The organism is Bacteroides cellulosilyticus, assembly GCF_020091405.1.
Taxonomy (GTDB): domain Bacteria; phylum Bacteroidota; class Bacteroidia; order Bacteroidales; family Bacteroidaceae; genus Bacteroides.
The window spans coordinates 6,115,151-6,172,821 of sequence record NZ_CP081903.1; the positions used below are offsets into that span (position 1 = coordinate 6,115,151).

Annotated in this window: 50 protein-coding genes and 1 riboswitch (1 of these 51 cut by a window edge); of the genes, 17 read left to right on the forward strand and 33 right to left on the reverse strand. The window is 42.5% G+C overall.

Going from position 1 to position 57,671, the window contains the following annotated elements:
• A protein-coding gene (locus K6V21_RS23555) for a dihydroorotase (RefSeq protein ID WP_224320068.1) crosses the window boundary here: on the forward strand, positions 1-1,074 show its 3' portion. Its footprint begins 282 nt before the window's first position; the window shows 1,074 of its 1,356 coding nt (coding positions 283-1,356); the start codon falls outside the window, past its left edge; the stop codon is at positions 1,072-1,074.
• The gene (locus tag K6V21_RS23560; RefSeq protein ID WP_224320069.1) at positions 1,071-1,976 is read left to right on the forward strand and encodes a vitamin B12 dependent-methionine synthase activation domain-containing protein; all 906 of its coding nucleotides are present in this window, start codon (positions 1,071-1,073) and stop codon (positions 1,974-1,976) included. Before K6V21_RS23555 ends, K6V21_RS23560 begins: the two co-directional genes overlap by 4 nt.
• A 136-nt stretch (positions 1,977-2,112) precedes the next feature.
• Here the strand turns inward: K6V21_RS23560 and K6V21_RS23565 are convergent, their stop codons facing one another.
• The 3 genes from K6V21_RS23565 to K6V21_RS23575 are packed head-to-tail and all read right to left on the reverse strand — an operon-like array spanning position 2,113 to position 4,702.
• Positions 2,113-2,958 (reverse strand): outer membrane beta-barrel protein, encoded by an 846-nt coding sequence (locus K6V21_RS23565; protein ID WP_195425595.1) that lies wholly within the window; start codon positions 2,956-2,958, stop codon positions 2,113-2,115.
• Positions 2,959-3,002: 44 nt separating this feature from the next.
• Positions 3,003-3,872, reverse strand: a complete 870-nt coding sequence (locus tag K6V21_RS23570; protein WP_224320070.1) for an outer membrane beta-barrel protein — start codon at positions 3,870-3,872, stop codon at positions 3,003-3,005.
• A gap of 5 nt (positions 3,873-3,877) precedes the next feature.
• Positions 3,878-4,702, reverse strand: coding sequence for a hypothetical protein (locus K6V21_RS23575; protein WP_224320071.1), 825 nt, complete (start codon positions 4,700-4,702; stop codon positions 3,878-3,880).
• A 221-nt stretch (positions 4,703-4,923) separates the two neighbouring features.
• On the opposite strand from K6V21_RS23575, the gene K6V21_RS23580 reads away from it, so the two are divergent.
• From K6V21_RS23580 to K6V21_RS23590, 3 genes are read left to right on the forward strand one after another with little or no spacing between them, the layout of a single operon-like run.
• Complete coding sequence (locus K6V21_RS23580) at positions 4,924-5,409, forward strand: RNA polymerase sigma factor (protein ID WP_007214467.1); 486 nt, start codon at positions 4,924-4,926, stop codon at positions 5,407-5,409.
• Position 5,410: 1 nt separating this feature from the next.
• Positions 5,411-6,037 (forward strand): hypothetical protein, encoded by a 627-nt coding sequence (locus tag K6V21_RS23585; RefSeq protein ID WP_007214468.1) that lies wholly within the window; start codon positions 5,411-5,413, stop codon positions 6,035-6,037.
• Positions 6,025-7,188 (forward strand): metallophosphoesterase, encoded by a 1,164-nt coding sequence (locus K6V21_RS23590; RefSeq protein WP_025726426.1) that lies wholly within the window; start codon positions 6,025-6,027, stop codon positions 7,186-7,188. The genes K6V21_RS23585 and K6V21_RS23590 overlap by 13 nt, the downstream gene beginning before the upstream one ends.
• A 43-nt stretch (positions 7,189-7,231) precedes the next feature.
• Here K6V21_RS23590 and K6V21_RS23595 read toward each other — a convergent pair whose 3' ends face one another.
• From K6V21_RS23595 to K6V21_RS23635, 9 genes are all read right to left on the reverse strand, one after another.
• Entirely contained in the window at positions 7,232-7,675 is a 444-nt protein-coding gene (locus tag K6V21_RS23595; protein WP_217714364.1) for a helix-turn-helix transcriptional regulator, read from the reverse strand.
• Between the two features lie 17 nt (positions 7,676-7,692).
• The gene (locus K6V21_RS23600; protein WP_224320072.1) at positions 7,693-9,363 is read right to left on the reverse strand and encodes an O-antigen ligase family protein; all 1,671 of its coding nucleotides are present in this window, start codon (positions 9,361-9,363) and stop codon (positions 7,693-7,695) included.
• Positions 9,360-10,214: a signal peptidase I gene (gene lepB / locus K6V21_RS23605; protein ID WP_224322089.1), complete on the reverse strand. Its 855-nt coding sequence runs from the start codon at positions 10,212-10,214 to the stop codon at positions 9,360-9,362. Before lepB ends, K6V21_RS23600 begins: the two co-directional genes overlap by 4 nt.
• A gap of 426 nt (positions 10,215-10,640) precedes the next feature.
• Entirely contained in the window at positions 10,641-11,516 is an 876-nt protein-coding gene (locus K6V21_RS23610; protein ID WP_217714366.1) for a DUF1573 domain-containing protein, read from the reverse strand.
• Positions 11,517-11,568: 52 nt separating this feature from the next.
• A complete protein-coding gene (locus tag K6V21_RS23615) occupies positions 11,569-12,699 on the reverse strand; it encodes a 6-bladed beta-propeller (protein WP_217714367.1) in 1,131 nt (376 codons plus the stop codon).
• A gap of 57 nt (positions 12,700-12,756) precedes the next feature.
• A complete protein-coding gene (locus K6V21_RS23620; protein ID WP_217714368.1) occupies positions 12,757-13,074 on the reverse strand; it encodes an NVEALA domain-containing protein in 318 nt (105 codons plus the stop codon).
• 265 nt (positions 13,075-13,339) lie between these two features.
• Entirely contained in the window at positions 13,340-14,332 is a 993-nt protein-coding gene (locus K6V21_RS23625; RefSeq protein WP_224320073.1) for a BF3164 family lipoprotein, read from the reverse strand.
• A 52-nt stretch (positions 14,333-14,384) separates the two neighbouring features.
• Entirely contained in the window at positions 14,385-14,627 is a 243-nt protein-coding gene (locus K6V21_RS23630) for an NVEALA domain-containing protein (protein WP_224320074.1), read from the reverse strand.
• Between the two features lie 182 nt (positions 14,628-14,809).
• Positions 14,810-15,925 carry a hypothetical protein gene (locus K6V21_RS23635; RefSeq protein ID WP_224320075.1) on the reverse strand — a complete coding sequence of 372 codons (1,116 nt, stop codon included), beginning with the start codon at positions 15,923-15,925 and terminating at the stop codon, positions 14,810-14,812.
• Between the two features lie 507 nt (positions 15,926-16,432).
• Here K6V21_RS23635 and K6V21_RS23640 point away from each other — a divergent pair.
• A complete protein-coding gene (locus K6V21_RS23640; protein ID WP_224320076.1) occupies positions 16,433-17,191 on the forward strand; it encodes a lysophospholipid acyltransferase family protein in 759 nt (252 codons plus the stop codon).
• 10 nt (positions 17,192-17,201) lie between these two features.
• Here K6V21_RS23640 and K6V21_RS23645 read toward each other — a convergent pair whose 3' ends face one another.
• Positions 17,202-17,945, reverse strand: a complete 744-nt coding sequence (locus K6V21_RS23645; protein ID WP_044264325.1) for a DUF4369 domain-containing protein — start codon at positions 17,943-17,945, stop codon at positions 17,202-17,204.
• 212 nt (positions 17,946-18,157) lie between these two features.
• Between K6V21_RS23645 and K6V21_RS23650 the strand changes: the two genes are divergently transcribed.
• From K6V21_RS23650 to K6V21_RS23670, 5 genes are all read left to right on the forward strand, one after another.
• The gene (locus tag K6V21_RS23650) at positions 18,158-19,378 is read left to right on the forward strand and encodes an anaerobic sulfatase-maturation protein (protein WP_224320077.1); all 1,221 of its coding nucleotides are present in this window, start codon (positions 18,158-18,160) and stop codon (positions 19,376-19,378) included.
• A 19-nt stretch (positions 19,379-19,397) separates the two neighbouring features.
• Positions 19,398-21,557 carry a S46 family peptidase gene (locus K6V21_RS23655; protein WP_224320078.1) on the forward strand — a complete coding sequence of 720 codons (2,160 nt, stop codon included), beginning with the start codon at positions 19,398-19,400 and terminating at the stop codon, positions 21,555-21,557.
• A 140-nt stretch (positions 21,558-21,697) separates the two neighbouring features.
• Positions 21,698-23,860: a S46 family peptidase gene (locus K6V21_RS23660; protein WP_224320079.1), complete on the forward strand. Its 2,163-nt coding sequence runs from the start codon at positions 21,698-21,700 to the stop codon at positions 23,858-23,860.
• A 271-nt stretch (positions 23,861-24,131) separates the two neighbouring features.
• A complete protein-coding gene (gene trxA, locus K6V21_RS23665; protein ID WP_007214477.1) occupies positions 24,132-24,428 on the forward strand; it encodes a thioredoxin in 297 nt (98 codons plus the stop codon).
• Between the two features lie 12 nt (positions 24,429-24,440).
• Positions 24,441-24,917 (forward strand): thioredoxin family protein, encoded by a 477-nt coding sequence (locus tag K6V21_RS23670; RefSeq protein ID WP_224320080.1) that lies wholly within the window; start codon positions 24,441-24,443, stop codon positions 24,915-24,917.
• A 23-nt stretch (positions 24,918-24,940) separates the two neighbouring features.
• Here K6V21_RS23670 and K6V21_RS23675 read toward each other — a convergent pair whose 3' ends face one another.
• From K6V21_RS23675 to K6V21_RS23700, 6 genes are all read right to left on the reverse strand, one after another.
• Positions 24,941-25,801 carry a histidinol-phosphatase gene (locus K6V21_RS23675; RefSeq protein WP_224320081.1) on the reverse strand — a complete coding sequence of 287 codons (861 nt, stop codon included), beginning with the start codon at positions 25,799-25,801 and terminating at the stop codon, positions 24,941-24,943.
• Between the two features lie 54 nt (positions 25,802-25,855).
• On the reverse strand, positions 25,856-27,733 hold the full coding sequence (locus K6V21_RS23680; protein ID WP_217714377.1) for an ABC-F family ATP-binding cassette domain-containing protein: 1,878 nt from the start codon (positions 27,731-27,733) through the stop codon (positions 25,856-25,858).
• Positions 27,734-27,785: 52 nt separating this feature from the next.
• Entirely contained in the window at positions 27,786-28,592 is an 807-nt protein-coding gene (locus tag K6V21_RS23685; RefSeq protein ID WP_217714378.1) for a DUF3805 domain-containing protein, read from the reverse strand.
• Positions 28,593-29,049: 457 nt separating this feature from the next.
• Positions 29,050-30,900, reverse strand: a complete 1,851-nt coding sequence (locus K6V21_RS23690; protein WP_224320082.1) for a SusD/RagB family nutrient-binding outer membrane lipoprotein — start codon at positions 30,898-30,900, stop codon at positions 29,050-29,052.
• Between the two features lie 34 nt (positions 30,901-30,934).
• On the reverse strand, positions 30,935-34,093 hold the full coding sequence (locus K6V21_RS23695; protein WP_224322090.1) for a SusC/RagA family TonB-linked outer membrane protein: 3,159 nt from the start codon (positions 34,091-34,093) through the stop codon (positions 30,935-30,937).
• Between the two features lie 867 nt (positions 34,094-34,960).
• Positions 34,961-36,163: a hypothetical protein gene (locus K6V21_RS23700; RefSeq protein ID WP_217715873.1), complete on the reverse strand. Its 1,203-nt coding sequence runs from the start codon at positions 36,161-36,163 to the stop codon at positions 34,961-34,963.
• 426 nt (positions 36,164-36,589) lie between these two features.
• On the opposite strand from K6V21_RS23700, the gene K6V21_RS23705 reads away from it, so the two are divergent.
• The 4 genes from K6V21_RS23705 to K6V21_RS23720 all read left to right on the forward strand — a co-directional run bounded on the left by K6V21_RS23705 (position 36,590) and on the right by K6V21_RS23720 (position 40,105).
• The gene (locus tag K6V21_RS23705; RefSeq protein WP_115501668.1) at positions 36,590-37,279 is read left to right on the forward strand and encodes a response regulator transcription factor; all 690 of its coding nucleotides are present in this window, start codon (positions 36,590-36,592) and stop codon (positions 37,277-37,279) included.
• Positions 37,254-39,038, forward strand: coding sequence for a sensor histidine kinase (locus tag K6V21_RS23710; RefSeq protein WP_224320083.1), 1,785 nt, complete (start codon positions 37,254-37,256; stop codon positions 39,036-39,038). Before K6V21_RS23705 ends, K6V21_RS23710 begins: the two co-directional genes overlap by 26 nt.
• A gap of 91 nt (positions 39,039-39,129) precedes the next feature.
• A riboswitch (cobalamin riboswitch) is annotated at positions 39,130-39,334 on the forward strand.
• 228 nt (positions 39,335-39,562) lie between these two features.
• Positions 39,563-39,865 (forward strand): GNAT family N-acetyltransferase, encoded by a 303-nt coding sequence (locus K6V21_RS23715; protein ID WP_007214485.1) that lies wholly within the window; start codon positions 39,563-39,565, stop codon positions 39,863-39,865.
• Between the two features lie 9 nt (positions 39,866-39,874).
• Positions 39,875-40,105, forward strand: a complete 231-nt coding sequence (locus K6V21_RS23720) for a (4Fe-4S)-binding protein (RefSeq protein WP_007214486.1) — start codon at positions 39,875-39,877, stop codon at positions 40,103-40,105.
• Between the two features lie 69 nt (positions 40,106-40,174).
• Here K6V21_RS23720 and K6V21_RS23725 read toward each other — a convergent pair whose 3' ends face one another.
• From K6V21_RS23725 to mutY, 6 genes are all read right to left on the reverse strand, one after another.
• Positions 40,175-41,548 carry a tryptophanase gene (locus tag K6V21_RS23725; RefSeq protein WP_224320084.1) on the reverse strand — a complete coding sequence of 458 codons (1,374 nt, stop codon included), beginning with the start codon at positions 41,546-41,548 and terminating at the stop codon, positions 40,175-40,177.
• Between the two features lie 121 nt (positions 41,549-41,669).
• Complete coding sequence (locus tag K6V21_RS23730; protein WP_224320085.1) at positions 41,670-42,563, reverse strand: M23 family metallopeptidase; 894 nt, start codon at positions 42,561-42,563, stop codon at positions 41,670-41,672.
• An 18-nt stretch (positions 42,564-42,581) separates the two neighbouring features.
• On the reverse strand, positions 42,582-43,214 hold the full coding sequence (locus tag K6V21_RS23735) for a 4'-phosphopantetheinyl transferase family protein (RefSeq protein WP_224320086.1): 633 nt from the start codon (positions 43,212-43,214) through the stop codon (positions 42,582-42,584).
• A gap of 13 nt (positions 43,215-43,227) precedes the next feature.
• Positions 43,228-44,574 carry a gliding motility-associated protein GldE gene (locus K6V21_RS23740; RefSeq protein ID WP_217715878.1) on the reverse strand — a complete coding sequence of 449 codons (1,347 nt, stop codon included), beginning with the start codon at positions 44,572-44,574 and terminating at the stop codon, positions 43,228-43,230.
• Between the two features lie 23 nt (positions 44,575-44,597).
• Positions 44,598-45,056: a single-stranded DNA-binding protein gene (locus K6V21_RS23745; protein ID WP_224320087.1), complete on the reverse strand. Its 459-nt coding sequence runs from the start codon at positions 45,054-45,056 to the stop codon at positions 44,598-44,600.
• Positions 45,057-45,134: 78 nt separating this feature from the next.
• The gene (mutY, locus tag K6V21_RS23750) at positions 45,135-46,175 is read right to left on the reverse strand and encodes an A/G-specific adenine glycosylase (protein WP_224320088.1); all 1,041 of its coding nucleotides are present in this window, start codon (positions 46,173-46,175) and stop codon (positions 45,135-45,137) included.
• A gap of 271 nt (positions 46,176-46,446) precedes the next feature.
• Between mutY and K6V21_RS23755 the strand changes: the two genes are divergently transcribed.
• Both K6V21_RS23755 and K6V21_RS23760 read left to right on the forward strand, forming a co-directional pair.
• Positions 46,447-46,722 (forward strand): HU family DNA-binding protein, encoded by a 276-nt coding sequence (locus K6V21_RS23755; protein WP_007214495.1) that lies wholly within the window; start codon positions 46,447-46,449, stop codon positions 46,720-46,722.
• 276 nt (positions 46,723-46,998) lie between these two features.
• Positions 46,999-48,573, forward strand: a complete 1,575-nt coding sequence (locus K6V21_RS23760) for a ribonuclease E/G (protein WP_007214496.1) — start codon at positions 46,999-47,001, stop codon at positions 48,571-48,573.
• A 49-nt stretch (positions 48,574-48,622) separates the two neighbouring features.
• On the opposite strand, the gene K6V21_RS23765 is transcribed toward K6V21_RS23760, so the two are convergent.
• From K6V21_RS23765 to K6V21_RS23800, 8 genes are all read right to left on the reverse strand, one after another.
• Positions 48,623-49,810: an iron-containing alcohol dehydrogenase gene (locus tag K6V21_RS23765; RefSeq protein ID WP_224320089.1), complete on the reverse strand. Its 1,188-nt coding sequence runs from the start codon at positions 49,808-49,810 to the stop codon at positions 48,623-48,625.
• Between the two features lie 95 nt (positions 49,811-49,905).
• A complete protein-coding gene (locus K6V21_RS23770; protein WP_224320090.1) occupies positions 49,906-50,961 on the reverse strand; it encodes a DUF6930 domain-containing protein in 1,056 nt (351 codons plus the stop codon).
• Between the two features lie 64 nt (positions 50,962-51,025).
• On the reverse strand, positions 51,026-51,958 hold the full coding sequence (locus K6V21_RS23775; protein ID WP_224320091.1) for a phosphatase PAP2 family protein: 933 nt from the start codon (positions 51,956-51,958) through the stop codon (positions 51,026-51,028).
• The gene (locus K6V21_RS23780) at positions 51,955-52,608 is read right to left on the reverse strand and encodes a CDP-alcohol phosphatidyltransferase family protein (RefSeq protein ID WP_224320092.1); all 654 of its coding nucleotides are present in this window, start codon (positions 52,606-52,608) and stop codon (positions 51,955-51,957) included. Before K6V21_RS23780 ends, K6V21_RS23775 begins: the two co-directional genes overlap by 4 nt.
• A gap of 2 nt (positions 52,609-52,610) precedes the next feature.
• The gene (locus K6V21_RS23785) at positions 52,611-53,126 is read right to left on the reverse strand and encodes a GtrA family protein (RefSeq protein WP_195510536.1); all 516 of its coding nucleotides are present in this window, start codon (positions 53,124-53,126) and stop codon (positions 52,611-52,613) included.
• Positions 53,111-53,584 carry a phosphatidylglycerophosphatase A gene (locus tag K6V21_RS23790; protein WP_224320093.1) on the reverse strand — a complete coding sequence of 158 codons (474 nt, stop codon included), beginning with the start codon at positions 53,582-53,584 and terminating at the stop codon, positions 53,111-53,113. Before K6V21_RS23790 ends, K6V21_RS23785 begins: the two co-directional genes overlap by 16 nt.
• 106 nt (positions 53,585-53,690) lie before the next feature.
• Complete coding sequence (locus K6V21_RS23795) at positions 53,691-54,980, reverse strand: inositol-3-phosphate synthase (protein ID WP_022210690.1); 1,290 nt, start codon at positions 54,978-54,980, stop codon at positions 53,691-53,693.
• A gap of 107 nt (positions 54,981-55,087) precedes the next feature.
• On the reverse strand, positions 55,088-57,634 hold the full coding sequence (locus K6V21_RS23800) for a DUF5686 and carboxypeptidase-like regulatory domain-containing protein (protein WP_224320094.1): 2,547 nt from the start codon (positions 57,632-57,634) through the stop codon (positions 55,088-55,090).
• Between the last annotated feature and the right edge of the window lie 37 nt (positions 57,635-57,671).

Sequence of the window (57,671 nt, forward strand, 5' to 3'; positions counted from 1 at the left end):
CCGAACACCACCCCTCTGACTACCACCCTTAGTGCGCTCGAACAAAAGTTTGATTTACTGAATGAGAAGTGTATCGTTAACCACTCCTGCTACTTCGGAGCCACTAATAATAACTATACGGAATTCAACCAGCTGGACAAACATCGTGTATGCGGCATCAAACTTTTCATGGGTTCCAGTACCGGAAATATGCTGGTAGACAAAACAAACAGTCTGCTCAATATATTCAATGGAACAGATATGTTGATTGCTACCCATTGCGAAAGCCAGGAAATCATCAAAAAAAACACTGAATACTATAAGAAAATGTTCAGTGATGCACCGGAAGTTCCTATCAGCAAGCACCCCAACATACGTTCTTCAGCCGCCTGCTACGCCTCAACAGAACTTGCGGTACGCATGGCAAGCTTAGCGGGTGCACGTCTGCACGTGCTTCATGTCTCTACAGCCAAAGAACTGCAATTTTTCAGTGATATACCGCTGGAAGAAAAGCATATTACAGCCGAAGCCTGTGTCGCACACCTGTTATACCGCCAACAGGACTATAAAGAACTGGGAACACGCATCAAATGTAATCCTTCCATAAAGAAACAGGCTGATCGTGATGCTTTACGGAATGCAGTCAATACCGGAGTGATTGATGTGATTGCTACCGATCATGCGCCCCACCTGCTCAGCGAAAAAGAAGGTGGCGCACTGAAAGCCATGTCGGGTATGCCCATGATTCAATTCTCTCTGGTCAGCATGCTCGAACTGGCAGAAAAAGGAATTTTCTCCATTGAAACCATTGTAGAGAAAATGTGCCATGCTCCTGCCCAGATATATGGTATCTGTGATCGCGGTTATGTCCGCGAAGGCTATAAGGCCGACCTTGTACTTGTCAGCCACGGAGACCGTTGGGAAGTCAACTCTGAGAATATTCTCAGCAAGTGCGGATGGAGCCCGCTTGAAGGTAATTCTTTCCGCTGGAAAGTAGAAAAAACATTTGCTAACGGACACCTGATATACAGTGACGGACAAGTAGATGATACTTACCGTGGCGAAGAGTTGAGATTCGATTACAAAGATAAATGATGAACAGCTCTGCGGATAAAGTGTTGACGTACGCTATCCATGACGTTACTCCATACATCAATTGGATATACTTCTTTCATGCATGGGGATTTCAGCCTCGCTTCGCCGCCATTGCGGATATCCACGGCTGCGATGCTTGCCGTGCTTCCTGGCTTACGACTTTTTCTGAGGATGATCGTGCCAAAGCTGCCGAGGCAATGCAGCTACTCAAAGAAGCTAACCGGATGCTTAACCAGCTGGATGAGACTTATCATGTACACACCATTTTCCGTCTTTGCAAGGCTAATGCCGATGGGGATAATTTACTGTTGGACGGCACACGCCTTCCTTTACTCCGCCAACAGATCCCCCATCCGGATGGCAGTCCTTTTCTCTGCCTCAGCGATTTTGTTCGTCCCCTTGCTTCCGGTACACCTGATACGGTAGGTATTTTTGCAGCTTCCTGTGACGGAGAAGTTGAACTTCTCTATGAGGATGATCCCTACAAACGTATGTTGGTACAGACACTTGCCGACCGACTTGCCGAAGCCGCCACCGAAAAGATGCATGAATACGTGCGTAAAGTTGCCTGGGGGTACGCAAAGGACGAAAACCTTTCCATCCCCGAGTTGTTAAAGGAAAAATTCCAAGGCATACGTCCTGCCGTCGGTTACCCTTCTCTGCCCGATCAGTCTGTCAACTTTCTGTTGAATGAATTGCTTCATATGCAGCAAATAGGCATTACGCTAACAGAAAACGGCGCTATGCGTCCACACGCCACTGTTTGCGGATTAATGCTGGCTCACCCTGCCGCACGATATTTTGCAGTAGGCAAGATTGGAAATGACCAATTGGAAGATTATGCACGACGCAGAGGAATGCCAATTAATGAAGTAAGAAAGTTTTTGGCGGCCAATCTCTAACTTTCTCCCTATTAAAAAGAATAACATCAGCTTATAGTTGCGTTATTATATGCTTGCGGCTGCGTCAGCTCACACTTATACAAGTGTAAGACAACGCAGCCGCAAGTGTAAGCCGATACAGCCGCAAGTGTTCTATTCAGAATTTATATCCTATTTCAAACTCCAGATTTGTAAACCCTTCACTCCTACGCCATGAAGTCCAACCTGTACGTCCGGTCAGTCCGAATGTGAAATGGCGTCCCTCTACTCCCATACTATAAGCTACTCCACCGGTGAAACGTTTACCAAAAGCTTCAGATTCTTCTGTTTCGTATGTATACTGAGAGCCATAGCCATCCGGGTTAGGACTCTGAAGTTGTCTCACATCACGAATATCCCCATTAATGCCGCAATCTACATAAGGGCCGGCAGCAATTACCCAATTCATCGAGGAACTTAAACGGAACTTATAAGCAAAAAGCAAAGGAATTTCCAGATATGTCAATTTATAATTGGTAGTTTCATTACTATAATACCATGTGTTGCCCTCCATTTCACGGTGCGCAATGTAAGCTGCCGGCTGGAAAGACCAATGCTTGGCCATTTTAATGTCTACACCTCCCCCGACATGAAAAGACACTTTATCTTTCGTCTCTTCAGCGCCCAAAAAGCGACTAACACCCACACCTGCCTTCACAAACCAGGAAAAACGCTTATCTATAACCAACCGCCCCATCGAAATCATTATAGGTGTGTTAACGGTGATGTCTTTTCTACCTTTCTCCACCTGAATGGAATCAAGGTAGAGCGGTACATCTTCAATGAAAAAATTACCATCCTTATCAGAAGTAGTACTCAAATTTGTGCCTTTTACGGTTACTTTGGCATTCTTCACCGGATAATGATCCTTATCAATGAGTCTGCCTTTCAGTTTTTGTCCCTGCGCCATAGATGCTCCTGATATGCAGAGGCCTATAATTGCTAATATAATTATTCGTTTCATTATATATAGTATTCTTTATAAATTCAACATTTGATAAGTAGGATTTAAAAACGGTACGAAACACTGGCCCCCAGCACAAAGTTATGTTCCTTCACATCTCCCAGTCCTTCATCCTCCGCAATAATTCCCATATTCTTACCGGAAACGTTTATCATAAGCTTCTTATATTCCACACCTATGCCATAAGTCATACCGAACCCGAGCGGATGCAGCAATGCATGCTTATAATTTCCCCAGCTACTCTCATAATCTTTACTATAAATGTCATATTCAGCATCTTCCTTACCCGTTTCTGAAACTTTCACTTTACCGCTAAGTCCCCATGAAAATACCGGGCCGAAAGAAAGTACCAAACTCATATTACGAGCCAGGTCATAACGTACCAGAAAATTCAACGGTACATCCAGCATCAACGGATTCCAGGTTTCCTTATAAGAGTATGATCCTTCCGTGAAATTATATTCCGCACCCCGACTGGCCAGTTGCACCATCGGACGAAATGCCCAACGCTTAGACATACGCACTTCCATACCTACACCAAAGTGATAACCGTTTTTGCTATCAGAGCCCTCTGCCGTATAACGGCTCCAGTCCATTCCGGCTTCCACTACCAGCGAAAGACGCTTCGGGCGGGCAGCCATCATTATCGGCCGATCAATCTTTGCATCGGTAGTCTCCATACCGATTGACTCTACAATCACTTTCTTAGTATCAACAGGTACGTCCCGCAACAGGAATTTACCGTCGATATCGGTTATTGAACTGATGTCGGTACCTTCTGCGGTGACCAAAGCACCTACTATCGGTTCGTTTCTCTTGTCAGTTACCACACCTTTTATATCGTGCGTCTGCTGTGCCATGAGGGTTGTCAGTCCGGCAATCGTCATGAGCATGGTTATAATCAGTTTTTTCATCTTTCTTATCTTGAGTATTGAATCCGTTGAACATATCCGTAGATCGTATCATTATCTTTCGTTACTACAAAAGGACGCATATAATAAGCCTTCTGTAAAAGAGGGCCAATAAAATGCATGCCATCAGCCGACTCAGAAACATACGTTTTATCAGCAATGGTAGGGAGTTGATTTACATCGGAATAGCAAACTCCAACCTCTTTAAATCTTCCTTCAAATCCATCCACCCCAAAGTAAACTGATACTTCATTCTCATTAGCATATCCTAAATCTGCATAAGGAAGGTATTTCGTAGGAATCGTAAAGGACTTAAGATCATCCAAAGTAGCTTGCCTGATATCTTGCTGCAAACAGTCATGAAGGATGCCGGGACCACTACCCCAACTGTTACTATAAGCAACCGCACGATAATAATAGGTACCGGCCTGCCAATCAGAATGATCAAAATACCAAATAGCTGTAGTACTTTGCCAACCATAATAATACTCGGGATAGACACTATATACATTGTCATAATCGAAGCTATATGACAACAAAGCCTTGTCCGTCAAATTTTCTTTGTCAGGAGATATAAAGTATTCAATATGCCCGAATGACTGATAAGGAGAATCCAGCACTATATCAGCTGAAAACACATACACCCTATTGCGGTAATTAAGATGCATACCATGGGTAGATTCTAAATTTTCCAGTTCGGTATATGAAAAATCCACCACCTCCTTTACTTCACTCTTAACCTCAGAGGGCGGAAACTCCGGGCTATCAATATCACCACATGCCGACAAACCCAGCAGCATTGCACAACACACTCCAATAAAATATTTCATCATCGTTCTCTTATATTGTTGTTAATAGTATCCTTGCAAAGATAATGCACTCTTTTATAATTATCAAACTCTTTTTTTATAATATTTAGCCAAAAAAGCAATTTCAACAGCCAAATAGCCTAAAAGGAATACTAAATGATTAAAATCTAATCACACCCTTGTGATTTTCTAATTACCTTTGCGACTAACAGAGCAAAAGCAATTCAAGAAGCAAGAAACAGACGATGGAGAATGTAGAACAGGAGTTCTTGTCCGTGATACGGGAGTATGAACGCGTCATATATAAAGTGTGCTATCTGTACACGACGCCGAATGCTACTCTTAACGACCTGTATCAGGACGTCGTGCTCAATTTGTGGAGAGCCTACCCCAAGTTCCGGAGAGAGTGCAAAGTATCCACATGGATTTACCGCATCGCACTGAATACTTGTATTAGCTTTATTCGCAAAGAAAAGAACATTCCCGAAATCGTGACTCTAAGCCAGGACTCCGACCGAATGGAAGAATCGGACGAAACACAAGCCATGCTAAAGCAGCTCTACCGGATGATTAACCGTCTGGGCCCGTTGGAAAAGTCTATTATTCTGCTTTATCTGGAAGAAAAAAGCTACGAGGAAATTGCTGAAATCACCGGCCTGACGGTAACAAACGTCGCTACCAAAATCAGCCGGATCAAAGACAAACTTAGAAAAATGAACAAGGAGGAATAATATGGAATTGGATGAACTAAAGAAATCTTGGAATGCGCTGGACGAGCAATTGAAGAAAGAACCGATTGCCGACGAAAAGCAGATTGCGGGCATGATTGCCGAATACAAGGCAAACGCACGCAAAAGCATAGGGCGCCTTACGGGTTGGCAACGCTTCTCCATAGGTATTGGAGTCGTGGGACTGGCTCTCCTTCTGGTTATTTGGTTACTGCCGTCCATCTTTCAGATCAACGAAGAATGGCAACCCAAGATTAATACACTCGTAATATTTGTCGGCATCAGTATTCTGCTGGGAATCTGGTGGGATCACAAAAACTATCGCTGGATAAGAAACACGAAAATAGATGAAATGCCTGTAGCCATAGTAAGCAAACGTATGGCAAGTTTCCGCCGATGGACGAGATATGAAATTATCGCTATTTCCGTATGGGTGATTGTTTTCAATGTACTCAATTATTGGGTGATGGGCTATTACAAAGCTTCTTTCGGCGTTCAGGCCACTTTGATTGCATTCTTTGTGTTGTGTGATATTGCCATCATCTATCTGCTATACAAAAAAGTAGCTTACAAATTCCTTAACGACATCAAGAAGAATATAGAAGAATTAGAAGATATATGCACAGAATAACCCTACTCCTTATCCTTTTTTTATTGATCCCCGATTTGTACATCTACTTTATGTACATTGTTCGGAAAACTAAAAACATCTGGCTGCGCATTGCGCACTGGATCCCCACTCTTTTATTGATAGCAGGCTACTTTCTGTTGATGCAGGGCATAGGCGAAAATGCGATGGCACACCATGCACAAGCCATCGGAAGACTGGCTATCTGCATTTTCCTGTTTGCCATTCCCAAGACTATCTTTATGATATGCTCGTTGGTGGGGCTACCTTTTCACTATTTGCTGCGCTGGCCCCGTTCACCGTTTACGGCTGTAGGGTTAGTATTGGGTGTAGTCAGTTTCTTTAATATACTTTATGGCACCCTGGTGGGTATCAGCAAATTTGAAGTGAAGGATATCGAATTTCACCACCCCAATCTTCCGAAAGCATTTGACGGTTACCGTATCGTGCAACTATCGGATATACATATCGGCAGCTGGATAGACAATGAGAAACCCATCAATGAACTGGTAGAACTCGTAAACGCCCAGAAACCCGATCTGATAGTATTTACCGGTGACCTGGTAAACCAAAGAAGTTGCGAACTGGAAGGATTTCAGGACATTCTGGCGCAATTGCATGCCAAAGATGGAGTATATTCCATTCTGGGTAACCATGACTACGGAAGTTACTATCATTGGAAAAACCTGAAAGAACAGGTTAATAACATTGACAATCTGGTTCGGATGCAAAAGACAATGGGATGGAAACTACTGAACAATGAGTATGATATATTACATCATGAGGGGGACAGCATCGCACTTATCGGTGTAGAGAATGATGGTGAACCTCCTTTCTCACAATTTGCCGACCTGAAAAAAGCGACTAAAGGTACAGATGGAATGTTCCGCATTCTGTTAAGCCATAATCCTACGCACTGGCGCCGGGAAGTACTGCCGGATACAGACATCGAGCTGATGCTTGCCGGACATACTCATGCGATGCAGGCTATCATGTTCGGTCATTCACTTGCTTCGCTGATTTATCCCGAATGGGGAGGGATGTACACTGAAGGAGATCGGGGATTATATGTCAATATAGGAATCGGCTATGTAGGACTACCGTTCCGTTTCGGGGCATGGCCGGAAATCACAGTGATAACGTTGCGTGATTAGGTGCAACGTTATCACTCAAAGCTAATTATTATCGGAAATAAAGTTAATATTTACTCTTCTGTATATACCTATCAAAACTATCCTCGCTTGATAAAGATAATTTAGCCTTTATGCGTTGTTTGGCTTTCAGTACAGAGCAGGAAGTAATATTAAAAATTAGAGCAATAGCCTTGTTAGTTAGTTGAGCGCGTACCAAATAACATAATTTCAATTCCTGCATACTTAAGCGACTGGTTTTCAAATCCTCCGGAAGCCAATCAGCGCCATAAAGTAAATCAATCACTGCAAAGAGATTCTGCCACTCATATTCATCCCTGATAGTTCCATAAGTGGGAGCCAAGTGCAATTTGAGTAATTGGCTTAAAGCCAGCATTTGCGAAGAAGAAACAGATAAAGCAGAAATATCCTCAAATCTGTTCAATTCCTTAGTCAGTTGCTTATTCCTGAATAACAGACAGGAGAATAAATTTTCATTGTATGTATCCATAGTTTATCTCATTTTTGTTATTTCATATTTATTTTCTCTAATATCTCCTTGACCTTACTGCGCATTTCTTTTATAGCAGTAGAATGCACTTTAGGTTCTTTAGTCAGCACGATGTCTGCAACCTCCTTCAACTTGCCAGGGTTATAAAAATCCGGCTCTGCATAAAGGTTGGTTAGTAGATAATAGGGATAAATTCTACCCGGCAAGCGATGAATAGCCCTCTTAAAAAGATTCTCGGCTTGTTCATAATTATGTAGTTCCTGATAATTTTTACCCATGATATTCAATACCATCGGATCTGTACTGTGCCAGCAAGCTTCTTCCAGATATTTGTTGGATTCATTGTAAAATAGCGACTTATGCAGGCTGTGCCCATACTCAAAGAGAAATCTCCCTCTCTCTCTTAATATCGGGTAAAGTTCTCCATAAGCCTCATTAGCCGCTTTATATGCACCTGTATTGTAAAGCAGCCTTGCAGATACCCATTTCCGGCAGATCTCCTCTTCCTGCCGCCATTTCCCCATATAACCACCCGCCCACAAAATGAGACACATACACAACACGAAAGACTTACCAACAAAATCCCCGATTCCGCAGGCAAGAAACAAACATATACCCGCCACCACAAAAGCCGGAAAATGCATAGGATAGGAAGAAAAAGAGAAAACGAGCAAAGACAAAATTGCACCGCAGATACCATAGCGACCACGCTTCACTCCCATCCGTAAGCAGATTCCAATAGCCACCAAAACTATTACACAAACCACAACACCTTCCGTCAGAGTCAGTGACAAATATTCATTAAACACATACTCCGGACTACCCGCAACACGTTCTTCCCATTCGGCATAATTTCCTTGTGTAAAATAATTTTCTTGTGCTTCACCATAAGCAAATGCAAAACCTTTGTCACAGCCCCACGGATAATTGGTTATCGCCTTACAGGTTATTTTCCACATAAACAAACGCCCCAATGCAGAATCCGGTTTCAGAATAAGAGCTCCGGCACCTCCTAAGATCACCATAAGAAGCACTCCTGTTCCACACAAAATATAGCGTCGCTTATACTTTTGCCATAATATGCGCCACTTATTTTTATCGCGATGCATATATATCATCCAGCCACAACTTATAACCGCAGCAATCCAGGCAGAACGACTCATTGTGGCAGGCAATACGCAAAGTATAAGAATACCGGTTATGATAACAACACCCCTTGCCAACTTACGAATAACCGTTTTTTCCTTATAAATACATAAATACAGATGTAAGCAGAGCGGAAGCACCATTGCCAGATATCCCGCATACGGTCCCGGATTGAAGAAAGAACCTGTAAGTGCATAACGGTAATGGCCGGAAGCGGAAAATCCGTACAATTGACGCAATCCCTCAACAGCCTCAACAATGCCACACAGAATTAATCCCCATGAGACACAAACAGAAATACAAGGAAACAGTAATACATACTTCCGGCTTTCTTTTCCCGCCAGCTGCAACAAAGCTGCAATAATTATGCAGATGCTCGAAAGCAATAGAATTTTTCCGAGCCATATCCACTGTCCCACATTCTCCTCTACCGGAAGCTCGGGCGTGGTAATCCACACTACACCTAATGGAGCACAGATTGCCACAAAAAGCAGACAAGTTACTGCAATGTCTTTTACTTTATGTATCTGTAAACTTATCACTCAATCTTTTTAAATATCCGATTCCACCTTATTTTATCCGTCTCTCTATCTACCGACTTCCATATCCTGACTGCTTTACCTACAATAAAAGGTTCGGGCAGCAAACCCCAATAACGGGAATCCTGTGAGTTCATCACCTTATCACCCGCCACGAAATAATAATTCTCCTTAAAACGATAAGTACGTATCACGCTATCATTCAGTAAAATCGTATCTCCACGTAGAAAAAGTTTCTTTTTCTGCTCCCATTCTATCGCATTCCGGTACAGGGCGACATGTTTAGAAGACATCTCTATAACATCGCCTTTTGCAGGAAGATATAAAGGACCAAAACTTACTATATTCCAGTTCACAATATCATTATAGGGATAACCGTTCATCACAATTCCGTAATCTCCTTCCCTACCTCGTTCAATAATCTGCATTAGCCGGTCTTGTGCTTCCACATTTCCCAATGCCGAGGTGCAACCACGTACTTTATAATGCCCTTTCTCTATTTCAAATGTATCACCAGGCAAAGCAACACAACGTTTCACATAATATTTCATTACTCTAAAAGCAATGCTATCCCAACGCTGTTCCAAATAGGGAAAATTAAAAACCACTACATCATTTCTTTTTACCTTGCCCCAACCGGGTAAACGGGATATATTTACTTCCTCATCTTCCAAGGCATCCCCAATATTGAACAGACGACCTCCCATCACGCATTTATTCACCAAAATATTATCGCCTGCAAGTAAGGCAGGCTCCATAGAGTCTGAAGGGATCTTGAATGAGGCAATACTAGTCACCAAAAGTAGCATCCAAAGTAGTGCCGTTCCGCAAACCGTCAAGCATAGATTAAGAATCTTATCAAAATACTAATCTAAACTTCCTTTCGTACAGACTTCATTCTTTGCCATTCCATTTCAATCTACTTACTAATTCTTATTTTTTTAGAACTATTCTAAAACTCAGTATTCTCAATAGCAAAATAACAACGTCAAGGACTACCGAAAAAATTCCAAAGATAACCTCTAGAAGATTCATCACTTACGAACAAAAACATCGAATTTTATAACGGAAACCATTGCATCATAATGACTATCAGTTATATATTCTCGATTAAGAATATACCATCCTCCAACTCCTAATAATTTCCGATAATAACAAAATCTCCAATCCTATCCTTTGCTTCAGCCTATCCCTAAACATCCTATATCTCGAAAATCCCTTCGTTACAAAAAACAAAAGGAAATATTGCTAAAACTACCTAAAATAAATCGTTACTAATTTTATTTTGCATATCCTCTAATTTTGAGAACAATTGGAGAGCCTTCTACATTACAGGACAATGCTATTGTCTTACTAAAATATTCAGGGCGTTCTGCCTTATAAACCACCTCCAACACTAGTTCTTTCCCCGGTTGTACAGGTTCTTTTGAATAAAATACAGTGGTACAGCCACAAGAACTATTCACTTCTTCTATTATTAAAAGTTCATTCCCCACATTTTTCAAAATAAATGTATCTTTTTGTTCTTCATTCCAATTAAAATGCCCCAATACAATAGAAGATTTATTGAGAGCTATTGCTGTTTTTTTTAATTTATATTTTGAAGTCTTGTCAAATTCCTCTCCACTAATTATATTCATATAAAGTTCTCTCACATTTTCATTAATTATCGGATTACCCATAGCAATCACCTTATTATCCCGATCCAACAAAAAAGTCTGAAAAGGTATTTCTACAGGAAAATGATTTAATTTATTAAAATTATCATTTTTATCTATACAGACAGGATAGTTATATTGGTCACGTTTCAATATATGCAACAGTTCTTTATTGTTTTTGACACATAAAAATAATAAGACTGAAACTTGGTTAGGAAAAGCTGAATTTAATTGTTCTATAAAAGATTTCCACATAGGGAGACGTAATTTACAACTGATACATCCCATAGAATCAATATAACTAACAATAGTATATTGAGCTTTTGTTTTCAAAAATGGGATTGTATCAGTTCCTGACAATATAATCATTGAATCATTAGGAAACAACAACTCTTTACCCTTCCATTTTTGCAACAAATGCGAAATATTTTTTTGATTTGAGTTTTCACATGAAAACAAACAAAAGAAAAACAACAATATATAAAACAGTTTTTTCATTACATACCTTATTTAGAACTTACACAAAAAAAAGACCTCCAATACACTTCATTTATTTCTCTTTGAAAAATAATAAAATAGAATTATCATCTTCACTAATATTAAATGTCTCTACTTTTTTTCTCCATTCGGTAGGTATGCCAGACATTAGTTCCGGCTCTTTTATCCACCTTTCAGCTGGAATAATAAACAAAATACTATTATCATCTCCATCATGTGGAAAATAGTCGTTAGGCGTTAAATAAAAAATATCCTGAAACATAAAATTATCTATATGAAGTTCATTCTTATTCTTATCAAGCAATAAAAAATCGTTCTGATTAGTATGAAAAATTAAATGGTTATCTGTTTCTCTTACAGAATTCACACTATAAACAATATTATCTTTTGATATCCTTGTCATTAATTCCATTGGATTTGACTTTGCTCTCTCTATTAAATCATCACTCAACTCAAATATAGGAATATCCAAGTGATAATATGGTACTAACTCATTTCTTTCCAGGCAATACAATTTACAATCAAGAGGAGCATTAACCCACACACGCTTGCTTTTCACTATCTGCTTTCCTAAACTTCTAATCGGGAAATCTATCTTCTTATCAGAACCTGAAATTTTCCATTCTTTATCTTTCAAATTATAGATTTTGAATGCGTACGGATAACAAGTATACCCTTTCAATTTATTGTAGAAAATAACTTCTCCGTTATTGTAAATCATATTTTCATATATAGCATCCGCCTGCACATCATCCGACAGGAAATTACCTTGTAAATCAAAAGTGAGCAATTTTTTATAATCATTATATATCAATATGTGGTCTAATACCTCATCAAATGCAACATCTATTATACGATTTGATTCTCCGGGTCCATTTCCAACTCTATGGATATAGGTTTTCAACTGCCCAGAACGAGCATTTATTAAAGATACTGTCTTATCGTCTTTAGACAACAAAAGAACATCATCTTTTATCTTTATAACTTTATCAATAGATGAAATAAGAAACGAATTAGCTGTTTCAATCGGTACGATACTTTCCAACTCAAAATGGTCTCTAAAATAGTTTTCATTTGTCTCTGTTGGAACATGTAACATTATAGATCCATCATTTGATGCAGTTTTATTCTTAGAACAAGAAGAAAAAAATAATATAAAAAACAATACTATATATTTCCACATGATAATATAGATATAATGAGGGTGCATTAGAATAAGCACCCCCAATTAAACAAATAATTAAACGCAATGCAAAGATGTCGGCGTACATTCGGAATAAGTACCATTCACACAGTATAAAGACCCGTCTCCATAACAATCCTGATGGTACTTATGACAATCATTCATATAATTTCCCTTACACGCCTTATAAGTTCCCAAATCAGTTATCGTAATAGATTCAGATTGGCTCTTATCATCTCCTTCCCCCCTTGCTAACGCTTCCACATTGGCCAATGTAAAATCAGACATTGCATTTGATTTCTGATTGGCATAAATACCATATCCTGCAACTGTTGCAAATGCGGCAGCAAAGACTATTTTAACAATCATTCTCATTTTCAAATATTACTTTAAATAAAATCTCATTCAATCTTCAATATCAAGCACATATATCATGCAGCCCCAAATTAAGACACAACATATCTTACTAAGCCCATCGTCCATACTGCACTACCGTCACAGATGAACCCAATTTCCGTTTTCATTTAAAAATTCATATCTTTGCCAGGCTTCTAATTTTTAGGGGTTACGGAGCATTCGGTATTCTATTGCACCAACAAGTTGTTTACCGTCTGCTCCTTTTAATAATTTAATAATCACTCTACATACCATTCATATAGTATTCTATTATCGGTTCATCCTTATTCACATCCGTAGCTATGATAATGCCTTTCTGCTCATTTACCGAAATTCCATGGATATAGTGATCTAAGACATATTTCCGAAGCGGTTCACCTTTCAGACCAAATACATAGATGTATTGTCCACCATCCGGTAAATTAATGCCCTGCTGTGCTTTCTGTTGGATATCCTTGAATTTACGACCCTGAAAAACAACATAAATAGCACTATCCGTCACTTGTATATCACTAAATCCCATAATACCGGTCGGTATACCATACCCCTGAGCGATCTGAAACTCCGGTTCACCATTAGGACCAACACAAGCTATGTACGTACTATCTTTCAAATTATAAATTTCAAGAACTTCTCCCAGTTGGGTAGCTGCCACAAGTACGCCATTACGAGGATTGTAATCGATAAAACTGCGCCATGCCTGCGCCAAAGCAGGACGGGCATTCTTCAAAGCATCCTCGTTGGCTGTGGGAATAGTACCTATTTTACGAAGTAACTTACCCTGCCGATTAACCAAACAGAAACGACTGTCACCGGAATAATCGGGAATGATAAAAGTAGAATCATTATATTGCACAAAATCCAGTGCCCGAAGTAATTCTTCATCCAGGCTCACCGCCTCCTGACGAAGCAATGAGTTTCCAGATGAAGCAAAACCTAACCGAGTTAATTCTGATTTATTAGAATCAAGTATCCACATAGAACCTCCATCCCATCGAAGATTTTCAGCTGAAAGCATCTCCTCAGGAGCATCGCCTCGCTTGCCGAAAGATGACAAGTAATGGAAGTCTGGATAGTGGAAAACATGAAAGAAATGTTCCGTTCCATGCAAATCAAGCACTACGGCCTTGTCGTCTTGTACACGTACCCTATAAGGATAGCGAAACAAAGCTGTATCCAATGGCAAAGTCCAAGCTGTCAATTCTCTCGCTTCGGGAAAGTCAGAATATGACATCATTCTCTCATCGGGCACAGAAGTGCATGCAGTGAAGAGAAAGACTAATAATATGCTAATAGAGGTCTTCAAGGCTGTAACCAGTCATTACATATTTCACTTTAGTTTTCGAAAAAGGACAGTCGACATCCCCCAGACCTAAACAGTTTGAGGGTACTCCTCCTTCACCCCAAGCTAAGGCTTCTACGTTTTCCAGTAGCAAATCATCCATTTTCTTACCCGATTTCTGACTACAAAAAGCAGTTATTGCACCAACTGCACACAAACTGATTACAGCAATTTCAATCTTGTTTTTCATGTTTCACTTATTTTTATATTAGATATCTGTTATGAGACATACAAAACAGCATTGTCTCATTTTCTGCCCCAAAGGTAAATGAGTTTCTATATCAAACCAACTTTTTCGACTTACCAAGACTTACCAAGACTTACCAAGTTTAATTATACACCTTTTGGTAAGCGTTGGTAAGTTCTTCTATCTTATGCTTCAGTGGAATTTTTCTCGATGAAATGGGGCATTTTCAAACAATAGTACTTATCTTCTTTTTCTACTATAAGAGAAGAGACATTTTTCAATGCTTCGCGTAAACGATGAATGGCAGCATGAATTTGACTGGAAGTTCCTTTCCCTTCCCATAATTTCTTATTCATTTCCTCCGCAGTCAGTCGATAATCTTTGGCACATAAAAAAAGCTTCAACAAGATTATTGTTTGCGGTTGCACTTGCCGCGTCTTTTCTCCATTCACCAAAACACCTTTTATCGAATCCAAAATAGTCCCATCGGCCAATTCATATAATCCGGTTTGCTCTACTACTTCTTCCAAATGCATTTTTCTTTCAACAACTATCGTTTTCTCTTGAATATGGACAACAGTTTCTTTCTTCACAAGCTTACGTCGCAAAAACAAAGTAATCTGTTTATAATATGAGAAAAGAAGGAAGAAACAAAGCCAAAGCAGAAGTAATATAATGATGGGCGGCCATACCTCTAATGCCTGCCACCAACTATAAGACACAAAACCTGTTGCTTCCACTTCACAACGAAAGCCTAAATAACGGGATAGCAAACTATCTCCCTCCAATATTTTTATACTATCGGGGGAACAGACGACAGAAGTTTGTTTCAACAAATCAATTGTTGAAAGACGAATACCTATATTAGCTTTAATTGATTTCCTTATCAATAGACTATTCCAAGATGTATTCAGCGTATCAGCATTCAGAGGATGCTCTTCAAGCACATAACTGAGTAACATTCTTTTTTCGGTATCTTTGATAAGACTATTGTCAAATTTCACACGTGGTATCTCATAGTCGTGCGTTCCATACTTACTCGTCAAAGTTACAGGACTCTGGAATGGACTTTCCAATGTTTTCATTTCAGGAGAATTAACACCTGCTACAAATGGCACAACAATATTCCCCCGTTTCTGCACTTCCTGTTGCAACGCCTTTACAAATGTTTCCTCTGCCTGCACATTCCACTCAGCCACCAGCTCCGAATAGTTACAGTAAAGCGTATATACGTATATGCTTGTAACCACAGTACAAAAAACAATCCCTCCCCAAAATAAATTTAACCTACTAAGTTTCATACCATCTACATATTATTGCCTGTCAAACGTTTTATCCTACAAATATAACAAAAACAAAATACAGAAAAGCACAAAACACGTCAATCACTCAGCATTTTTTATAAAACATCGCTTTGTTCCATTTTTCTTCTCCCATCCACCCTATTTGCATCCCCTTCGCTCCAATAGAAAGAACAAAATAGCGAACTTGGTACGAAGAAGATACAAGGAAGGTACAAAGGAAGAATTATTGTTCTTTTTTTCGTTTTTCACTATTCTTAAAAAACGAAGAATATTTCACCGACATCTCCCTATGACCCCTCCAGGAACCTCTTGTGAGGCATATTAAAAATGGCTACACCCTTTGCCTCGGATGGCTACACCCTTTAGAGCAAATGGCTACACCATCCGGAACAAAGGGTGTAGCCCTGGCAAAAGCCGAATTACCGAATAATCTAAAAGTACGATAACCGGGTAGCATATCTAAATCAAATTATATATCTTTGCGGAAACAAAAATCCAACACCTATGAAGATACTTTATTATATTTACCAAATATGTTTTGCTTTACCAATTCTGTTGGTATTGACTATTCTCACGGCTTTGGTGACTATCGTCGGCTCTCTAATAGGCGGTGCACATATCTGGGGCTATTATCCCGGAAAAATATGGTCACAATTGATTTGTGTTTTCCTGCTGATTCCAGTAAAGGTGCGCGGCCGGGAGAAAATACATAAACATACATCGTACGTATTCGTACCCAACCACCAGGGAGCATTCGATATCTTCCTCATTTACGGATTTCTGGGACGTAACTTCAAGTGGATGATGAAGAAGAGCCTGCGGAAGTTACCTTTCGTAGGGAAAGCCTGCGAAAGTGCAGGACACATATTTGTGGATCGTTCAGGTCCCAAGAAAGTATTGGAAACCATTCGCCAGGCAAAGGCTTCGCTAAAAGACGGCGTATCATTGGTGGTATTTCCGGAAGGTGCCCGTACTTTTACCGGCCACATGGGATATTTTAAGAAAGGTGCATTCCAGTTAGCAGATGAATTGCAGTTGGAAGTGGTGCCGGTCACTATCGACGGATCATTCAAAATTCTGCCCCGCACGGGCAAATGGATACATCCATACCGCATGATACTCACTATTCACGATCCGATTCCGCCTAAAGGACAAGGCATAAAAAACATCAAGGCGACGATGGCCGAAGCCTACGCCGCCGTAGAAAGTGCTTTACCGGAAGAATACAAGGGAATGGTGAAAAACGAGGATCAGGACCGATAGCTGCAAGTAGTTAGTTCTGCGTAGCGGCGCTCTCCTCCATACGCCGATGTTCCTCTATCAATTTCATATTCTCTTTAGCTTTATCGAGGAATTCCCTCACCAAAGGACTACTCTTGAAGGTTTGAGGGGCTGTACGGATGATATCCTCTATTTGCGGTGTCATGATGGGATAAGGCAGTGTACTGCACATCATCATGAATACGCTGGGACCAAGGACATTCTCATAATTGGTGGAAATGAACTCCTTGATATAGTCATTCATCTCTTTTACCAGAGCTTCTCCTTCCTGAGTCAGTTGTTCGTGGATGTCATCCAATGCAGCGCCATCCAGTACCATACGTGCCTCTTTCTTTTCCAGTTCTTCAATCTTCAACTCAAGCGAATTACGCTTTTCGATGAATTCATACAAAGCATTGTTTAGCGGTGTACCTTTAGCGGTGAGTTGAGAGTTGGATATGGAGACTTCAATCTTACCGTTCTCAAGTACAAGAGGCATGATAGCCTCATCATTCATGTAGAGCGTCACCATCATTACAGAGTCCGACGGACCACTCGTAGAGAACAAACCGTGTACCACTTCGGCGGAGTCAATTGCTATCCACTGCCCGTCGCGGAGCGTTTTCAGGTATAACATCTTACCATCGAGGCTGGTCACCGATGACACACCCTCCACTTTATACTTGCGACTGCACGAAGCAAAAAGCACGAGCAAAAGCATTAAGGGCAAAATACGGTTCACATTCATTCTAATCATGCAGGAAACGATTTTTATGAAACACGATACAAAGGTACAACCTATTCGGGCTGTAAAGAAACTTTTTATCAATATTTAATTTTTGCTCTCTTTTTTCCATTAATAATCCTTATAAGGAGGGAGAAAAGAAAGGATATTTCATTTAGTTTACTTATTTTTGCAGTGATAACTAACAAAATGTAAACCCTGTAACTGAAACAAGATAATCTCCTATGTCAACTTATGCTCCTTTTGCCAAGCCTCTTTATGTCATGCTGAAACCGGTAGGCGCCGTATGCAACCTTGCATGCGATTACTGTTACTACCTGGAAAAGAGCAAGCTATACCAAAACAACCCTAAACACGTAATGAGTGAGGAGTTACTGGAAAAGTTTATTGAAGAATACATAAATTCGCAAACCATGCCGCAGGTAATGTTCACCTGGCACGGTGGGGAAACTTTGATGCGCCCGTTATCCTTCTATAAAAAGGCCATGGAACTGCAAAAAAAATATGCCCGCGGACGCACAATAGACAATAGCATACAGACCAACGGAACCATGCTGACGGATGAATGGTGCGAATTCTTCCGTGAAAACAACTGGCTGGTAGGTGTCTCTATCGACGGCCCACAAGAATTTCACGACGAATATCGCAAGAATAAGCAGGGTAAGCCTTCTTTCGTAAAAGTAATGCAAGGCATCAATCTGCTGAAAAAGCATGGTGTGGAATGGAACGGTATGGCGGTAGTGAATGACTACAATGCTGATTATCCACTGGAATTCTACAACTTCTTCAAAGAGATAGGCTGCCACTACATACAGTTCGCCCCCATCGTAGAGCGCGTATTCGGGCATCAGGACGGACGTCATCTGGCCTCACTGGCCGATCGTGAAGAGGTGGCCGAACTGGCGGATTTCTCCATCAGCCCTGAACAATGGGGCAATTTCCTCTGCACCCTCTTTGACGAATGGGTGAAAAAGGATGTAGGCACCTATTACATTCAATTGTTCGACTCTACCCTGGCCAACTGGATAGGCGAACAACCGGGCGTTTGCTCCATGGCAAAGACCTGCGGACATGCGGGAGTGATGGAGTTCAACGGAGACGTATACTCCTGCGACCATTTTGTATTCCCCGAATATAAGTTAGGCAACATTTACCAGAAGACGCTGGTGGAGATGATGTACAGTGATAAGCAGCAGGCTTTCGGACAAATGAAGCAGCAATCATTGCCCACCCAATGCCGGGAGTGTGAATGGCTGTTTGCCTGCAATGGCGAATGTCCTAAAAACCGCTTCGCACGAACGGCAAGTGGCGAACCGGGACTGAATTATCTGTGTAAGGGATATCATCGCTTTTTCAGTCATGTAGCGCCATACATGGACTTCATGAAGAATGAACTGATGAACCAACGTCCGCCTGCCAATGTAATGAATTTCATGAAACAATAAATTGTATAAACAGATAACAATGAAAATTAGAACCTACTTAGTAGCGCTTGCAGCGCTGGCGTTCGGCTCTACAGCACGTGCCGACGAAGGAATGTGGTTACTGCAACTGATGAAACAGCAGAACTCCATTGAGTTGATGAAAAAACAAGGTTTGAAACTGGAAGCGGATGATTTGTACAATCCGAATGGAGTATCACTGAAAGATGCGGTAGGTATCTTTGGCGGTGGTTGTACAGGTGAAATCATCTCACCGGAAGGGCTGATTCTGACAAACCATCATTGCGGATACGCTTCTATCCAGCAACATAGCAGCGTGGAACATGACTATCTGACCGATGGTTTCTGGGCAAAAAACCGTGGTGAAGAATTGCCTACTCCGGGATTGAAATTCCAGTTCGTTGACCGTATCGAAGACATTACGGACATCGTGAACCAAAAGATCGCTGCCGGTGAAGTAACTGAAGTAAATGCACTCACCCGCCCGTTCCTCAATAAACTGGCTAAAGAATTGTTCGAGAAGAGCGATCTGAAAGGTAAAAAAGGCATTGAGGTACAAGCTTTGCCGTTCTATGCCGGAAATAAATTCTATTTGTTCTATAAGAAGGTGTACACAGACGTACGTATGGTAGCCGCACCTCCTTCTTCCGTAGGCAAATTTGGTGGTGAAACGGATAACTGGATGTGGCCCCGCCACACGGGTGACTTCTCCATGTTCCGTATCTATGCCGATGCTAATGGTGATCCTGCAGAATATGCAGCATCAAACGTACCTTTGAAGACTCCCAAATATCTGCCTATCTCTATCAAGGGACTGGAAGAAGGTGATTACGCCATGATCATGGGTTTCCCCGGAAGCACAAGCCGTTACCTCACCGTATCGGAAGTAAAGGAACGTATGGAAGCACAGAACCAACCGCGTATCACTATACGTGGTGCACGCCTCGCCGTATTGAAAGAAGTGATGGCTGCCAGCGACAAAACTCGTATTCAATATGCCAACAAGTATGCCGGCAGCAGCAATTACTGGAAGAACTCCATCGGTATGAATAAAGCGATCATTGATAATGATGTACTGGGTACAAAGGCAGAACAGGAAAAGAAATTCGCAGAATTCGCTAAAGGTAAACCGGAGTACGAAGGTGTTGTAGAAAAAATCGATGCCATTGTAAACCAGACAATGCCGGTAACCGGTCAGTATTACTACCTGATGGAAGCATTCAGTGGTGCCATTGAATTCGGTAGCCCGTATATGGTTATGGATAACCTGAGAAAGGGATTGGAAGAAAAGAACGACTCTCTCATCAATAAGTCTCTCGAACAGTTGAAAGAGGTCTTTGCTGACATCCATAATAAAGACTACGATCATGAAGTAGACCGCAAAGTAGCCAAAGCTATCTTCCCGGTATATGCCGAAATTATTCCGGCAGAACAACGCCCTGCTTTCTACCAGGTTATTGAAAAAGAGTTTAAAGGCGACTATAACGCCTATATCGATGCCATGTATGACAATTCCATCCTGGCAAACCAGACTAACTTTGACAAATTCATCAAGAAACCTACGGTGAAAGCTATCGAAAAGGATCTGGCAACTCAATATTCACGCGCCAAGATTGAAAAACTGATGTCACTGGCACAGGAACTGAACAGTACTTCCAAAGAACTGGCATTACTGCACAAAGCATATATCCGCGGACTGGGCGAAATGAAAGAACCCGTTCCTTCTTATCCGGACGCTAACTTTACCATTCGACTGACGTATGGTAACGTGAAATCATACAATCCGCGTGATGCCGTACATTACAAGTACTACACTACTACGGACGGTATTCTGGAAAAGGAAAATCCCGAAGACCGTGAATTCGTAGTTCCTGCCAAACTGAAGGAGCTGATACTGAAAAAAGACTTCGGACGTTACGCTCTGCCCAACGGTGATATGCCGGTTTGCTTCCTCAGCACAAACGACATCACCGGTGGTAACTCCGGTAGCCCCGTGCTGAATGCAAACGGTGAATTAATCGGTACTGCTTTCGATGGTAACTGGGAGTCTCTCAGCGGTGACATCAATTTTGATAATAACCTGCAACGTTGTATCAATCTGGACATCCGCTATGTACTGTTCATCCTTGAGAAACTGGGAGGATGCGAACATTTGATTAAAGAAATGAACATAGTTGAGTAACAGACCACCCTATCGGGGAATGACCCTATAAGTGAATAGGAATGAAGTAACGAGTGAATTAGGTTCAGTCGTTACTTCATTCCCCATTCAGCCGTTCCTTCATTATCCCCCCCTTAAAAACCCTTCTAAAGCACTTTTGTATGAGAAGAATTTTACTTTCATTATTTATTACATCCGCTGGGCTATTCGCCCGCGCCGACGAAGGCATGTGGATGCTGACCGATCTGCAAAAGCAGAACGAAGTCGCTATGACGGAACTGGGATTACTAATCCCGGTGAACCAGATTTATAATCCTGACGGCATCGCCCTGAAAGATGCAGTGGTTCACTTCGGTGGCGGTTGCACAGGTGAAGTGATCTCTGCCGAAGGATTGGTACTGACTAACCATCATTGTGGCTATGGTTCTATCCAACAGCACAGTACAGTGGAGCATGACTATCTGACAGATGGATTCTGGGCAATGAACCGCGAAGAAGAGCTTCCCTGTAAAGGACTTACCATCACTTACATTGATGAAATTCTGGATGTAACAGACTACGTCAACGAACAATTAAAGATAGATCCGGATCCCAACGGTACAAACTACCTGTCGCCCAAATACCTGAAGGAAGTAGCCGAGCGCTTCTCTTCCGAACAAGGCATTGCCCTGACACCGGGACGCAAGCTCGAACTGAAAGCTTTCTATGGTGGTAACCGTTACTACCTGTTTATTAAAACCACTTACAGTGACATCCGTATGGTGGGTGCACCTCCTTCCTCTATAGGAAAATTCGGTGCGGACACCGATAACTGGATGTGGCCGCGGCATACAGGTGACTTCTCTTTGTTCCGCATATATGCCGACAAGGACGGAAATCCGGTGGAATACTCCAAGGATAATGTTCCCCTGAAAGTGAAGAAGCATCTTACCATCAGCCTTGCCGGCTACAAAGAAGGCGACTTTACTTTCGTCATGGGATTCCCCGGACGCAACTGGCGCTATATGATTTCCGACGAAGTGGAAGAACGTATGCAAACCACTAATTTCATGCGCCATCATGTACGTGGTGTTCGCCAGGAGGTTTTGATGGAACAAATGCAGAAAGATCCTGCTGTACGCATCCATTATGCCAGTAAGTATGCCTCGTCTGCCAATTATTGGAAAAATGCCATTGGCATGAACGAAGGGCTTATCCGCCTGAAAGTACTCGACACAAAACGTGCCCAGCAGGAACAACTCCTTGCCCGCGGACGCGAACAGGGGGATGATTCTTATCAGAAAGCATTCGACCAAATACGCAGTATCGTTGAGCATCGCCGCCCTGCCCTCTATCACCAGCAGGCCATTCAGGAAGCATTGGTGACGGGTCTGGACTTTATGCGCATCCCCAACACTTCTGCCATGCTGGCTGCTTTGAAAAGCAAGGACAAGGCACAGATCAAGGCTGCCGCTGATAGCTTGAAAATGGCCGCCGACAAATACTTTGCTTCCGTACCTTTCCCTGATGTGGAACGTACAGTCGCCAAAAAAATGTTGCAGACCTATATGCAATATATCCCGGCGGAACAACGCATCAGCATCTTTGAGGTCATTGACAAACGTTTCAAAGGTAACAGTGATGCCTTTGTCGATGCTTGTTTCGACCACTCTATCTTCGGCAAGAAGGAAAACTTTGAAAAGTTCATCCGCAAACCGGGCTCGTATAAGTTGGGATTTGACTGGATGGTACTGTTCAAACATTCCATCACAGACGGACTGTTGCAGACCGCCATTGCTATGGCAGACGCCAACAAGAATTACAATGCCGCACACAAGGTATGGGTAAAAGGTATGATGGATTTGAAGCGGAGTGCAGGTACTCCCATTTATCCGGATGCCAACTCCACCCTGCGCCTCACCTACGGAAAGGTATTACCTTATGAACCGGCTGACGGAGTGGAATATGGTTACTATACCACCCTCAAAGGTGCCATGGAAAAGGAAGATCCCGACAATTGGGAGTTTGTGGTTCCTGCCAAATTGAAACAACTGTATCAGGCTAAGGACTTCGGACGCTATGCCATGCCGAATGGTGAAATGCCTATCTGCTTCATTGTGAATACAGACAACACCGGCGGTAACTCCGGCAGTCCGGTATTCAATGCCAAAGGTGAGCTCATCGGTACAGGTTTCGACCGCAATTATGAAGGACTTACAGGAGATATAGCCTTCCGCCCCTCTTCACAGCGTGCAGCTTGCGTAGACATTCGCTACACTTTATTTATCATAGAGAAGTATGCCGGTGCCTCACATATCATCAAGGAGCTGACGATTGCGGAATAAGAGCAGTCAGAAGTCTGTTTGAGATACTATACTCACCCCTACAAATACCATCACGCAGTACTTGTAGGGGTGTTTCTTTTAAAGGAATTGATTTCCAATGGAAAATGTTTCATTATGACAAGTATTCTAAAAAATAGCCAAAACAGACCCTAAACGGACATAAAGAATAATGATGCGTGAACAAAAAGTACCACGAACTGTTCACTATACAGACAACGACACTAATATTGTATTTATAAAAAAATGAATTAATAACAGAAAGGAAAAGATTATGGAGAAATTTGAAGAACTTATACAATCAGAAAAACCTGTTTTAGTAGACTTTTTTGCAACCTGGTGTGGCCCATGTAAGGCAATGCATCCCGTATTGGAAGAGCTGAAAGGACAAATCGGTGATGGTGCCCGCATCGTGAAAATCGATGTAGACCAACATGAGGAACTGGCTGCTAAGTATCGTATACAAGCGGTACCCACTTTTATCGTATTCAAGAAAGGTGAAGCCGTTTGGCGTCATTCCGGAGTTATTAAGGGCAGTGAGCTGAAAGGCGTCATTGAACAAAATTCATAAAGGACAAACATTATGAAGAAAGTACTAACATTTGCCATTCTGATTTTTGCCAGCGTACTGACATTCGCCTGCAAGGATGGGGCAAAAGCACAACCCAATGAGTCGGAACAAAAAGAAGCCAAGAGCGGAGAAGTAATCGTAATGAACAAGGATATGTTTATTAAAGATGTATTCGATTACGAGAAATCCCAGGACTGGAAATATAAGGGTGACAAACCCGCCATCATTGACTTGTATGCCGACTGGTGTGGTCCCTGCCGCATGACAGCGCCCATAATGAAAGATCTGGCAAAAGAATACGCCGGAAAGATCGTGATCTACAAAGTGAATGTGGATAAAGAACGTGAACTTGCCGCATTATTCAATGCAAGCAGCATTCCTCTCTTTGTATTCATTCCGATGGAAGGAGAACCTCAGCTTTTCCGTGGTGCAGCTGATAAAGCCACTTACCAAAAGGCAATTGAAGATTTCTTGTTAAAGAAGAAATAATATATAAGGAAAAGTCACTGGAGTTATGTATGAATGAGGAGTTGCATATTTTTCCACTCATTATTGTACATCTCCGTGACAGTGTGATAACCGGACGCTTGCAGGGCCATCAAAGCTTGCAGGCGTCCGTTGTTTATACGCTCCGGGTAATGGGAGTCACTATTAACCTGTACACGGATTCCCTTTTCAAGCAATACAGGGAAGTAGCGTTCATTAGGATAGAAAGTACCCAATTCCAGAAAAGATTTTGTATTAATCTCTACGATATATCCTTTTCGGGCAATAGCATCAAAATATTCCTGAATCAAAGCATCATACCAAGGTTCATCCAGTAAACCGGGATGATAAGCAGATGCGTTATAGTGCATTTTGTCAGCGTGACCGACAATATCAAAACCGCCCAGTTCCACCATACGCATCAAACGGTCATAATAAAGATGCACCACTCTCACCAGATCACCATTGAAATGTTTATCCACAAGTCTGCGGAATTTATCAGCCGTCACATCCACATCCACTATTTCTCCCTTATCATCATAAAGCAAGTGCACAGAACCAATACGGTAATCCAACGGTAATTCGCGGAAACGGGTAACAGACGGATTGCTCTCTTCATTCAGATAGTCAATCTCCAGACCGATATAGAGTTCTATTTGTCCGGCATACTTAGCCTTCAGACGATGGAATTCGGGCAGATAGTCATCCATAGAGTCCCACTCCATAGTCCACGCTGTAGAAAACGGCAGAGGGGCATGGGAAGAAAATCCATAAGAAGTAAATCCTTCGCTCAGGGCAAAGCGGATAAAGTCTTCCATATTAGCACGTCCGTCGCAATATAAGCTATGACTATGATAGTTCGTTAAATTTCCAGTCCTGTTGCTCATAATTTTATCATCTTATCATTTATCATTTTAACACCTTATTACCCTATCACCCCATCATTCTTCTATCTCACTAAGTTCCAGCCAACGCATGGTCTTTTCATCAATCAAATCCGTGATCTCAGGCAAACGCTTTGATTTCTCTGTGAGTTCTTCTACGGATAAGGTGCCACTGCACAGGGCAGCTTCAATAGTTTTCTTTTCGTCCTCCAATGTAGCAATTTCCTGCTCCAGCTGTTCAAACTCCCTTTTCTCTTTAAAGGACATCCGGCGTTTTTCATTCAGACGCACTTTAGCGGTTTTATCTTCCTGCGGTTTAGAGGCTTCTTTTTCTTTCTCCTTTTCCAGCCGGGCTTTTTCTTCTTTCCAGTCACGATACTGGGTATAATTTCCGGGGAAATCACGGATATCTGCCTGACCGTTGAAGACTAACATGTGGTCTACTACCTTATCCATAAAGTAGCGGTCGTGGCTTACTACGATAACACAACCCTTGAAATTCTGTAAATACTCTTCCAGCACATTCAGGGTAATGATATCCAGATCGTTGGTAGGCTCATCCAGCACAAGGAAATTAGGATTACGCATCAATACCGTACACAGATACAGGCGACGGCGTTCTCCACCACTCAGTTTATAAACATAGCTATGCTGGGTTTCGGGAGTGAAGAGAAAATGTTGTAGAAACTGGGAAGCGGTCAGCTTTTTACCATTGCCTAACTCTATGACTTCAGCGATATCCTGTACCACATCAATCACTTTCATCTGCTCATCGAACTGTAAGCCATCCTGCGAATAATAACCGAAACGTACTGTTTCTCCGATATCAATCGTTCCGCTATCGGCCTTCTCCTCTCCCATCAGTATTTTGATAAAAGTAGATTTACCGGTACCGTTATTACCTACAATGCCCATCTTTTCATAACGGGCAAAAATGTAAGAAAAGTCTTCTAATATTTTAAGGTCACCAAACGACTTGTACAGATGGTCTGCTTCGAATATCTTGCTACCGATGTAGGAGGCCTTTACTTCCAGTTTCACATTGTCGTTATTAAACCGCTGTTTAGCTACTTTCTCCAGTTCATAGAAAGCCTCTTCTCGATAACGCGCTTTATGCCCGCGGGCTTGCGGCATACGACGCATCCATTCCAACTCAGTGCGATACAGGTTGTTGGCACGGGTTATTTCAACATTCGTTGCATCGATACGCTCTTGACGTTTCTCCAGGTAATAGCTATAATTTCCTTTATATTGATAGATCTGACGATTGTCTATTTCAATGATTTCGGTACAGACACGGTCGAGGAAGTAACGGTCGTGCGTCACCATAAGCAGACTGAGGTTTGTGCGGCGCAGGTAATCTTCCAACCATTCAGTCATATCAAGATCGAGATGGTTGGTCGGCTCATCCAGAATCAGCAGGTCAGGCTCAGTGATAAGGGTATTGGCAAGCGCCACGCGCTTCAACTGCCCACCGGAAAGATGCTTTACTTGCTGATCGAAGTTTCTTATCTTCAACTGGGAAAGAATTTGCTTGGCCTTCTGCTCATACTCCCATGCTTTTTCATGATCCATGCGCACCAGGATTTCGTCCAAACCGGGATGCCCTTCTGTTTCCATGCAACGTTCGTACTCCTTTATCAGTTCTACCGTACTATTGCCATGATGGAAACAAGCTTCCAGAACGGTCAGTCCTTCGGGATATTGCGGGTCTTGTTCCAAATATCCGACCCTAAGGTCACGACGAAAAGAAACGGTTCCACTGTCATACCCTTCTTTGCCGGCAATAATATTCAACAAAGTAGTTTTACCACTGCCGTTTTTGGCAATCAGTCCGATACGTTGCCCTTCGGCCACACCGAGCGAAGTATTCTCAAGCAATACCAAATCACCGAATGACTTGGTCAAATTTTCTATCTGAAGATAACTAATCACAGTTTAAGATTTATGATTTATAATTTATGATTTATGGCTGGTTGGCAAATGATCAGAGTAAAGATTTGTAGGTTTCTGCCAAATTGCAAGGTTCCCCTGCCTTCACTTTGCTCCACACTAATTTCATAGGGTCAATCCATTCTCCGGTAATAAGGTTCTGCAGTACAGGAGCTTCACGATTACCATCTATCAAAGTCATCCATTCCAGGCCGTCTACTTCATTAGCAAGGATTACGCATACAGCAATGCCGAATGACAGCCATGCCTCTTTTTTCTTCTGCCCGATAGTACCACTGTCAATAACCTGTTGCATGCTGTCCAAATCTTCTTCCATACCCTGGAAATCTTTTTTCAGTTGTTCTTTTACAGTAGTAGTCACCCACTCATAAGCCTCATTAATCTGGTAGATTTCGGACAGGCGGACAGGTATAAGCTCTGCCGGATATTTCACTCCCTCTTTGCGTACTTCCAATGAGGCGATAACGGCTTCGGCTTCGGCCACGGATGATCCCTTGCTTACAGTAAAGGAGCATTCAAAGGCAACATCATCCATACCGGTAATCCAAAGATGAGAAGTATAATAAGCCCCTTCTTCTTCAAACATCTCCTTACTGTAAGCACATGCCAAGCTTCCTATTTTAACGGAGACTGCCGAAGGATTGTCTTTCAGTTCCTGACGGGTAACTTCTCGACCATACATAGCGTTACCTTTATATGCAGAGATACGAAAATTTCCAGTCCACTCACTTGGATTATAGAAGAGAAAAGAGCCTTCCCCATCTTCAAACTCATTCCAGTCCGCGGGATACAGCATGGAAAACCATGCTCCCGGAGAGATAAATTTCTTGCTTTGTGCCATTGCTATTCAGAGGTTAATAACGAGGCCACCTGACCTCGTTCGGCAAAAGTAACATTACATCCGTTGATATGCAAACAAACAGAAACAAAAAACAGCCGATTCTCACGAACCGACTGTCCCAATCATCATCTATGAATGAAGACCGTTACAGTCTTCAATATCTTATTAAATCTCTATGAAACTTCAAAGAAAATCATATTTCTGTTTCCGAGCGCAAAGATAATCAATGAAATATATAGATTCCCAATATTTTAAGATATTTAAATTAACGTTCTATAAACTATGGGATTTTATAGACTAATATCCCAAAAAGCAGCCGATTCTCACGAACCGGCTGCCCCAATCATCATTTATGAATGAAGACTGCTTGAGTCTTCGGAAAATTCATTTAGTATATTACAACGCATACACTATCTTCTCCTATTAAGTTTCCATTTCCATCAAATGCTGTGACAATTTATTGTTGTTTAGAATCCCACCATACCTGCAAGGTACAAATAACATTACTATTATACCATCCATCACCAAGTTCAGCCGCCCCCGGAACTTCAACACCAATTGCAGAAAGATTTTTAGTATTGTAAGTCAACTCATACGAAGCTTGCTTCCAACGACGGGGTGACTCACCTTCCGGACAGTAAGTAAAACCTGCAGGAGTAGTTTTGTAGTAATAGGGTTTATCCCAATTCATAAATATATTAGTATCATAATCATAACGGCGCATATCATTCCAGTTCTCATTAGAGAATGGCATCGCAAGCATCTTTTGAGTTATAATTTTTCCAAGAGTAAGATTGTCAGCATTTCCCAAACCATTGTTCAAGAAATTGTCAATTTCCGTTTGTTCAATATGAGTAAACGATGGACAGGAATTCAAATTTGTATCCTCAGAAGTCCACACTGCTATTTGATCGTTAACAGCATCAATACTTGCTTTAACACCATCCTTATACGCAGTGAATGCACCTGACTTTTCTCCTTGTCGGAAAAGCACCTCTGCTTTTATAAAACAAGCCTCAGCATAGGAAGCCATATAAGTAGGACTTGTAGCACGGGCATAAAATACACCACTGAGTGCCGAACTATCATAACTCTTATTACGACGATAGAGGATATCTATCCCTCCTGAGTAGCCGGTACCACCACAAGTTGTCCACACGTAGATAGTATCGCCTTGACGGGATGGGCTGTCACAATACCAACTCTGGGTAGAAGTGTTGAATGACAATGCATAAGGGCCTGATTGACTAAGGATATCAGTTTGCATATCAACACCCATTGAGCGACGCCATTTACCATCATCCGACCATTTGATATCAACAGGAGTAGCAGCTCCCTTCACTGAGCGGGTCCAGGGGATAAACTTGTCGGCACGCGGGTCTTCTACACCCTTACCATCAAAATTAGTCAGGTTGTCGTAGTAATTCTTGGTAATGTAGATATTACTGTTCATGCCGATACAAGAATAAAGAGCAGAATAATCCACCGGTTCATTCCACCCCAACACATCATGAGAAGGTGTATTAGTATCAGTATGTCTGATGAGAGTATTGTCGGCATTACTTTGCTGAGCCTTAGCCAGACAGTTAAGAATTTCCTGAGCATCATACTTGCCTTCTTTGTAGCTGCCAGCCTCTTTCTTAATCAAGTGGTTCAACCATCGGGCCTTTAGAAGATAGCACATTTTAAGCCACTTATCTGCATCACCACCATTCCAGCTATCACCTTCAGCCAACGTTTTAGGAGTAACACCATTTATAGTCTCTTGCCGCCTGGAAAATAGTTGTATTGCTTCATCAATGTCAGCTATACAACCAAGGAATATAGTCTTACCATTGTCATAAGCCGGAGAAGGTTTTTCGCCAAATGCCTCGTTATAAGGCACTTCGCCAAATAGATCTGTAAGCATCATAAAGCCATAAGCCCTAAAGAATTTGGCAGCACCGGCATAATGATAAGCACCCGCCTCCATTGCCTGATTATACAAGTCATTACAATTCACACCTACTTGAGTAAAAAACCACTGCTGTGCATTACTGGCACGAGTCGAAGAATCAAGTTGCCATTTAGCAGCTCCACCTTCACGGGCATTGTTACGATAGAAATGACCACAATAAAAGCTCGTGTTAGAGGCAACAATATGATAGATATGGCTCATATAAAATTGCATCCAAGGCACACGCTGATGAAATTCAGCATCAGTAGATATAGGGGTATTCGGATTGGTGTTTACATCAAGCCAATCATTACATGCAGAAAGCGAAACGCAAGCTGCCACTCCAAGAATTATTTTCTTATATAGTTTCATATTATATTCTGTTTTTCCTGCAGTTAGACAATATTTAGAAAGTCAAATTAACACCAAATGCAAAACTTGCCGTCGAAGGAACACCGCAATAGTCGATGCCTACCGAAGATGAACCAACTGCACCTGATCCGGCTGCCGCAACTTCCGGATCGCCATTATAGTTGGTGAAAAGAAGGAGGTTGTTGGCAGAAGCTGTAATTGAAGCACGCTTGATAACTTTTGTTTTGGCAAGTAGCGTTTTTGGCAAAGTGTATGAGAGTGATAAAGTACGAAGACGAAGCGCATTGACTTTCGTCATGAAGTTTGCAGTCTCATAGGGATAAATATCCTGATAATAATTAGCAATAATTGTCCTACCACTCGTTTCTTTACCATTGTAAGTATAAGTCTTATTGGCTTCAAAAGTGTTAGTTACGAAATTACCATCTGTGTTTACACCTGATATTTCAATCTTTTCACGTTTAGCGGAAAGCTCACTCACACCGGCCAATGTCATTGCATATTCCGTACCATTGTACACATGTCCGCCTACACGGAATTCCCACAGCATATTAAGTGACCATCCTTTGTATGAGATTGTGTTATTCCATCCGCCAGAGAATTTTGGTTCACGATTACCAATTTCGCGATTAACACTATTTGAACCTGCACTGTCTTTTGTGGGAAGCCCATTCTTGTCAAGCATTACATTACCTTGCTCATCACGCTTCCATTGACTACCCGAAATTGCCATAAAATTACCATTAGGAAAAGATGCCGCTTTAGCATTACCTACCTGCACATCAGTCACATAAAGTATTTCCACACCTTCAAGCAGATTCTTAACCGTACCACGGTTACCACTTATGTTAAAAGTAGATTCCCAGCTCCAGTCTTTAGTTTGAATCGGAGTACCACCAATACTGAGCTCCATACCTTTATTATATACATCACCGGCATTCACCGAACGAAGGATATAACCTGTTGCATTAGACAAACGAGGCGACATAATCTGGTCGTAAGAATTGTTGGTATAGTATGCATAATCCACCTTTAAACGGTTATTGAAGAAACGTAATTCAACACCGATTTCTACAGATTCCGTAATCTCAGGTTTCAAGGCGGCATTACCGGCAGTCCAATAGTTGCTTACACCTGTAAGACCGCCAAGGAATGACTGGCTTGGCCACAATGCCGTATCCAAGGAATATGGACTTGTATCTTTACCTACACGTGCCCAACTTGCACGAACCTTACCAAATGACAACCAGTCGGATTTTGGAAGGAATTCCGTAAACACGACACTACCACTAACAGATGGGTAAAAATAAGAGCGATTTTCAACTGGTAGTGTCGAAGACCAGTCGTTTCGTCCCGATACGGTCAGGAATACCGTATTCTTCCAGTCAGCACGAAATTCACCAAACACACCTACAAGGCGTTTTTGACTGCGAGCACTCGAAAAGTCACGATTATCATTTGTCGCATTGTCAAATGCATAAAAATCGGGAATCTCGAAATTCCAGGCCATTCGGTAATTAGACCAGGAACGAGTGTCGTCGGTAGAAGTACCAAGCATCAGATTAAAATTAAAGTCTCCAAACCGCTTGGCGAAGTTTGTCATTAAATTAGTAGAAAGATATTTGTAGCGATAAGAGTTTTCGCTATACATGCCCTTCTGCCAGGCCAGTTTATAAACACCACCAGCAGAGAGTGTTTTTGAGTCGTCAGTAGTATAAGAGTCAATGCCCATGCGATAGCTGATCCACCACCAATCGGTAATGTCGGCCTTAATATTGAAATTACCAGTGAAACGTTCGGTATTATCTTGCAGCTTATTCTTGTTGAGAATCCAATAGGGGTTATCTCGTTCATCAACTACGTCAAGACGATCGCCAAACATACGATAGCGTGTACCGTCTTCGTTCAAATAGTGACTCATATCATCGGTAGGCGACCAGCGATACAAGTTGGTCATTGTACCCGACCCGCTTGATCCATAAAGACCTGCAGAAGTAAGCGTCTTATCGGTATTTGCCTGAGAATATGCTACATTTGCACCAAAGGTGAATATCTTCCACTTTTGTTCGCCATTGAAACGGAATGTTGCTTTCTCATAGCCTGTATTAGGAATAATACCATCTTGATTATAATAAGAACCTGAAAGATAAAAGTTACTATTTTGAGATCCACCGGCTACACTTACGTTAGTATCCCAAGCACCGCCTTGCTGAAAAAAGTCTCCGATATTGTCATAAGTAGGAGCTCCATCAGTTATTGCTTCACCCCATGAATTATAGCTAAAATCATTGAATGTCGTTCCAGTATATTTGCCACTTGAATCATATTGATCTTCAGCAAATCCTCTTTTATATTTATTTTGGGTTTTAGGAAGAGATTTAGCCCATTGCGTAATATATTTAGTTGAAAAATTCACTTCAACAGCACCTTCTTTTCCTTTCTTAGTTGTAATGATAACGACACCAGCAGCAGCACGAGAACCATAAAGTGCGGCTGCAGCAGGACCTTTGAGTACTGACATATTCTCTATATCTTCAGGGTTGATGTCCATCACCCGGTTTGATTGGGTAGAAGCAGTTGATGTACTACCATCGAAAGCAGAATTGCCTACTACAGTAGTGGAGTTATCATAAATTACACCATCAACAACAAACACAGGTTGATTATCGCGCTCAAGTGAAGTACCGCCACGAAGGATTATTTGAGAACCCGCACCAGCAGCTCCACCACCCTGCGTAATATTAACACCTGCTATCTTACCAGCCAGAGAATTGATTGGGTTCACGCTCTTATTTTTCATAAGTTCTTCTGCACTCACGTCATCAATAGCATATCCCAATGACTTGCGATCTTTCTTGATACCCATCGCAGTTACAACAACTTCACTCAATGTCTGAGTATCATCTTTCAAAGTCACATTATATACACTTCCTGCACCCACCTTAATTTCAGCTGAAGTGTATCCCACAAATGAGATTACCAATGTGCTACCCTGCTGGGTATCCACAGAGAATTGACCATCAACATTAGTTATGGTACCTGTGCCAGTACCCTTCACCAATACACTGGCGCCAACAATAGGTTCACCTGTTGCATCTACAACTTTACCTGTGATTTTCTTCGCTTGTTGAGTACTTTGGGAACTTGTATTAGTAAAAATTACATAGGCATATGCCGAACCCTTATTGGTTATCTTATTCTTTTCATGTTTCTAAAAATATCTCATTCGCTTTTTTTATTATTCATCTAACAGTCTGATATTTACTTTATAATATGTGACAAATAATCAATATGACTTAAGAAATTTACATCAGCAAAAGCAAACAATCAAATTAATGTATTAGCATTTATTTTTCATTTCAATTAATGATCTGATATTAATATTTGGCTTAATTAATAAAGAAGAATGGTCTTAATTTCAAATTATATTCTTTATTTTCTACTACATCTTGAATTCTATTTATAGAATAAATACTTATAAAATATAATTTTTACATATCAATATTAGGATAAAAAAAACATCGTATAAACAGATAAAAAGTTATTTTATAAGCATAACAACAAGGATAATGCATCAAATACATCATTTTTAAAGCTAACATCCCATATTTTAAATCAATATGATTTTATAAAAATCAAAAACCAATATGTTAATACGATATTTCATACTTTGCTAAAGTATAAAAGCAAATATATTAGTATTCATTTGCATATTTTTAATGTAATTTATGCGGCAAATATTAAAAATATTCATATATTTGCAAACAAATCCAAATTATAGAGCTTATGAAAAGAAATTATTGCTTATCATTAGTATTGCTTGCATTATTTGGGATATCTTCTCCATATTCAGTTAAAGCTTCCAATGGAGAAAACACACCAAGTTCCCAAAGAACTTAGTCCATTTTCAAGGATTTTTTTCTGACTTATCCGGAAAATACATAGTTAACAGTTAGATGAAATAGCCAAAGTTGACTTAAGAAAAAACAGATAAAATGAAAAAACGAACAAATTCCGCCAACAACTTTTAGCTACGCATTTACATAATGCACCCTCTCTTCTACTTTCCTATCGGTTGAATTTTCCTTCTCACATCCTTAGAAATTTCCAGAAACATATAGTTCAATTTACCGGAGTGGATGCCTTCTTTATTTTGCTTATACTTATTATTAGCATATTGCTTAGACTTATCAAATGTGAGACGTGACATCTGATTCTGTGATTTACCCACCATCGTTGAGTCTAGCTTCTCATCCGGAAAGAAATCATCCAGATCCACATCACCAATCATGGTAGTTTCAAGGAAGTTCATATTCTTGCGACCAGCATCTGTATAATACCCCACAAACATATGTCCCGGAGTACGAACCAATATGGGCTCTATATTAATGGCACGAAGCAGGGAAGCAAACAGCACGCTACCATCCACACAGTTAATCTGCGAAGACTCCAGCGCATCATCAAACGTGCGAACACGCTGGGAAAAGACCACATTACTGGACAAACTGGTATTGGAAACAGAACTGTAACGGAAATTACGCTTTTGAAGCACGTTCCATAAAGCATAGACTTGCTTGTCCACCACTTCAGCATTGCCACCTTGATAGCCCAAGAAACGATTGACAATACGGGTATTCAGTGCTTCACGCAACAATTTGTCAATCATCGGATTCTCCTCATTAACGTATGCCGCAAAGAAAATTCCTGTATCATGAAACTTAGTCCCATTCGTAACATACCCCAACAGACATTCATTGATGCTGCGAACAGAAAAAGTACGAACCCGCTGCCCCAAATCTTTATCATTCATTTCGACCTTAACAGCCACACTAACCGGTTCCGCCTGGTTATTATTCTTCAGCGCTTCGTAATTCCAGATAATATCGGGATAGATCGTATATTCCGTCCGTGGTTTAGCCAACACAAACTCAGATACGGAACGGGAAAAAAACGGAGTTTCAGCAACTTCAATACGCACCCTGCTATACGCCTTCCCAGAACGAATCCGGATAGAAATGCAGGATTTAGAATTACCCACATATAAGGAATCAGCCGGAACAATGACTTGCGCATCCGTCGTCGCTACAGAAAGAATACTGGAAGGAAAGATGTTGCCTCCCAACTCATCCGCTATCTCAAACCCGGAACGGAACGGAGCCGTATTCAGCCAAAAGGAACCTGCCACAACAACCACCAATAAAGCTATCAGAGCGGGCAAACGCCATTTATATCGCCGAAAATTTATATTAGTCAACTCTTTCATACCAATGTTATTTATATTAAGACAAAGGTAAGTATAAAAACTGAAAAACTAGGATGTAAAAGTAATAGTTTACAGTTCTTCACCTTACCAAAACCGTGTCAAAGCCTTACCAAGTCCGTGTCAAGTCCGTATCAGGTCCGTACCATCTCCGTACCTATACGCTTGGATCTGATACGAACCCAATACGGAGTTAATACGGACCTGGTACGGACTTGATATGGAGTTAATACGGACTTAGTACGGACTTGATACGGACTTAGTACGGACCGGATTACCTTCAGCACACACTAAAATGTAACCGAATTGTAACACGTGTTTCACTTTCCCGTAACAAAAACACCGCACCTTTGTCGCTGAAAAGAAATAAAGTATAACTTTGTGGTAGGAGAATTTGTTTTGAATACCTCATATTAATTAGAAAAAGCAATGAACGATTATCGTATTTTAGTTGTAGACGATGAAGAGGACCTTTGCGAGATCCTGAAATTCAACCTTGAAAATGAAGGGTATGAAGTGGACACGGCCCACTCCGCCGAAGAGGCGTTGAAAATGGATATCGGTAGCTACAGCTTGTTGCTACTGGACGTGATGATGGGAGAAATATCCGGTTTCAAAATGGCCAGCTTACTAAAAAAAGATAAGAAGACCGCTCAGGTACCCATTATATTCATCACCGCCAAGGATACGGAAAATGATACGGTAACCGGCTTCAATCTGGGAGCTGATGATTACATCTCCAAACCTTTCTCTCTGCGTGAAGTCATCGCACGCGTCAAAGCTGTATTGCGCCGCACCCAGCAAGGAGAACCGGAACGGGCACCGGAGCAAATCAGCTACAAGACGTTAGTCATTGATATTGTGAAAAAGAAAGTTAGTATCGACGGGGAGGAAGCCCCTCTCACCAAAAAAGAATTTGAGATATTACTTTTACTCCTCCAGAGCAAGGGACGCGTATTCTCCCGCGAAGATATACTGGCACGGATATGGAGCGACGAGGTCTATGTGTTGGACCGCACCATCGATGTGAATATCACCCGTTTGCGTAAGAAAATAGGTATTTATGGTAAATGCATCGTAACTCGCTTAGGATATGGATACTGCTTCGAAGCTGAATAATACCACACATTTCCTGTCGTTCAGCCGGAAGTTATTTCTTTCGGTCATTTCACTGTTTCTGGTATTTGCCGGATGCTTCCTGGCGTATCAATACCAACGTGAAAAAGAATATAAGATAGATCTGCTGGATATACAGCTACAGGACTATAATGAACGATTGCACCAGGAGCTTGCCCGCATTCCGGACAGCTTATGGAACACGACTCTGGAACGATACCTGCAAAAATACATTAAACAGGATTTACGTATTACAGTAGTTAATGTACAGGGTGACGTATTATATGACAGCTACGAATATCAGAAATTAGGCAATCATATCAACCGCCCGGAAGTACAAAAAGCACTGGCAGAAGGAAAAGGATATGATGTACGCCGTACCTCCGAAACAACGGGAGTGCCCTACTTCTATTCTGCCACACTCTATGAAGGCTACATCATACGTTCCGCCCTCCCCTACGACCTGAACCTTGTAAGACACCTTGCAGCAGACCAGCACTACATCTGGTTTACCCTCATCGTATCATTACTATTAATTTTCATCTTCTACAAATTCACCTCTAAACTGGGGACAGCCATCAATCAGCTACGCGAGTTTGCCAAACGTGCCGATAAGAATGAGCCTGTGGAAACAGATATGCAATCCGCCTTCCCACACAACGAACTGGGAGAGATTTCACAACATATCATCCAAATATACAAGCGACTGCGGGAAACCAAAGAGGCACTATACATTGAGCGGGAGAAATTGATCACCCACTTACAAACCTCGCATGAAGGATTGGGCGTATTCAATAAGGACAAGAAAGAAATCCTGGTCAACAACCTGTTTACACAGTATAGCAACCTGATTTCGGACTCCAACCTGCAAACAACAGAGGAAATATTCTCCATCAGTGAGTTCCAGAAAATCACGGATTTCATCAACAAGACTCCCAAGCGTCCGGGCAAGGAAGAAAAGCGTATGTCTATCAGCATCAATAAGAATGGACGTATGTTTATTGTAGAATGTATTATATTCCAGGACTTAAGCTTCGAGATATCCATCAACGACGTCACCCAGGAAGAAGAGCAGATACGCCTGAAACGCCAGTTGACACAGAACATTGCACATGAACTGAAGACCCCGGTCAGCAGTATACAGGGCTATTTGGAAACCATCGTCAACAATGAAAACATCTCCCGGGAGAAGATGCAGACATTCCTGGAGCGATGCTATGCTCAAAGCAATCGGCTAAGCCGACTGCTACGCGACATCTCCGTATTAACGCGTATGGACGAAGCCGCCAACATGATCGACATGGAGAAAGTAGACATCAGCCTGTTGGTAGGCAATATCGTAAACGAGGTATCCCTGGAACTGGAAGAAAAGCATATCACCGTAGTCAACTCCCTAAAACCGAAGATACAACTACGGGGAAACTACTCCCTGCTATACTCCATTTTCCGCAACCTGATGGACAATGCCATTGCTTATGCAGGCACGGATATACGCATCAACATCAGCTGTTTCCGCGAGGACGAGAATTTCTACTATTTCAGTTTTGCCGATACCGGCGTAGGTGTCTCTCCCGAACATCTGAACCGCTTATTCGAACGCTTCTACCGGGTAGATAAAGGACGCTCACGCAAACTGGGCGGTACGGGATTGGGATTGGCTATCGTAAAGAACTCGGTAATCATCCATGGAGGTACCATTTCGGCCAAGAACAACCAGGGTGGCGGATTGGAATTCGTATTCACGCTGGCAAAGGAAAAGTAAGAAGCGGTTAGTGGTAAGTGATTAGTGATTAGCGGTTTGTGATTGCATAAAAAAATAATCACTTATCACTAACCACTAATCACTTTTTTCCTTATCTTTGCGATGCATTGGTTTACTGTCTTTGTTCGGAGACGGTAATTAAAAGGGAATCAGGTGCAAATCCTGAACAGTCCCGCTGCTGTAAGTTTCATGATAGGTTGCAGGCAAACTACCAATAGCCACTGGAAGTCCGCTTCCGGGAAGGCGCCTGGCAACAGAAACAAGTCAGAAGACCTGCCATGCACTGTTTTTATCACTGCTTTCGAGGAAAAAGCGTTGAGTCTAAATGAAACGGGCAAATCGTCCCATCATTTCATTCATCCACTCTGCTTCAAAGAAAGTAAGGAACAATAAACTCTGCCAAGTTTATTTGAATGGTGTCCGGTCGAAGGGATTTCGCCCGGACATTTTATTCTGTAACTTTCCCAAAACAAATTTCATCATCCGCGTGTTATACATACAGTAAACAATTAATACGAAGAGTTATGGAAGCAGATTATGAACTGATCGACAATGAAGAACGTCACCAATATGAGTTCCATGTCGATAAATATACTCCAAAGATTGAGTATATAAAATCAACGAATGGGGAGATTTACCTGACACACACCGAAGTACCCACTCAACTGGGTGGTAAAGGCATCGGCAGCCAGTTAGTAGAAAAAGCATTAAAAGATATAGAAAAACAAGGACTTAGATTAGTACCTCTCTGCCCGTTTGTAGCGGGATACATTCACAAACATCCCGAATGGAAAAGAATTGTAATGAAAGGTATTCACATTCAATAATAAATAGTTATGAATATAAAGAAAGAATATACGAACGGGGAAGTGACCATCATCTGGCAACCCGGCCTGTGCCAACATGCAGGCATTTGTACCAAGACCCTTCCGAATGTGTATCATCCGAAAGAAAAACCGTGGATAACGGCTGAAAATGCAACGACGGAAGAATTGATCGCTCAAATCAAGAAATGCCCGTCAGGAGCATTAAGTTACAGAATGAATAACGAGAAAGAAGATAAATAAAAGAAATGAGGTTACCCCTTCAACATATGAATTCGGGTAACCTCATTTGTATTATGAAAAAGAAAGTAGTTATGTACGTTCCAATTGAACAGTGAAATGACGCATCAGGGGAGCCTCCCAAGTAATACGGACTCCATTAGTAATACTTTCACGACGGTCGAAAACATTCTTCAACGCTACTGCTATTACATTCATGTGATTATCCGTATATACGCGGCGGGGAATAGCCAGGCGCAATAAATCCAGTCCGGTAAAACGGTTCTCACGGGTAACCGGATCACGGTCTGCCAGAATATAACCGATTTCACATCCTCTGATACCGGCTTCAAGATATAGCTCAACCGTTAGAGTCTGTGCCGGGAATTCCTTCTTCGGTACATGCGTCAGTACCTTCGTTGCATCCACAAAAATGGCATGTCCGCCTGCTGGACGCTGATAAGGAATACCGTATTCATCCAACTTCTTTGCCAGATATTCTACCTGACGGATGCGGGTTTCCAGATTATCAAATTCCGTATTCTCATCCAGTCCTGTGGCAAGTGCATTCATGTCACGACCATTCATACCACCGTAAGTAAGATACCCTTCATATTGCACGCAAAAGCCTTTGGCACCTTCGTACCAATCTTTTTTTCGTGTAGCAATGAAGCCTCCCATATTGACGATACCATCCTTCTTGGCACTCATAGTCATACCATCTGCCAGGTCGAACATCTCTTTCGTAATTTCCTTTATCGTTTTACCGCTATAGCCATCTTCACGCATTTTGATGAAGTAAGCGTTTTCCGCAAAACGTGCGGAGTCAAACAATACAGGTTTATTATACTTATCCGCAAGAGCACGGACTTCACGAAGGTTCTGCATGGATACGGGCTGTCCGCCGGCCGTGTTGTTCGTAATGGTAACGATGATAAACGGTATACGGTCAGCATGCTCCTGCAATGCTTTTTCCAATTTCACAGGATCGACATTGCCTTTAAAAGGTATTTCCAACTGAGTATTCTTCGCTTCATCGATGGTGCAATCCAAAGCAATGGCCTTCCGGCCCTCGATATGTCCCTTTGTGGTATCAAAGTGAGAGTTGCCCGGAACAATATCTCCCTCATGTACCAGATAAGAGAAAAGCACATTCTCGGCTGCACGTCCCTGATGGGTGGGAATGACATATTCAAAACCAGTCAGACGGGTGATCACTTCTTTCAGGTTGAAGAAGGAGGAAGCACCTGCATAACTTTCGTCGCCCAGCATCATCGCTGCCCATTGGCGATCGCTCATTGCTCCCGTACCGGAGTCGGTTATCAAATCGATATATACTTGCTCGGATTTCAGCTGGAACACATTGTAATGGGCTTCTTTCAGCCATTGTTCACGTTCCTGGCGGGTACTCTTCCGAATGGGTTCCACCATTTTAATTTTCCAAGACTCTGCAAAAGGTAATTCCATAGTGCTTGCTTATTATTTTGACATTTAGTTAACAAAAAGACCCGTAGAAGAATTTCTACGGGTCGAATATAAGCATTTACACAAGATTTAGCAAATACTTTACTATCTTTTTGTCAACAAATCATTCCTTTGACAGAAATTTCTTCTTCTCCTTCTTACTCATCTCCCGCACAACAACCGCGACAGGATGCCAGGACTTATACATCACACGAGGTTCAGGCTTGCCTACTTCCTCCTGAGAAAGACAAAAATCAGGTACATACGAGTAATCCGGCTGATCGGGACAATAAATACTGAAACGCAAATGGGAACCCTGCTTGTAGTTCTCTCCGCCAATGATGCCAAGCGGCTGTCCCGGAATCACCTCTTCACCCGGAGAAACAAAGATCCCTCCATTCTGGAATAATTTATAACGGGCAAAAGTTCCGTCCTTATGGAAAACTTCCAGATAATTTTCCGTCGAATGGAACGATGTGTTTTCAGAAGTGGAAGCGGCATTATCAACAATCTCGGTCACAAGCCCGCCACGGGAAGCAAAAATGGTATCACCGGCAATTGTAGAAAAGCCAAGTCCTGTAACACGTTTCTCTCCTTCTTTCCCAAGGAATTTCTCTAAAGCCACCATCCGGTTAACACGAACCACCTTACCAGGCGCCAAAGGGAAAAGGTAGACAAAATTAGTATCCGTCTTCAAACGGTTATTTCCTTTTTTACAGGTATAGCGATATGAGAATCCAATCGAAGCATTTTCCGTAGACGGACGCAAAGTCAACAGTCGTGTTTTACCATAATGAATAACAGCATCATAAACCTCTCCTTCGGAAAAAGTCGTATTACTCAACCGGGAAAAAGTCATAGATACCGTATAAGGCGTATGCAACCTAGTTTCGGCATAGAAAGTCACTTCCCCTTTGGCAGACCGTTCATAGCTTACCGTGACAGCTTTATCCGACTGTGCATAAGCCAGTAGAGGCAAACAGAAAAGAAGAAGACAAAAATAGTGTTGTAGTTTCATAATATCATGCTTTTAAGATTAATCAACTTGCCAGGTCAGCACAAAATCCGGATGCAACATATAGTGAATTTCAAATTTACGCTGTCCCGGCGTTCTGTACTCTTCAGCCGAGAAAGCCCCTTTTTCAGTAACCGTAAAAGGAAAAATACGCAGATGCTCCCGGAAATCAACCTCCGGCGTGTTCATACATTTAAACATCACTTCTTTGGCCGACCAATGGAGCAACAAAGCCCAGGTATCCGTTCCCTGATACGAAGACAGAGGTTCATCAGCACGCATATATTTATGCGCCACCTTATGCACCCGCTCACCGTATTGCTCTATATCAATGCCCACTTCCTTACCGGCTTCACCGATAATCACCGATACATACCCACGCGTATGAGAAATACTGATAGATGCAGATTTATCTGCCAGATACGGCTTCCCGCTGGGATAGTAAGCAACTTCCTTTTCCTCTCCCAGCAAAGTGAACAGCAACACACGAACCGACAGCCATTCCAAACGGCGATGTTCAGCTGAGAAACGCTGCAACCCTTCCAGGTATGTTTCCTGTTGCGGAAGCATGCTCAGCAATTCATCCTGTGTTTCGTCCATCTTCCAGACTCCCCACTTATATGAAGGATACGTATGTTGTATGAAAAGAGACATATTATTTTATAAATCAATCTTTCTTATCGGAATCCGACGGAGGAGTATTGATGGTGAACTTCACTTTAAGAATACGGCGGTTATCCATCTCCAGGACTTCAAATTCATAGTGATCGTAGGTAACCTTTTCATGCAGGGCAGGGAATTCACCTTTCAGCTCCAGCAATAATCCTGCAAGCGTATCGGAATCACCCGCCACTTCATCAAAGACTTCCTCGTCCACCTTCGTGATCTTATAAAAATCCGTCAACTGAGTTTTGGCTTCAAACACCCACGTATGATCGTTCAGCACTGCATACGTACGTTCTTCATCATCATATTCGTCGTGAATCTCCCCGACTATCTCCTCGATGATATCCTCCATTGTCACAATTCCCGACGTACCGCCAAATTCATCAACCACAATGGCTATATGAATCTTATTGGCCTGAAAATCACGCAGCAAATCGTCAATCATCTTAGTTTCCGGAACAAAATAGGCCGGACGTATCAGCGATTGCCAACGGAAGTCCACCTTATTCAAATGGGGCAGCAGATCCTTGATATATAAGATACCTTTGATATTGTCCCGGTTTTCAGAGTAAATAGGAATACGGGAGTAAGCATTTTCGATAATACATTGCAATACATCCTTGAAAGGCGTGCGAATATCCAAATCAACTACGTCCAGACGGGAAGTCATCACCTCCTTCGCCGTTTCACCGCCAAAACGAATGATACCTTCCAGAATATTATTCTCTTCCTTCAGTTCCGCCTTATCCGTCAGTTCAAGGGCATGAGAAAGCTCGTCTACCGAGATATTATGGTTTTTACGGGCAAAATGCTTGTTCAGGAATGAAGTGGAACGTACCAGCATAGAAGCTACCGGATAAAAAAGGGAACGAAACATCCAGATACCCGGAGCGGAGAAGCGGCAGAAAGCCAACGTCTTCTGGGCTGAATAAATCTTCGGCATGATTTCACCGAAAAGAAGCAGAAGGAAGGTCAGGATGACAGTCAGTATCAGAAATTCCGCAATAGGAGAATGAAACTCGAACACACTCATGAAGAAGAAGTTGCAGAGCATGATAATGGTCACATTCACAAAATTGTTTGTTATCAGGATGGTTGCCAGCAACCTTTCCGTATCATCCAGGAGTTTACTAATCTTCTCGTCCGAGGGGTGTTTCTTCTCATCAATGGCGTTCAGGTCGGATGGAGAAAGAGAGAAAAAGGCTATTTCTGAAGCTGAGGCAAAGCCTGATACGAGCAACAGCAAACCTGCCAACACAATGGCGATAATTGCCGAAATAGTAGGGCTATGTACGGATATACCATTAAAAACATCTGCCAACTGGCATAAATAAGCGTCTGGGTCCAAAGATCTTGGTTTTAGTTAAACAATTAGAACGGTAAATCGTCCGTTGTATTATCTTGTGCAGGAGTTGCCTGCGATTGTGCCATGGGTTGTGCGGGAGTACCTTGTGACATACCCGGTTGTGGAGCGGCAGCACCCAGTGCAGCAGTTCCTCTGGGGCTCAACATCTCCATAGAGTCCACAAAGATTTCCGTAACATAGCGCTTTGCACCTGTTTGGTCATCATATGAACGGGTACGTATTTTGCCTTCCACATAAAGTTTATCCCCTTTATGCACATATTTTTCGGCTGTTTCTGCCAGTCCGCGCCAAAGTACCAGATTGTGCCATTCCGTCCGTTCGGGTACCTGCGTACCGTTAGCCAATGTGTATGCACGGTCTGTAGTAGCCAAAGGCAAAGAAGCCACAGCGATACCGGAATCAAGGTATCTTACTTCAGGATCTCTACCTACATTTCCAATCAATATTACTTTATTTACTGACATAAGCCTTTTTTCTTTTTATTTGAATTTGCTGCCAAAATTAAACAGAATAATCACACAATGCAAGAGTTAGCGCAACTTTTATAGATATTTCTCCAGAAAGGCATGCACCAGGCGAGAGACCGCATACTGCTCCAAATCCTCTGTTTTCACCCGCTGGAAGGCAGAAAAAGAAGTGGAACTTTCCGGTAAAACAACTTCATAGAAATTAGCATAAATCACCCTGTGGGAGAGCACATGCTTCACATTTCCACTGATTAAGCGCAGTCCCGAAGCTTCCCCGTCTGCAAAAAGCGCGCGTACCTGCGGCAATTCACGAAACTCTTCTTCCGTCACAGGCGCTTCCGTTTCTATCAGCGGAAATTCGAAAAGATTTTTCCAGATATCATCCTCCGTCCGCTTATGTAAGTAGGTACACGCGCCCACACGTACATATATATAGTTGAAATAACGATTGGTGGTTTTCGTCTTATGCTGCTTTACGGGCAACTTCGTTATCGTGCCCTCCTTCAGGGCGGAGCAACTGTCAACCAAAGGGCAAAACAGGCAATTCGGTGATTGCGGCGTACACTGTATGGCACCGAAATCCATTATCGCCTGATTGTAGACAGCAGGCTGCGATTTATCCATCATCTCATCTGCCAAAGCAGCAAACAATTTCTTGCCTTCCGTACTATCCACTGGCGTATCAATGCCGAAATAGCGGGAAAGCACACGATAGACATTCCCGTCCACCACAGCATAAGGCATACCGTAGGCGGATGAGCAAATAGCCGCAGCAGTATAGTCCCCTACCCCTTTCAACGCACGCACCCCTTCATAAGTAGCCGGAAAAACACCATTCATGCTTTTTGCCGCCGCATGCAGATTGCGTGCACGGGAATAATACCCCAGTCCCTGCCAGCATTTCATCACTTCATCTTCCGGTGCTTCAGCCAAGGCTGTCACATTAGGAAAACGATGGATAAAACGCAAAAAATAATCATAACCCTGCGCTACCCGGGTCTGTTGCAGTATAATCTCTGAAATCCATATAATATAAGGGTCAGTGGTATCCCGCCAAGGCAATTCACGCTTGTTTTCGGCATACCAGGCTATCAATTTCTCACTAAATATATTCATCTCTATTACAGATAGTTATAAAAGTCTAAAAAGGGCAACATCTTTCGCCTCGGACGGTTACCTTCTTTGCAATTCATGGCTACATCCCTAATATAAAAGGGTGTAGCCCTTCCTACAGCACAAAAATAGTTCTTTTTCCCCCAACAAACCTTAATCAAAAGACTTTTTTAGAAAATTGTCCAGAATATATTTTTTAGAGAGCGTAAAAAGCTATATATTTGCAGTCCAAAAAATTAGGAAACTATAGTAATAATATTTTTTTTAAAGAAAAATGACTAAAGCTGATATTGTAAACGAAATTACAAAGAACACCGGGATTGACAAAGTAACAGTGCTTACTACGGTTGAAGCGTTCATGGACACAGTAAAAGCATCTTTATCAAAAGATGAAAATGTTTACCTCCGCGGGTTTGGTAGCTTCGTAGTGAAGAAAAGAGCACAGAAAACTGCTCGTAACATCTCAAAGAATACTACGATTATCATTCCGGAACACAACATTCCGGCATTTAAGCCTGCAAAAACATTCACCATCTCCGTGAAGAAATAATAAACAAGAGTATTAACCTATTAAATTATTGAAGCTATGCCTAGCGGAAAGAAGAAAAAAAGACATAAAATGTCTACGCACAAGCGTAAAAAAAGACTAAGAAAGAACAGACATAAAAGCAAAAAGTAATTTTTAGTCTGAAGGACAGAAATAAAGAACAAACTTGTGAAGCTATTTGTCTCGCGAGTTTGTTCTTTGTTTAAGTAACAAATTGTAGTCGGCAAGGCTACTTATACCCCTCGCTGACTTTAGAACCTAAAAAAGCAAGAAAAAATTGTGACAAGCGAACTCGTTGTAGACGTACAGCCCAAAGAGGTTTCCATCGCCCTGCTCGAAGACAAGAGCCTGGTGGAACTTCAAAGCGAAGGAAGAAATCTTTCTTTCTCGGTGGGCAACATGTATTTAGGACGAATCAAGAAATTGATGCCCGGCCTGAATGCCTGCTTCGTGGACGTGGGTTACGAGAAAGACGCTTTTCTTCATTATCTGGACTTAGGTCCTCAATTTAACTCGTTAGAGAAGTACGTAAAGCAAACTTTAAGCGATAAAAAGAAACTACCGCAAATCACCAAAGCAACCATACTTCCCGATCTTGAAAAAGATGGTACCGTAGCCAATACACTCAAGGTGGGACAAGAAGTAGTGGTGCAAATTGTCAAGGAGCCTATCTCTACCAAAGGTCCGCGCCTGACTTCCGAAATCTCATTTGCCGGAAGATATTTGGTGCTGATACCTTTCAACGACAAGGTTTCCGTATCACAAAAAATTAAATCGAGCGAAGAACGCGCCCGCCTCAAACAATTGCTGATGAGTATCAAACCGAAGAATTTCGGAGTAATCGTCCGCACCGTTGCCGAAGGGAAACGCGTAGCCGAGCTCGACGGAGAGCTTAAAGTTTTATTAAAGCACTGGGAAGATGCTGTCACCAAAATACAGAAAGCTACTAAATTCCCGACATTGATTTACGAAGAAACCAGCCGTGCCGTAGGCTTATTGCGCGACTTGTTCAATCCTTCTTTCGAGAACATCCACGTCAACGACGAAGCCGTGTTCCACGAAATCAAGGATTACGTAACTCTTATCGCCCCTGACCGGGCAGGAATCGTAAAACTGTATAAAGGACAACTCCCCATTTACGACAATTTTGGTATCACCAAGCAGATCAAGTCTTCATTTGGCAAGACGGTTTCATACAAGAGTGGTGCCTACCTGATTATTGAGCATACTGAGGCGCTTCACGTAGTAGACGTGAACAGCGGTAACCGCACCAAGAATGCCAACGGGCAGGAGGCCAACGCACTCGAAGTGAATCTGGGAGCTGCCGACGAACTGGCTCGCCAGCTGCGACTGAGAGATATGGGTGGTATCATTGTGGTGGACTTCATTGATATGAACGAAGCCGAAAACAGACAAAAGCTTTACGAACGTATGTGTGCCAACATGCAGAAAGACAGGGCAAGACATAACATCCTACCGCTCAGCAAATTCGGACTGATGCAGATTACCCGCCAGCGTGTGCGCCCGGCAATGGATGTCAATACCACAGAAATCTGTCCCACCTGTTTCGGAAAAGGCACCATCAAGTCCTCTATCCTCTTTACGGACACTTTAGAGAGTAAAATTGACTACTTAGTCAACAAACTGAAGATTAAGAAATTCTCGTTACACATCCACCCGTATATTGCTGCTTACATCAACCAGGGACTCGTTTCCCTGAAACGGAAATGGCAGATGAAATACGGATTTGGTATCAAGATTATTCCAAGCCAGAAACTTGCGTTCCTGGAATATGTATTCTACGACCCGCAAGGGGAAGAGATTGACATGAAGGAAGAATTCGAAATTAAATAAGAAAGACGGCGAAGTAAATCAGAAACTTCGCCGTCTTTTTTTGTTTTCCTCACCAACACTCCTCTGCACATGCAAGGTGATAAATCTCTTTACTGTCCTGCTTTGTCAGCTTCACATAATTCCCTACCAACTCTCCTTTATTGCGGTGCAGACTATCCGCCAGACGGTCAATATCAGGGTTTTCAATACCCAGTTCTTTAAATGTCACAGGCAGACCAAGAGAGCTAAAGAAAGCTTTCAGCTTACCAATACCCTCCAAAGCAACCGCTTTCTTATCTTCTGATTCAGGAACACCCCATACACGAACGGCATATTGAGCTATCTTTCCCACATTATGTTCTACCATCCACGTCATCCAGGCAGGGAAGATAACAGATAAACCAGCACCATGGGTAACACCATAAATAGCACTGATTTCATGCTCCAGGAAGTGCGAAGCCCAATCTTCTTCACAACCTACACCACAGGTACCATTATGCGCAATCATGCCCGCCCACATCAAGTTGGCACGCGCACCGTAATCTTCAGGATTTCTCATTACCTTGGGAGCTTCATTGATGATAGCCATCAAAGTGCCTTCACAAAGACGATCTCCAATTTCCACCTCCTGAGTGTTCGTAAAATAACGCTCCATGATATGAGCCATCATATCAGCCACACCGCAGGCTGTCTGAAAGGGCGGCAAAGTATAAGTAAGTTCCGGATTCATAATAGAGAATACCGGACGCAAAACTTCCGGTACACGCAAACTTAGCTTCTGCAAACCGTCCAGTTTCGTTATAACCGTATTACCGGAACCTTCACTTCCGGCAGCAGGAATAGTCAGCACAACAGCTACTTTCAGCGCTTTAGTCACTTTAGCCTTTCCGATATAGAAATCCCAGAAGTCACCTTCATAAAGCACACCTGCCGCTATGGCTTTAGCTGTATCAATGACAGAACCACCACCCACAGGCAACAGCATATCAGCCTGTTCACGGCGGCAGAATTCAATGCCTTCATACACTTTCGTATCCACCGGATTCGGCTGCACGCCACTCATCAAACAATATTCAATCCCTGCTTCCTGCAAGGACTGCTTCACCCTATCCAGCAAGCCACTCCGTACAACAGAGCCGCCGCCGTACACGATCATCACTTTCCGCGCACCATGCTTCCGTGCCAGTGCACCGACTTGCATTTCCGTAGCTTTACCGAATACAAATTCGGTAGGACTGTAAAAAACGAAATTATTCATAGTTTATATATTATTTGTCGATAAAGGTATCATAGTCATAGCAAGTACTTACGTGTAGGATTTTTCCTCAATCAAAGGGAGTAAAATTCTAACACCTACATCATAAAATTACTGAACAGGAAGAAGCAAGCATTATTAATCTCCGGAAGTTCTTTCTTACGGGAAAGACGAATGCCGCACCGAGAACAAAAATCCTTCAACAACAATTCTGTTTTGTTATCTTCCACCTCAATGGCACGAGGCTTATCGCCACGTTTGCGCAAAGCATTGACTAACCCCAATAGCAACTCTTCTGAATTGTCGTTTGAAACATCCTGAGCAAAAACGGGAAATAGCAACTCATTGACAGTCTCCAAACAAAGCAGTGCGACTGGTAGGTAAGGAGCTTCATCCTCCCCTGCATCTACAGGCATCGGCATGTGAAAATACTTCATTTGTAATATCCCAGAAACAGGTAACTTTTTCATCTCGCCTGCCAGTATGTCGTTGGCAAACTTTGGTGCAACGCACTCATCAGGCAGAAAAGCTGGAAGCTGAGTAGTATGCCAATCGTATGTGCCATCGGCATTGGGAATAAGATACGGGACAGATTTTCCGCCCTTTGCGGTAGGATAATGGCCATTTATGTCAAAGCCCAACCTTGCAAAGTCAGAGGATGTTACCTTTGCTGCCACGGCAATAGCGGCATGAAGCGCCTCAACAATGTCGCGCGCATCCTCCATACGAGTGATGCCATACTGCATCTTTCCAGGCTGATGCCTAGTAAAGTCAGGCCAGCCTTTAGAGCGTCGAATCTTCAGCTTATGGGCATCGGCATAGTTACGGACGATTTTCTTTGTTTTCACATCCATGTCAGATGCTTGCATAAAGTCGCAATTGATGCAGTCGAAAGTTGTTGTCATTTCAAACATTTCGATTCCTGAGAGATGTTCATTGCCTAAGCTGATAGTTTTCAAATAAGTAGTAAAACCTTTTCGCCCCCGGTAGAAACCTAAGGCAAGGTGTTCACCTGCATTTCCCATCACGCAACAATATCCGGTTTCCCCATCGGATAGGCGAAATGCAAACACATCACTATCTGTCAACTCTTTCCACAATTCTGTATCTCGGTATTGAAATGCTGCCGCAAGCATGTCGTCTATAAGAATCATCTTTCTAATTATTTATGGGTTATAAATGTATTATCTGGTGCAAAGATGGCAATAAAGTCTTGTATTATTCAATATATTTACTATAACGTTCGAAGAAGCGCTTGAACACTCCCCATTTCATCAATCCTTTTTCAAAGGCAAAGATACCCAAGAGAGCACAGAATATTCCCAATAAGACATCAATCAGATAATGATGCCCCGAATAAACGGCCGTACACCAGATACCCACCATGATAAACGCGAACAATGCTATCAGCCAGCCTTTACAGCGGTTCATAATAGCATAAGCCAATGCCACAACCATATACGCTGCATGCAATGAAGGTACGGCAGCAAATACATTGGCATTACGCCCATAGATTGAATTGAAAATAGTGCATCCCATCAATTCATCGAAGCGCCCCAGCCCTGCTACATTTCCGGGAGTATCAAGCATAGCCTCAAAACCATAATTCATGGCATACCAAGGTGGTGCCGCAGGATGAATGTAATATCCCGCAAAACCAATCAGATTCACAAGCAAAAAGACCATTGCAAAGCGCAGATACATCCGGCGGTCTCCCTTCAGATAAAGCCACAAACCGAAAACAATAGGCACAGGCACCCAACAAAGATAGAACACGCCTGCAAAGAAGTCAGCAATCGACCAGTGATGTATGGCAAAGTATTCGCAAGGAATAAGTGTCGTCCCATTCACAGATATACCGAAAAGGGATTTCTCCGCTTCATACAAACCCTGCACATCAATAGGATTCACCTGATAATTGGGATACACCCGCATCCAATCGTAGGAAACGCCAAAAATAATAAAAGGCAGTAACGCTACTGCCAGTCTACGGGTTGTCTTCCCTGCAAAAAACAAAACGAAAAACAAACCCGCCATCAGGAAATGCTCCGGACGGAGCCCGATACAAGTAGCCGTCAGCAACAGGAAAACCACCGTTATAACCACTACCAACATCGTTTCTCTCACCGGAGGAAAATATCTTTTTATCATTTATTCAAAAGTTTATAGCAATGTGCCAGACGGACAAAAGCTGTCAGATTAGCCAATACGGCAATAATTGCCAGAGGAACTATCAAGATTAACATCGGATCGAAGAGTGTGCAATCGGAGAAGATGCCACAGAACAAGGCTCCCAAAGCAGTCAGCACCACCCGCTCAGGGCGCTGCATAATACCTACTTTACATTCCAGTCCCAGACCTTCGGCACGTGCGCGTACGTAACTTACCATCAGCGAACCGATCAAAGCAAGAAAAGTGATAATGGAACCTAGGAAATAGCCCTGCAAGATGAGATAATAGGATATACCGAACAAGGTAAACAGTTCACTGTAACGGTCGAGCACCGAATCGTACAATGCCCCGAAGGTGGAAGACATATTGCCAAGACGCGCCACACGGCCATCCATCATGTCAAACAACCCGGCGAAGAGTATCAGTCCGCCTGTCCATCCCACCAAAGAAAGATCCTCTTCCGAATCTGTCACTAACCCTGCATAAATAAATATACCGGCAGCCACAATGTTAAGTATCAACCCGGTAGTAGTAATAAAGTTAGGCGTAATGCCAATTTTAATCATGCCGCGCACAACGGGATTGATAATCTTGTATATCACCTGTTGCAGCCAATCTCTGTAATTCATGTTCATTCTATTTTTTTCTCCAAACGTTGTTTCAGAAATCTTTTTAAGTTGTGGTTCCGGTAGACGAAGACCCGTTGCAAATAGTAGTTCCAGAAAAAGGCAACCAGCAGGGCAACCGTAATTTTAGACAGGATAAACACATCATAGACGTAGTATCCCAGCAACCCGTTCACCCATTTCATTCCTGCCAGCCATTCCGTCAAAGCAAAAGTACCCCATGTATTGATCAGGATGCTCCCACCCCAGACTATGAAATACTTCAGCCCCACATGTATCTTCTTGCAGTCTTCCGCCTTAAATACCCATTCATAGTTGATTACACAATTGACAATACCGCCAATCACGGAACCTATAAAGGTGGCATATAAATAGTATATACCAAATAATTTCACCAAAAGAATAGTTATCAGAAAATCGATTACAGTGGCTATCTGTGCAGAAAGCTGCGCCTTCATAAAAAGCCACACTTCCCTGCGCCAACCTGCAAACCGACTCTGTTCTTCTACTCCATCAACCATCTCGCCACAATTAAAACAATGAAACCATACACTCCTGCCAATACGTCGTCCATCATCACTCCCACTCCACCCGGCAGTTTTTCCATCCGCCGGATACCCAGCGGCTTCAGAATATCAAAGAAGCGGAACAAAACAAATGCTGCCAGTCCATACCAGATATGACCTGCCGGAGCTGCCAGGAGCGTGATCCACACACCTACCATCTCATCCACCACCACGCGCGACGGATCTTCACCCCAGTAGGGTTCCAGACGGTCGGTAGCCCAAATACCGGCTACGGTGAACAGGGATATCAGTGCGACAGTCGTCCACAACAGACAAGTATCTGATATGAGTAAAGAAAGTCCGAACCAGATTAGCGTAGCGAGTAAAGCGCCCGCCGTGCCCGGAGCAAAGGGAGAAAAGCCTGAGCCGAAGCCCGTGCCTATCAGGACAGGGAAGAAGGAAGGTTTCCTCATAGAAAAAGATATAAAAGAGTGATAAGGTGATAAAGTGGTAAAGCGGTAAAGTAATACTACATCACCACTTTATCACCCTACCACCTTATCACCTTATTATTATTTATTAATCCAGATAGCTCGGTGATTTTTCACCCACCATCGTACGGATTGTTTCTTTCACCATTCTCCATTGAGTGAACAGATCATGAATCGGTTCATGCTCAAAGTCGTGCATCGGGCTCTTGCAGAAGAATGACAACCAAGTCTGGATTCCAGACATACCTGCACGCAATGCCAGGTCACTGAAAATAACAAGGTCGAGTGCAATAGGAGCTGCAAGGATAGAGTCACGGCACAGGAAGTTTACTTTGATTTCCATCGGGTAACCCATCCATCCGAAGATGTCGATATTATCCCATGCTTCCTTATTATCTTTACGGGGAGGATAGTAGTTGATACGAACCTTGTGGTAAACATCACCATAGAGGTCGGGATATTTTTCCGGTTCGAAGATGTTATCGATAACAGACAATTTGCTGACTTCTTTTGTTTTGAAGTTTTCGGGTTGATCGAGCACTTCGCCGTCACGGTTACCCAGGATGTTGGTAGAGAACCAACCGCTTACACCCAGCATACGGGTCTTGAACATCGGAGCGAGCACTGTTTTCATCAGTGTCTGTCCACTCTTGAAGTCCTTACCGGAGATGGGCACATTCATCTTCTTAGAGAATTCCCACATTGCCGGAGTATCTACGCACAGGTTAGGAGCACCCATGATGAACGGAGCACCTTCTGCAATTGCAGCATAAGCGTAGCACATACTCGGAGAAATCACTTCCGTGTTATTAGCCTTCATTGCTTCTTCCAAAGCAGCAAGCGACTCGTGTTCTTTACACAACGGAACGTAGATTTCAGTACTTGCAGCCCACAGCACAGCAATACGCTCACAGTTGTTGGCAGCCTTGAAGTTACGGATATCCTCACGCAGTTGCTCCATCATTTCCCAACGGGTGGCAGCCTGTTTGATGTACGTACCATTCAGACGTTTTGCAAAGTTGTGGTCAAAGGCAGCAGGCATCGGTTTGATGGCTTGCAATTCCTCTTTTACCAGATTTAAGTCTTTTTCTTTCAGAACTTCTGCATACATCGCAGCTTCGTATGCATTATCAGGGAAGATATCCCATCCGCCGAAAACAATGTCGTTCAAATCTGCCAAAGGCACTACGTCCTTAATCAGCTTTTCGTCGTTGTTCTCCATGCGTATTGTGGCCATCTGTGTAATAGACCCAATAGGTTTTGCCAGTCCCTTACGAGCAGCTAATGTACCCGTTATCATGGTGGTTGAGACCGCGCCACCCACTCCGACTACCAGTACACCCAAACGACCAGTTGCCGGCTTAATGTTTTCTTTCATTGCCATTGTATCTTTTAAAGTTTAAAAAATTGCTCAAATTTAGGCTATTTTGTTCAATTGAGACTCGTCATTTTATCCGATTTAATGTTCTATTAGTAAGATTTAAGTTAAAAGGTCATGTGCAGACTGATTCTAAGACCGGATTTATCAATTCCGGGCAAATTTCTGTAAGTTAATCGCCAGACATAATCGAGGCGGATTACCTTCAAAATATTCTCTACACCGACACCCACTTCCATATAAGGGGTATCCCCCATATAAGAGGTTGTGGCGGGAAAACGAAAAAGATCATTGCTGACCGTCGGATTATTCTTGTCGCTCAAATTCCCGTACAATCCCCGGAACGAAAGTACTTCACGCCATTTCAACTTTTTCAGCAAAGGTACGCGGTTGAACAAAAAGCCATTTAGATAATAAGTAACGTCCCACGAAGCATATTCATCGTTCATAAACTCCATGGCATTCATCAGGGAGTAAGACTCCGGCTGAATAGTATAAGAAAGGTTGGCGTTCGGGATAATCAGTAACGGGAAAGGTACTTTATTCCAAACTTTCCCGGCTTTCAGGATAACGTCGGTATAGCCGAAGGCCGAAAACCAGAAACGTTTCTGAAAACCTGCCTCTGTATATTGATAGGTATAATCACCACCCAACACTCCTTTTGCAGCCATCGTATGCGAAAGTGAGAAGACCGGCGCATCCAGCGATACCGGAAAACGGTTCCATTGCGTCTGAAAGAATTTTTCATTCGGCGCATAACGCAATTTTACTTCAAACTCGGCATTCGATATTTTCTTCACGGGCGTTGCCATCTCATCCTGCTTCAGGAAAGGGATAAGATACGAAGACTCATCCTGCCGGAAGCGGGAAGTGAGCTGAAAGGAGAAACCGGAATGGAACTCATTGGTGTAAGTCAGTTCCGCCTTGCGCTGATAGCCTATCCGGTCGTCCTTCTGGCGCTTCAAGCTCAGGAATACGTTGTCCTGACTGGTATAGAGGTAATGTTGTCCGTATTGGTTTACATCCGAGGTATATCGTGCTTTCAAAGAATGAATAGGAAATTCGTTGGCATACTCCTTCTTTTTATGGAAAGAATATTCCACTTCCGCCATTCCCTTCATCCGATGGTCTTTGAAACCGTAAGCCATGTATCCTTTATAGAATAGGTGCGGATTGAGCCACGCCGTAGTCATACCTCCCGCACGCAGACGCACACCTTCCAGGGTGTTGCCGCTTATGGTGGTATTCATCATACCTATATAGAACAAGGGTTCTTTCTCTTTAGGTGCGGGTATGTATCCGGTAAACAACACTTTCAAGGTCTTCTCCGTCCAGTAATAGACAGGATACGTGCGAAGCTGCGCCATCATTTTATCAACGGAAGTTTCCTTCTTGCTGACTTCCACCTGACGGTTATCGTCCCAGTAAGCTTCCGTGCGATGCGTCGCTTCGGCCGGCTCAATCACTTTTTCCGGCTTCTTAAAGGCCGAAAGGGCATCCGCAGAAGGTTCATACACATAGTTCCTGTAATATACATCTCGTTTGGCATAGATACCGTCACTGTTGTCCACCAACTTGAATTCGGTGGTGATATGTTCGTCAGCCAACTGGCGCGTACCGTCTGCCCCACGGGTAAAGTTCTGTTCAAGAGACATATAATCCACAAAATTCAGATTGATTTTCTGTGGAAAGTTCATGGTGGCACGACGCACGAAATAGGTACTATCCAAAGTAACGTACAAGTGTCCCGTAAAACCGAAGGATTCGGAATTGAAAGGTACGAACGTCAGATCCACACAAGGCTGGCCCGCTATCGTAAGCGTGTCCATCAGATAATATTTATAGAATGAAGGGCCCAGGGAAGAGAGCGGACTTACGAACTTATTGGTGAACAGCGTGATGTTGTTCTCATAAATATCAACATCCGTCATCGTCACACTGATGGCTTGCTCCATGCCTTGCTGCGAAAGCATCTCGTCCACACCGGCCTGTTTGCGGGCATGTACGCGCTGTTTCTGACTTTTGGGAGATTTGCGGTAATAGTCCGTAGCCAGCAACTCACGATTGGAGACGGCAAGCACGGGCTTTCCCGTAACGGCGGAAGTATCCACATAGTCCGTCAGGAACTTGAACTTACGATAAAGCCACTTCTGTTGCTTTACGCTGTCAAAGTTGTTGATGGCAAAGGTCATCTTCTCATAACGATCCCGTTGCCAGAAGTCCAACTCCTTGGGCGAATAGTCATCCCGATGCTCTATCATTTGTCTCACAAATTCCACGGCGGGATTATCTTTTTTCTTATATCGCTCCCGTTTGGGCTTTACCAGCACTTCGTTCAGGGCATACGTTGCCGGAGAAAGGGCGATGGTAAGACGGATACCTTGTGCCGGATGAATAAGACGGGTGTATTCATTATATCCAATGGCAGAAATAACCAGCACGGCTTGGGGGCGGTAGGTCTTGAAAGAAAACTGTCCTTTGTCGTTAGTCATACCTCCTTCGGTAGTACCTTTCAGATACACAGATGTATATGGGAGAGGCTCACGGGTTAACGAGTCCGTAACAACACCTTGTACCACATATTGTGCTTGCAGGGGAAAGCTCATCCAGCAAAGGCTGATGAACAATAAAATCCTTAAAAAAGTAAACCTCATACCTACTTTATATAATGTTGAAAGATAAATGATAATT

Excerpts from the sequence above, each read along its gene's own strand:
- K6V21_RS23560 (WP_224320069.1), top strand. The coding sequence starts at position 1,071 with ATGATGAACAGCTCTGCGGATAAAGTGTTGACGTACGCTATCCATGAC.
- K6V21_RS23565 (WP_195425595.1), bottom strand. The coding sequence starts at position 2,958 with ATGAAACGAATAATTATATTAGCAATTATAGGCCTCTGCATATCAGGA.
- K6V21_RS23570 (WP_224320070.1), bottom strand. The coding sequence starts at position 3,872 with ATGAAAAAACTGATTATAACCATGCTCATGACGATTGCCGGACTGACA.
- K6V21_RS23575 (WP_224320071.1), bottom strand. The coding sequence starts at position 4,702 with ATGATGAAATATTTTATTGGAGTGTGTTGTGCAATGCTGCTGGGTTTG.
- K6V21_RS23580 (WP_007214467.1), top strand. The coding sequence starts at position 4,924 with ATGGAGAATGTAGAACAGGAGTTCTTGTCCGTGATACGGGAGTATGAA.
- K6V21_RS23585 (WP_007214468.1), top strand. The coding sequence starts at position 5,411 with ATGGAATTGGATGAACTAAAGAAATCTTGGAATGCGCTGGACGAGCAA.
- K6V21_RS23590 (WP_025726426.1), top strand. The coding sequence starts at position 6,025 with ATGCACAGAATAACCCTACTCCTTATCCTTTTTTTATTGATCCCCGAT.
- K6V21_RS23595 (WP_217714364.1), bottom strand. The coding sequence starts at position 7,675 with ATGGATACATACAATGAAAATTTATTCTCCTGTCTGTTATTCAGGAAT.
- K6V21_RS23610 (WP_217714366.1), bottom strand. The coding sequence starts at position 11,516 with ATGAAAAAACTGTTTTATATATTGTTGTTTTTCTTTTGTTTGTTTTCA.
- K6V21_RS23615 (WP_217714367.1), bottom strand. The coding sequence starts at position 12,699 with ATGTGGAAATATATAGTATTGTTTTTTATATTATTTTTTTCTTCTTGT.
- K6V21_RS23620 (WP_217714368.1), bottom strand. The coding sequence starts at position 13,074 with ATGAGAATGATTGTTAAAATAGTCTTTGCTGCCGCATTTGCAACAGTT.
- K6V21_RS23625 (WP_224320073.1), bottom strand. The coding sequence starts at position 14,332 with ATGATGTCATATTCTGACTTTCCCGAAGCGAGAGAATTGACAGCTTGG.
- K6V21_RS23630 (WP_224320074.1), bottom strand. The coding sequence starts at position 14,627 with ATGAAAAACAAGATTGAAATTGCTGTAATCAGTTTGTGTGCAGTTGGT.
- K6V21_RS23635 (WP_224320075.1), bottom strand. The coding sequence starts at position 15,925 with ATGAAACTTAGTAGGTTAAATTTATTTTGGGGAGGGATTGTTTTTTGT.
- K6V21_RS23640 (WP_224320076.1), top strand. The coding sequence starts at position 16,433 with ATGAAGATACTTTATTATATTTACCAAATATGTTTTGCTTTACCAATT.
- K6V21_RS23645 (WP_044264325.1), bottom strand. The coding sequence starts at position 17,945 with ATGATTAGAATGAATGTGAACCGTATTTTGCCCTTAATGCTTTTGCTC.
- K6V21_RS23650 (WP_224320077.1), top strand. The coding sequence starts at position 18,158 with ATGTCAACTTATGCTCCTTTTGCCAAGCCTCTTTATGTCATGCTGAAA.
- K6V21_RS23655 (WP_224320078.1), top strand. The coding sequence starts at position 19,398 with ATGAAAATTAGAACCTACTTAGTAGCGCTTGCAGCGCTGGCGTTCGGC.
- K6V21_RS23660 (WP_224320079.1), top strand. The coding sequence starts at position 21,698 with ATGAGAAGAATTTTACTTTCATTATTTATTACATCCGCTGGGCTATTC.
- trxA (WP_007214477.1), top strand. The coding sequence starts at position 24,132 with ATGGAGAAATTTGAAGAACTTATACAATCAGAAAAACCTGTTTTAGTA.
- K6V21_RS23670 (WP_224320080.1), top strand. The coding sequence starts at position 24,441 with ATGAAGAAAGTACTAACATTTGCCATTCTGATTTTTGCCAGCGTACTG.
- K6V21_RS23675 (WP_224320081.1), bottom strand. The coding sequence starts at position 25,801 with ATGAGCAACAGGACTGGAAATTTAACGAACTATCATAGTCATAGCTTA.
- K6V21_RS23685 (WP_217714378.1), bottom strand. The coding sequence starts at position 28,592 with ATGGCACAAAGCAAGAAATTTATCTCTCCGGGAGCATGGTTTTCCATG.
- K6V21_RS23690 (WP_224320082.1), bottom strand. The coding sequence starts at position 30,900 with ATGAAACTATATAAGAAAATAATTCTTGGAGTGGCAGCTTGCGTTTCG.
- K6V21_RS23700 (WP_217715873.1), bottom strand. The coding sequence starts at position 36,163 with ATGAAAGAGTTGACTAATATAAATTTTCGGCGATATAAATGGCGTTTG.
- K6V21_RS23705 (WP_115501668.1), top strand. The coding sequence starts at position 36,590 with ATGAACGATTATCGTATTTTAGTTGTAGACGATGAAGAGGACCTTTGC.
- K6V21_RS23710 (WP_224320083.1), top strand. The coding sequence starts at position 37,254 with ATGGATACTGCTTCGAAGCTGAATAATACCACACATTTCCTGTCGTTC.
- K6V21_RS23715 (WP_007214485.1), top strand. The coding sequence starts at position 39,563 with ATGGAAGCAGATTATGAACTGATCGACAATGAAGAACGTCACCAATAT.
- K6V21_RS23720 (WP_007214486.1), top strand. The coding sequence starts at position 39,875 with ATGAATATAAAGAAAGAATATACGAACGGGGAAGTGACCATCATCTGG.
- K6V21_RS23725 (WP_224320084.1), bottom strand. The coding sequence starts at position 41,548 with ATGGAATTACCTTTTGCAGAGTCTTGGAAAATTAAAATGGTGGAACCC.
- K6V21_RS23730 (WP_224320085.1), bottom strand. The coding sequence starts at position 42,563 with ATGAAACTACAACACTATTTTTGTCTTCTTCTTTTCTGTTTGCCTCTA.
- K6V21_RS23735 (WP_224320086.1), bottom strand. The coding sequence starts at position 43,214 with ATGTCTCTTTTCATACAACATACGTATCCTTCATATAAGTGGGGAGTC.
- K6V21_RS23745 (WP_224320087.1), bottom strand. The coding sequence starts at position 45,056 with ATGTCAGTAAATAAAGTAATATTGATTGGAAATGTAGGTAGAGATCCT.
- mutY (WP_224320088.1), bottom strand. The coding sequence starts at position 46,175 with ATGAATATATTTAGTGAGAAATTGATAGCCTGGTATGCCGAAAACAAG.
- K6V21_RS23755 (WP_007214495.1), top strand. The coding sequence starts at position 46,447 with ATGACTAAAGCTGATATTGTAAACGAAATTACAAAGAACACCGGGATT.
- K6V21_RS23765 (WP_224320089.1), bottom strand. The coding sequence starts at position 49,810 with ATGAATAATTTCGTTTTTTACAGTCCTACCGAATTTGTATTCGGTAAA.
- K6V21_RS23770 (WP_224320090.1), bottom strand. The coding sequence starts at position 50,961 with ATGATTCTTATAGACGACATGCTTGCGGCAGCATTTCAATACCGAGAT.
- K6V21_RS23775 (WP_224320091.1), bottom strand. The coding sequence starts at position 51,958 with ATGATAAAAAGATATTTTCCTCCGGTGAGAGAAACGATGTTGGTAGTG.
- K6V21_RS23780 (WP_224320092.1), bottom strand. The coding sequence starts at position 52,608 with ATGAATTACAGAGATTGGCTGCAACAGGTGATATACAAGATTATCAAT.
- K6V21_RS23785 (WP_195510536.1), bottom strand. The coding sequence starts at position 53,126 with ATGGTTGATGGAGTAGAAGAACAGAGTCGGTTTGCAGGTTGGCGCAGG.
- K6V21_RS23790 (WP_224320093.1), bottom strand. The coding sequence starts at position 53,584 with ATGAGGAAACCTTCCTTCTTCCCTGTCCTGATAGGCACGGGCTTCGGC.
- K6V21_RS23795 (WP_022210690.1), bottom strand. The coding sequence starts at position 54,980 with ATGAAAGAAAACATTAAGCCGGCAACTGGTCGTTTGGGTGTACTGGTA.
- K6V21_RS23800 (WP_224320094.1), bottom strand. The coding sequence starts at position 57,634 with ATGAGGTTTACTTTTTTAAGGATTTTATTGTTCATCAGCCTTTGCTGG.